Origin of the sequence: Octadecabacter sp. SW4 (genome assembly GCF_008065155.1) — a bacterium.
GTDB lineage: Bacteria > Pseudomonadota > Alphaproteobacteria > Rhodobacterales > Rhodobacteraceae > SW4.
The window spans coordinates 1,983,068-2,040,249 of sequence record NZ_CP042819.1 but is presented as its reverse complement, the minus strand read 5'-3'; the positions used below and the strand labels follow the sequence as shown (position 1 = coordinate 2,040,249).

General features: G+C 59.1%; 55 protein-coding genes and 1 pseudogene (2 of these 56 running past the window's edge). 44 read left to right on the top strand and 12 right to left on the bottom strand.

The window, feature by feature from the left end; genetic code table 11:
- A protein-coding gene (gene glmS / locus FTO60_RS10070) for a glutamine--fructose-6-phosphate transaminase (isomerizing) (RefSeq protein ID WP_148055840.1) crosses the window boundary here: on the bottom strand, positions 1 to 1,630 show its 5' portion. It extends 191 nt beyond the left edge of the window; only the first 1,630 of its 1,821 coding nucleotides appear in the window; its start codon is at positions 1,628 to 1,630; its stop codon lies beyond the left edge, outside the window.
- 2 nt (positions 1,631 to 1,632) lie between these two features.
- The gene (gene glmU, locus FTO60_RS10065; RefSeq protein WP_148055839.1) at positions 1,633 to 2,985 is read right to left on the bottom strand and encodes a bifunctional UDP-N-acetylglucosamine diphosphorylase/glucosamine-1-phosphate N-acetyltransferase GlmU; all 1,353 of its coding nucleotides are present in this window, start codon (positions 2,983 to 2,985) and stop codon (positions 1,633 to 1,635) included.
- A gap of 119 nt (positions 2,986 to 3,104) precedes the next feature.
- Between glmU and FTO60_RS10060 the strand changes: the two genes are divergently transcribed.
- Positions 3,105 to 3,767: an HAD-IA family hydrolase gene (locus FTO60_RS10060; protein WP_148055838.1), complete on the top strand. Its 663-nt coding sequence runs from the start codon at positions 3,105 to 3,107 to the stop codon at positions 3,765 to 3,767.
- On the opposite strand, the gene FTO60_RS10055 is transcribed toward FTO60_RS10060, so the two are convergent.
- Complete coding sequence (locus FTO60_RS10055) at positions 3,749 to 5,056, bottom strand: MmgE/PrpD family protein (RefSeq protein ID WP_148055837.1); 1,308 nt, start codon at positions 5,054 to 5,056, stop codon at positions 3,749 to 3,751. The two genes, FTO60_RS10060 and FTO60_RS10055, sit on opposite strands and share 19 nt — an antisense overlap.
- 93 nt (positions 5,057 to 5,149) lie before the next feature.
- Between FTO60_RS10055 and FTO60_RS10050 the strand changes: the two genes are divergently transcribed.
- Positions 5,150 to 6,343, top strand: a complete 1,194-nt coding sequence (locus tag FTO60_RS10050; protein WP_148055836.1) for a DegT/DnrJ/EryC1/StrS aminotransferase family protein — start codon at positions 5,150 to 5,152, stop codon at positions 6,341 to 6,343.
- On the opposite strand, the gene FTO60_RS10045 is transcribed toward FTO60_RS10050, so the two are convergent.
- Positions 6,340 to 7,014: a S24 family peptidase gene (locus FTO60_RS10045; protein ID WP_148055835.1), complete on the bottom strand. Its 675-nt coding sequence runs from the start codon at positions 7,012 to 7,014 to the stop codon at positions 6,340 to 6,342. The genes FTO60_RS10050 and FTO60_RS10045 overlap by 4 nt on opposite strands.
- Positions 7,015 to 7,132: 118 nt before the next feature.
- Here FTO60_RS10045 and FTO60_RS10040 point away from each other — a divergent pair, with 118 nt between their 5' ends.
- The 4 genes from FTO60_RS10040 (at position 7,133) to FTO60_RS10025 (ending at position 10,741) form a co-directional block, all read left to right on the top strand.
- Positions 7,133 to 7,393, top strand: a complete 261-nt coding sequence (locus tag FTO60_RS10040) for a hypothetical protein (protein WP_148055834.1) — start codon at positions 7,133 to 7,135, stop codon at positions 7,391 to 7,393.
- Positions 7,394 to 7,467: 74 nt separating this feature from the next.
- Complete coding sequence (locus tag FTO60_RS10035) at positions 7,468 to 8,631, top strand: isovaleryl-CoA dehydrogenase (protein ID WP_148055833.1); 1,164 nt, start codon at positions 7,468 to 7,470, stop codon at positions 8,629 to 8,631.
- A 77-nt stretch (positions 8,632 to 8,708) separates the two neighbouring features.
- Entirely contained in the window at positions 8,709 to 9,194 is a 486-nt protein-coding gene (locus FTO60_RS10030; RefSeq protein WP_254696775.1) for a lysozyme inhibitor LprI family protein, read from the top strand.
- The gene (locus FTO60_RS10025) at positions 9,194 to 10,741 is read left to right on the top strand and encodes a carboxyl transferase domain-containing protein (protein WP_148055831.1); all 1,548 of its coding nucleotides are present in this window, start codon (positions 9,194 to 9,196) and stop codon (positions 10,739 to 10,741) included. The genes FTO60_RS10030 and FTO60_RS10025 overlap by 1 nt, the downstream gene beginning before the upstream one ends.
- A gap of 441 nt (positions 10,742 to 11,182) precedes the next feature.
- Here the strand turns inward: FTO60_RS10025 and FTO60_RS17700 are convergent, their stop codons facing one another.
- Entirely contained in the window at positions 11,183 to 11,323 is a 141-nt protein-coding gene (locus FTO60_RS17700) for a hypothetical protein (RefSeq protein WP_172623863.1), read from the bottom strand.
- 91 nt (positions 11,324 to 11,414) lie between these two features.
- Between FTO60_RS17700 and FTO60_RS10020 the strand changes: the two are divergent.
- From FTO60_RS10020 to FTO60_RS10000, 4 genes and pseudogenes are all read left to right on the top strand, one after another.
- Positions 11,415 to 12,141 (top strand): annotated as a pseudogene (locus tag FTO60_RS10020) (IS5 family transposase).
- 378 nt (positions 12,142 to 12,519) lie between these two features.
- Positions 12,520 to 13,464, top strand: a complete 945-nt coding sequence (locus FTO60_RS10015) for a serine/threonine-protein kinase (RefSeq protein WP_172623862.1) — start codon at positions 12,520 to 12,522, stop codon at positions 13,462 to 13,464.
- Between the two features lie 77 nt (positions 13,465 to 13,541).
- Positions 13,542 to 15,005, top strand: coding sequence for a hypothetical protein (locus tag FTO60_RS17695; RefSeq protein WP_172623861.1), 1,464 nt, complete (start codon positions 13,542 to 13,544; stop codon positions 15,003 to 15,005).
- Positions 15,006 to 15,019: 14 nt separating this feature from the next.
- The gene (locus FTO60_RS10000; protein ID WP_148055827.1) at positions 15,020 to 16,108 is read left to right on the top strand and encodes a hypothetical protein; all 1,089 of its coding nucleotides are present in this window, start codon (positions 15,020 to 15,022) and stop codon (positions 16,106 to 16,108) included.
- An 11-nt stretch (positions 16,109 to 16,119) separates the two neighbouring features.
- On the opposite strand, the gene FTO60_RS09995 is transcribed toward FTO60_RS10000, so the two are convergent.
- Positions 16,120 to 17,460, bottom strand: coding sequence for a hypothetical protein (locus FTO60_RS09995; protein WP_172623860.1), 1,341 nt, complete (start codon positions 17,458 to 17,460; stop codon positions 16,120 to 16,122).
- Positions 17,461 to 17,581: 121 nt separating this feature from the next.
- Between FTO60_RS09995 and FTO60_RS09990 the strand changes: the two genes are divergently transcribed.
- From FTO60_RS09990 to FTO60_RS09980, 3 genes are read left to right on the top strand one after another with little or no spacing between them, the layout of a single operon-like run.
- Complete coding sequence (locus FTO60_RS09990; RefSeq protein WP_172623859.1) at positions 17,582 to 19,867, top strand: glycosyltransferase; 2,286 nt, start codon at positions 17,582 to 17,584, stop codon at positions 19,865 to 19,867.
- Positions 19,868 to 19,923: 56 nt separating this feature from the next.
- Positions 19,924 to 21,606, top strand: a complete 1,683-nt coding sequence (locus FTO60_RS09985) for a hypothetical protein (RefSeq protein WP_148055824.1) — start codon at positions 19,924 to 19,926, stop codon at positions 21,604 to 21,606.
- A 1-nt stretch (position 21,607) separates the two neighbouring features.
- On the top strand, positions 21,608 to 22,168 hold the full coding sequence (locus FTO60_RS09980) for a hypothetical protein (protein WP_148055823.1): 561 nt from the start codon (positions 21,608 to 21,610) through the stop codon (positions 22,166 to 22,168).
- 62 nt (positions 22,169 to 22,230) lie between these two features.
- Here the strand turns inward: FTO60_RS09980 and FTO60_RS09975 are convergent, their stop codons facing one another.
- Together FTO60_RS09975 and FTO60_RS09970 are read right to left on the bottom strand one after the other, a co-directional pair.
- Positions 22,231 to 22,671: a hypothetical protein gene (locus FTO60_RS09975; protein WP_148055822.1), complete on the bottom strand. Its 441-nt coding sequence runs from the start codon at positions 22,669 to 22,671 to the stop codon at positions 22,231 to 22,233.
- A gap of 1 nt (position 22,672) precedes the next feature.
- Positions 22,673 to 23,680 carry a hypothetical protein gene (locus tag FTO60_RS09970; RefSeq protein WP_148055821.1) on the bottom strand — a complete coding sequence of 336 codons (1,008 nt, stop codon included), beginning with the start codon at positions 23,678 to 23,680 and terminating at the stop codon, positions 22,673 to 22,675.
- 1,691 nt (positions 23,681 to 25,371) lie between these two features.
- On the opposite strand from FTO60_RS09970, the gene FTO60_RS09965 reads away from it, so the two are divergent.
- The 30 genes from FTO60_RS09965 (at position 25,372) to FTO60_RS09820 (ending at position 51,681) form a co-directional block, all read left to right on the top strand.
- Complete coding sequence (locus FTO60_RS09965; RefSeq protein ID WP_197738490.1) at positions 25,372 to 25,575, top strand: Flp family type IVb pilin; 204 nt, start codon at positions 25,372 to 25,374, stop codon at positions 25,573 to 25,575.
- A 162-nt stretch (positions 25,576 to 25,737) separates the two neighbouring features.
- A complete protein-coding gene (locus FTO60_RS09960) occupies positions 25,738 to 26,187 on the top strand; it encodes a hypothetical protein (protein ID WP_148055820.1) in 450 nt (149 codons plus the stop codon).
- Positions 26,187 to 28,115: an acetyl/propionyl/methylcrotonyl-CoA carboxylase subunit alpha gene (locus FTO60_RS09955; protein WP_148055819.1), complete on the top strand. Its 1,929-nt coding sequence runs from the start codon at positions 26,187 to 26,189 to the stop codon at positions 28,113 to 28,115. The genes FTO60_RS09960 and FTO60_RS09955 overlap by 1 nt, the downstream gene beginning before the upstream one ends.
- Positions 28,112 to 28,777: a glutathione S-transferase family protein gene (locus FTO60_RS09950; RefSeq protein WP_148055818.1), complete on the top strand. Its 666-nt coding sequence runs from the start codon at positions 28,112 to 28,114 to the stop codon at positions 28,775 to 28,777. Before FTO60_RS09955 ends, FTO60_RS09950 begins: the two co-directional genes overlap by 4 nt.
- A 219-nt stretch (positions 28,778 to 28,996) precedes the next feature.
- Positions 28,997 to 29,362, top strand: a complete 366-nt coding sequence (locus FTO60_RS09945) for an NADH-quinone oxidoreductase subunit A (RefSeq protein ID WP_148055817.1) — start codon at positions 28,997 to 28,999, stop codon at positions 29,360 to 29,362.
- A complete protein-coding gene (locus FTO60_RS09940) occupies positions 29,353 to 29,886 on the top strand; it encodes an NADH-quinone oxidoreductase subunit B family protein (RefSeq protein WP_148055816.1) in 534 nt (177 codons plus the stop codon). Before FTO60_RS09945 ends, FTO60_RS09940 begins: the two co-directional genes overlap by 10 nt.
- A gap of 24 nt (positions 29,887 to 29,910) precedes the next feature.
- Positions 29,911 to 30,522: an NADH-quinone oxidoreductase subunit C gene (locus FTO60_RS09935; protein WP_148055815.1), complete on the top strand. Its 612-nt coding sequence runs from the start codon at positions 29,911 to 29,913 to the stop codon at positions 30,520 to 30,522.
- Positions 30,519 to 31,760 (top strand): NADH-quinone oxidoreductase subunit D, encoded by a 1,242-nt coding sequence (locus FTO60_RS09930; protein ID WP_148055814.1) that lies wholly within the window; start codon positions 30,519 to 30,521, stop codon positions 31,758 to 31,760. Before FTO60_RS09935 ends, FTO60_RS09930 begins: the two co-directional genes overlap by 4 nt.
- Before the next feature lie 112 nt (positions 31,761 to 31,872).
- Complete coding sequence (locus FTO60_RS09925) at positions 31,873 to 32,988, top strand: NADH-quinone oxidoreductase subunit E (protein WP_148055813.1); 1,116 nt, start codon at positions 31,873 to 31,875, stop codon at positions 32,986 to 32,988.
- Positions 32,989 to 33,150: 162 nt separating this feature from the next.
- Positions 33,151 to 33,939: an NADH:quinone oxidoreductase gene (locus FTO60_RS17690; RefSeq protein ID WP_172623858.1), complete on the top strand. Its 789-nt coding sequence runs from the start codon at positions 33,151 to 33,153 to the stop codon at positions 33,937 to 33,939.
- Positions 33,940 to 34,004: 65 nt separating this feature from the next.
- Positions 34,005 to 34,220 (top strand): DUF5337 domain-containing protein, encoded by a 216-nt coding sequence (locus tag FTO60_RS09915; protein WP_148055812.1) that lies wholly within the window; start codon positions 34,005 to 34,007, stop codon positions 34,218 to 34,220.
- 48 nt (positions 34,221 to 34,268) lie between these two features.
- Positions 34,269 to 35,552, top strand: a complete 1,284-nt coding sequence (gene nuoF / locus FTO60_RS09910) for an NADH-quinone oxidoreductase subunit NuoF (protein ID WP_148055811.1) — start codon at positions 34,269 to 34,271, stop codon at positions 35,550 to 35,552.
- Between the two features lie 2 nt (positions 35,553 to 35,554).
- Positions 35,555 to 36,046, top strand: a complete 492-nt coding sequence (locus tag FTO60_RS09905) for a hypothetical protein (RefSeq protein ID WP_148055810.1) — start codon at positions 35,555 to 35,557, stop codon at positions 36,044 to 36,046.
- A gap of 37 nt (positions 36,047 to 36,083) precedes the next feature.
- On the top strand, positions 36,084 to 36,572 hold the full coding sequence (locus tag FTO60_RS09900; protein ID WP_148055809.1) for a DUF3291 domain-containing protein: 489 nt from the start codon (positions 36,084 to 36,086) through the stop codon (positions 36,570 to 36,572).
- 99 nt (positions 36,573 to 36,671) lie between these two features.
- On the top strand, positions 36,672 to 37,067 hold the full coding sequence (locus FTO60_RS09895; RefSeq protein ID WP_148055808.1) for a DUF5333 domain-containing protein: 396 nt from the start codon (positions 36,672 to 36,674) through the stop codon (positions 37,065 to 37,067).
- A 144-nt stretch (positions 37,068 to 37,211) separates the two neighbouring features.
- Positions 37,212 to 39,233 (top strand): NADH-quinone oxidoreductase subunit NuoG, encoded by a 2,022-nt coding sequence (nuoG, locus tag FTO60_RS09890; RefSeq protein ID WP_148055807.1) that lies wholly within the window; start codon positions 37,212 to 37,214, stop codon positions 39,231 to 39,233.
- A gap of 14 nt (positions 39,234 to 39,247) precedes the next feature.
- Positions 39,248 to 39,622 (top strand): hypothetical protein, encoded by a 375-nt coding sequence (locus tag FTO60_RS09885; protein WP_254696945.1) that lies wholly within the window; start codon positions 39,248 to 39,250, stop codon positions 39,620 to 39,622.
- 12 nt (positions 39,623 to 39,634) lie between these two features.
- Positions 39,635 to 40,675: an NADH-quinone oxidoreductase subunit NuoH gene (gene nuoH, locus FTO60_RS09880; RefSeq protein ID WP_148055806.1), complete on the top strand. Its 1,041-nt coding sequence runs from the start codon at positions 39,635 to 39,637 to the stop codon at positions 40,673 to 40,675.
- A 1-nt stretch (position 40,676) separates the two neighbouring features.
- Positions 40,677 to 41,171, top strand: a complete 495-nt coding sequence (gene nuoI / locus FTO60_RS09875) for an NADH-quinone oxidoreductase subunit NuoI (RefSeq protein ID WP_148055805.1) — start codon at positions 40,677 to 40,679, stop codon at positions 41,169 to 41,171.
- Complete coding sequence (locus FTO60_RS09870) at positions 41,168 to 41,566, top strand: carboxymuconolactone decarboxylase family protein (protein WP_148055804.1); 399 nt, start codon at positions 41,168 to 41,170, stop codon at positions 41,564 to 41,566. Before nuoI ends, FTO60_RS09870 begins: the two co-directional genes overlap by 4 nt.
- Complete coding sequence (locus tag FTO60_RS09865) at positions 41,563 to 42,168, top strand: NADH-quinone oxidoreductase subunit J (protein ID WP_148055803.1); 606 nt, start codon at positions 41,563 to 41,565, stop codon at positions 42,166 to 42,168. Before FTO60_RS09870 ends, FTO60_RS09865 begins: the two co-directional genes overlap by 4 nt.
- A gap of 2 nt (positions 42,169 to 42,170) precedes the next feature.
- Complete coding sequence (locus FTO60_RS09860; RefSeq protein ID WP_148055802.1) at positions 42,171 to 42,437, top strand: hypothetical protein; 267 nt, start codon at positions 42,171 to 42,173, stop codon at positions 42,435 to 42,437.
- A complete protein-coding gene (gene nuoK / locus FTO60_RS09855) occupies positions 42,437 to 42,742 on the top strand; it encodes an NADH-quinone oxidoreductase subunit NuoK (protein ID WP_148055801.1) in 306 nt (101 codons plus the stop codon). Before FTO60_RS09860 ends, nuoK begins: the two co-directional genes overlap by 1 nt.
- Before the next feature lie 4 nt (positions 42,743 to 42,746).
- On the top strand, positions 42,747 to 44,858 hold the full coding sequence (gene nuoL, locus FTO60_RS09850; RefSeq protein WP_148055800.1) for an NADH-quinone oxidoreductase subunit L: 2,112 nt from the start codon (positions 42,747 to 42,749) through the stop codon (positions 44,856 to 44,858).
- A complete protein-coding gene (locus tag FTO60_RS09845; RefSeq protein ID WP_148055799.1) occupies positions 44,858 to 46,399 on the top strand; it encodes an NADH-quinone oxidoreductase subunit M in 1,542 nt (513 codons plus the stop codon). Before nuoL ends, FTO60_RS09845 begins: the two co-directional genes overlap by 1 nt.
- A 12-nt stretch (positions 46,400 to 46,411) precedes the next feature.
- Positions 46,412 to 47,851, top strand: coding sequence for an NADH-quinone oxidoreductase subunit NuoN (gene nuoN / locus FTO60_RS09840; protein WP_148055798.1), 1,440 nt, complete (start codon positions 46,412 to 46,414; stop codon positions 47,849 to 47,851).
- The gene (locus FTO60_RS09835; protein WP_302849687.1) at positions 47,841 to 48,626 is read left to right on the top strand and encodes a biotin--[acetyl-CoA-carboxylase] ligase; all 786 of its coding nucleotides are present in this window, start codon (positions 47,841 to 47,843) and stop codon (positions 48,624 to 48,626) included. Before nuoN ends, FTO60_RS09835 begins: the two co-directional genes overlap by 11 nt.
- 11 nt (positions 48,627 to 48,637) lie before the next feature.
- Complete coding sequence (locus FTO60_RS09830; protein ID WP_148055796.1) at positions 48,638 to 49,411, top strand: type III pantothenate kinase; 774 nt, start codon at positions 48,638 to 48,640, stop codon at positions 49,409 to 49,411.
- A complete protein-coding gene (locus tag FTO60_RS09825) occupies positions 49,408 to 51,075 on the top strand; it encodes a ribonuclease J (protein WP_148055795.1) in 1,668 nt (555 codons plus the stop codon). The genes FTO60_RS09830 and FTO60_RS09825 overlap by 4 nt, the downstream gene beginning before the upstream one ends.
- A 216-nt stretch (positions 51,076 to 51,291) precedes the next feature.
- The gene (locus tag FTO60_RS09820) at positions 51,292 to 51,681 is read left to right on the top strand and encodes a hypothetical protein (RefSeq protein ID WP_148055794.1); all 390 of its coding nucleotides are present in this window, start codon (positions 51,292 to 51,294) and stop codon (positions 51,679 to 51,681) included.
- 65 nt (positions 51,682 to 51,746) lie between these two features.
- Here the strand turns inward: FTO60_RS09820 and FTO60_RS09815 are convergent, their stop codons facing one another.
- From FTO60_RS09815 to FTO60_RS09800, 4 genes are all read right to left on the bottom strand, one after another.
- Positions 51,747 to 53,186: a DEAD/DEAH box helicase gene (locus FTO60_RS09815; protein WP_148055793.1), complete on the bottom strand. Its 1,440-nt coding sequence runs from the start codon at positions 53,184 to 53,186 to the stop codon at positions 51,747 to 51,749.
- A gap of 137 nt (positions 53,187 to 53,323) precedes the next feature.
- Complete coding sequence (locus FTO60_RS09810; protein ID WP_148055792.1) at positions 53,324 to 53,938, bottom strand: hypothetical protein; 615 nt, start codon at positions 53,936 to 53,938, stop codon at positions 53,324 to 53,326.
- The gene (locus FTO60_RS09805; protein ID WP_148055791.1) at positions 53,935 to 55,530 is read right to left on the bottom strand and encodes a peptide chain release factor 3; all 1,596 of its coding nucleotides are present in this window, start codon (positions 55,528 to 55,530) and stop codon (positions 53,935 to 53,937) included. Before FTO60_RS09805 ends, FTO60_RS09810 begins: the two co-directional genes overlap by 4 nt.
- A 61-nt stretch (positions 55,531 to 55,591) precedes the next feature.
- Entirely contained in the window at positions 55,592 to 56,587 is a 996-nt protein-coding gene (locus FTO60_RS09800; RefSeq protein WP_148055790.1) for a Hint domain-containing protein, read from the bottom strand.
- Between the two features lie 151 nt (positions 56,588 to 56,738).
- Between FTO60_RS09800 and FTO60_RS09795 the strand changes: the two genes are divergently transcribed.
- Positions 56,739 to 57,182: the 5' portion of an SDR family oxidoreductase gene (locus FTO60_RS09795; protein ID WP_148055789.1), read on the top strand. 336 nt of this gene lie beyond the right edge of the window; only the first 444 of its 780 coding nucleotides appear in the window; it begins with the start codon at positions 56,739 to 56,741; the stop codon falls past the right edge of the window.

Sequence of the window (57,182 nt, the reverse complement as noted above, 5' to 3'; positions counted from 1 at the left end):
TGATCAACAAGACCTTCCCACCGCGTGCCATGACCTCTTGCATGTTGCTGATGGTCTTGTCGAAAAGCGCGTCACGCGGGGCCATGACGATCACCGGCACATGTTCATCGACCAGCGCGATGGGGCCATGTTTAAGTTCACCTGATGCATAAGCTTCGGCGTGTATATAACTGATTTCTTTCAGCTTTAGTGCACCTTCCAAGGCCAGCGGATACATCGGCCCACGGCCCAGAAACAGGATATCACGGGCCTCGGCCAGCTTGCGCGAAACGGTCTGGCTACGTCCCTCGATCCCAAGGGCGGCGTTCATCAGACCGGGCATTGCGCGCAGGTTCGTGGACATCTGCGCGGCTGTTTCTGAATTGATCCGGCCACGGTCGGTCGCGGCCTTGATCGCCATCATCGCCAGCACCGTCAACTGGCAGGTAAACGCCTTGGTCGAGGCGACGCCGATTTCGGTGCCGGCCAGAATGGGAAGGGGCAAATCGCTTTCCCGCGCGATCGAACTTTCAGGGACATTGACGACGCTGACGATCTGTTCCGCTTTGCCCGCGCAATAGCGCAGTGCCGCGAGCGTATCGGCCGTTTCACCCGATTGGCTGACGAACAATGCCACCGTGCCTTTGGTGATGGGCGGTTCGCGGTAGCGGAATTCGGATGCCACATCGACCTCGACAGGCAGTCCGGCAAGCTGTTCAAACCAGTATTTCGCCGTCAGGCAAGCGTAGAAGGCGGTGCCGCATGCCACCATCGTCAGGCGGTCAATCTGGGTGAAATCAAGCCCCGGTTCGGGCAGGGTGATGCGGCCATCCTCGGCCAGATAATGCCCCAGCGCACCGGTCAATACGGTCGGCTGTTCGGCGATTTCCTTGGCCATGAAGTGTTTGTGGCCGCCCTTGTCGATCATCGCCGTGTCAATCTGGATCACACGCATATCGCGGTTCGCCAGTTTCCCCGCAGCGTCGCGAATTTCGACGGAATTGCGGGTGACGATGGCCCAATCGCCCTCGTCAAGGTAGGTAATCCGGTCCGTCATCGGCGCCAGCGCGATGGCATCCGAGCCAACGAACATCTCGCCATCGCCGTGCCCGATTGCCAGTGGGGAGCCTTTGCGTGCCGCAATCAGCAGGTCGTCTTCGCCGTCAAACAGGAAACACAGCGCATAGGCCCCTTCCAGTCGGGCGATGGTTTGTTCTGCCGCATCGCGCGGCGCAAGCCCCTGATCTATAAAGGATTGTGCCAGCAGTGCGATCGTTTCAGTGTCGGTATCGGTGCTGTGGGTGATGCCCTTTTTCGCCAGTTCTTCGCGCAAATCGCGGAAATTTTCGATGATTCCGTTGTGGACCACCGCGACTTTGCCGGCCTGATGCGGGTGGGCATTGTTGACGTTGGGCGCGCCGTGGGTGGCCCAGCGGGTGTGGCCGATGCCGGACTTGCCGGTCAGCGGGTCATACACCAGCGCATCCTGCAGATTGACCAGTTTGCCGACAGCGCGGCGACGATCAAGCCGTCCGTCCTGCACCGTGGCGATCCCGGCGCTGTCATAGCCGCGATATTCCAGCCGCTTGAGAGCCTCAACCAGAATGGGGCCAGCTTCGTGATTACCCAAGACACCTACAATACCACACATTTTTAGGCTCCCTTCGCCGATTTTGCCCGTTTGGATTTTAACTTTTCGAACATTCGCTTGGCGAGACCCGGTTTTACCTCTTGCGGCGCGCGCGACAGGGCCAGGGCCGCGGCGGGGACGTCGCGGGTGATGACGGAGCCGCTGGCGGTCATGGAATCGTCGCCCAAACTGACCGGGGCGACCAGCATCGTGTTGGAGCCGACGAACACCCGTTCGCCTATCACGGTGCGGTGCTTGAACACGCCGTCATAGTTGCAGGTGATCGTGCCCGCGCCGATGTTCGTCGCAGCGCCCACGGTCGCATCGCCGATATAGGACAGGTGGTTAACCTTGGCCCCTTCGGCAATCTGCGCATTCTTCACCTCGACAAAATTGCCGATCCTGACGTTTTCGGCCAGTTCGGCGCCCGGGCGCAGGCGTGCATAGGGGCCAACCACCGCACCGCGGCTCACATGGCAGCCCTCAAGGTGGGAAAAGGCGCGGATCGTGGCGCCGCTTTCGATCGTGACATGGGGGCCGAATACCACATTGGGTTCAATCACCGCGTCACGCCCGACCACGGTGTCATGGGCGAAATAGACGGTGTCCGGGGCCTGCAATGTCACGCCATCTGCCAGCACTTCGGCGCGGCGTGCGGCCTGAAATGCGCCCTCGGCTACAGCCAGTTCGGCGCGCGAATTGATCCCCATCGTTTCGGCTTCTTCGCAGCGCACGACCGTGGCGGACAACCCGCGTGCACGGGCGATGTCGACGATATCTGTCAGGTAGTATTCACCGGCGGCATTGTCGTTCTTGACGGCCGCAACCAGATCAAACAACGTCGCCGCATCTGCCGCGATAACGCCGCTGTTACAAAGGGTTATGGCGCGTTCTTTATCTGTCGCATCTTTGTATTCTACAATCTTTTCCAGCGCTTCGCCTGCCGTCACAAGCCGCCCGTAACGCCCCGGATCAGCGGCCTGAAACCCCAGCACGACAACATCGTGAAACTGTCGCGCGGCGGCCATCGCGGTGAGCGTTTCGGGGCGGATGAACGGCGTATCACCATAAAGGACAATCGCGTCGCCGCTGAAATCGGCCAGTGCGCTTTGCGCCTGTGCCACGCCATGCCCCGTGCCCAACTGTTCGGCCTGCAAGACCACTTCGGCGCGGTCGTCCCATCCCTGCGCGGCTTTGCCCACTGCCTCGGCGCCGTGGCCCGCGACGATGACGGTGCGTTCGGGTTCAAGGCTCGCGCCCGATTTCATCGCATGGATCAGCATCGGCGCGCCGGCAATCTGGTGCAGCACCTTGGGCAAATCGCTGTTCATGCGCGTGCCCATGCCCGCCGCGAGGATTATCAGTGCCGTTGCCATGCGTTCTACCTCAATGCCTTTGCGCCCCTTCTAACGTGGCCCCCTCGCAACGCAAGGGTTAGGGCTTCACATCAGGTGACGCATCGTTACAGATGCACACATTCGCGAGGGAGGCCGCAATGCGCTGCGTTATTTTTGATCTGGACGGCACCTTGGCGGATACCAGCGGGGATTTGATCGCGGCGGCCAATAGCTGTTTTCGCGCGCTGGGTCTGGGTGACCTGCTTGATCCGGCTGCGGATGCGGGCACGGCGCTGAGGGGTGGGCGGGCCATGCTGACCCTCGGATTTTCGCGGGTCCGGGGGTATGGCGAGGACGAGATCTTGCGCCAATATCCCTTGCTTCTTGAGGCTTATGCGCGTGATATCAACAGGCACACGGTGCTTTATGATGGCGCGATGGAGGCTGTCGCAGCCCTGCGCAGTGATGGTTATACCGTCGGAATTGCAACGAATAAACCCGAACGGCTGGCGGATACGCTCTTGCGGCGCCTGGGTGTGCGGGATGAATTTGCCTCGCTGATCGGGGCCGATACGCTGGCGGTGCGCAAACCCGATCCCGAACATCTGTTCGCGGCGGTGCGCGGCGCGGGTGGCGATGTGTCCCGCTGTTGTCTGATCGGCGATACGGCAACGGATCATGCCACTGCGCGCAATGCCGGTGTGCCGTCTGTTTTGGTGACCTTCGGGCCTGCCAAGGCGGATGTCATCGCGATGAAACCGGATGGTTTGCTGAATCATTTCAGGGACTTGCCCGCGATGGTTCAGGACTTGATCGGCTGAAACAGCAGATCGGTGAGGGTCGTCAGGGGGGCGCTGTCCAGCCCGTCGATGGCTGCATCTATGTCCCTGGTCAGCGCATCCCCCAACACAGGTGCGGCGTAGGCGTGGAATTTCGTGGCCAGTTCATCTGGCGTGGGCGCCGCGGTGTGATCCCAGCGTGGTTGCATCCAGTCGCTTCGCAGGCTGCGCCCATCCGTCATTGTAAGCGTCACCCGTGCAAGCCGGGTGGTGGGAAATGCGGCGTTGGCGGCGGCGTCCTCGGTCATCGCCAGTGATTGGGACAGGCGCAGGATTTCGGGGTCGCGCAGCGCCGTGTCGGCGATGTCGGCAGGGGTGATCCCGCCCCGCACCAGCGCAACGGCGCAGGGAAAGGACGTGGAATACTGTGCTTCTTCCGTGGTTTGCGGGGTTGCCGTCGCAAGGCGGATCGCCTCGTGGAAGGTTTCGACAGTGATCCGGGTGACATCGGCAGCCGTCAATCCATGCGCGCGGCGCAGGGCCAATACGCCCTCGATCGGGGCCTGTGCCCAGCGGCACACGGGGTAGGGTTTGTAATATTGTTCCAGCCCATACCAGCGCGTGCCGATGTCGGACCAGACATGCGGCGTCTCTTCGACCGTGATCGCCGGTGCGCCGGTAAAGCCGCCTGCGGCCAGATGGGCTGCCGATACTCCCGCCATCGCGCCCCAGCCCGACCCGTCCTTGACCATCGTCGGGTGATCAATGCACCGCATCATCTGGCTGCGCGGCCCGTGGTATTCGGCGATCCCCAGAGCGTGGCGGGTCTGTTCATGGCCCAGCCCCATCAGGCGGGCGCAGGCGGCGGCGGCCGTCACCGCGCCCCAACTGCCCGAGGTATGGTAGTCCGGCGCGGTGGCGTGCTGCGCGATGGCGGCGCGGGCACCAAACTCGTAACCCATTGCAAGGGTTGTAAGAAAGTCTTGTCCGGGGGTGCCCATGCTATGGGCCACCGGCAGGATCGCCGCCAGCAATGGGCAGCCGATATGGCCTTTGGCGGGGTTGAACCCGTCATGCCCGTCCAGCGCGTCGATTGTCATGCCCGCCGCCAGCGCCACGCCTGCCGCACTTGCGCTGCGCGCATCAAACAGCATCGGCAGGGGGCCGCCAAACTGTGCGGCGGCATGGGCGTGGATCATCCCTGACAGGCGCGTGCCTCGCCCGCCTGCCGCCACGCCGATCAGGTCGCGCAGGGCCAGTTTGGTTTGCGCCTGCACGGCGGTGGGCAGGGCAGACCAGTGCAGGTCGTGGATTAGTTCAAGCGGTGTCATGGCCCCAGCCTTGCTGCGCCGGTGGCTCTGCGCAAGTTCGTTTGCGACATTGCAGGCATTGACGCGCGCGCAGACCCGCCGCAATCTCCTCCCATGAGCGAGATATTCAAAGGCAGTTTCACCCAGCAGGAACCGATCCCCGAGGAGGGGATCGCCGCCGCACTGGCCGTGATGCAAAGCGGGCGTTTGCACCGTTACAACACTGTTGCGGGCGAAGTGGCGCAGGCCGCGCTGCTGGAAGAGGAATTTGCCGCACAGGTCGGGGCGAAATACTGTCTTGCCGTGGCCTCGGGCGGCTATGCCATGACCACTGCGATGCGGGCTTGCGGCGTCAAGGCAGGTGACAGGGTGCTGACCAATGCTTTTACGCTGGCCCCCGTGCCGGGTGCGATTGCCAGCCTTGGCGCGGTGCCTGTCTTTGTCGGCGTGACGACGGATCTGGTGATTGATCTGGATGATCTGGCCGCCAAGCTGGATCAGGCGCGGGTGTTGTTGTTGTCGCACATGCGCGGGCATATTTGCGATATGGATGCGCTGATGGCGCTATGTGACGGGGCAGGCGTCACCGTGATCGAGGATTGCGCCCATACGATGGGGGCCAGCTGGAACGGCGTGCCAAGCGGGCGGCACGGCCGCTTTGGCTGTTATTCGACGCAGACCTACAAACACGTCAATTCCGGTGAAGGTGGGCTGCTGGTCAGTGACGACGCAACGGGCATGGCGCGCGCGATCATGCTGTCGGGCAGCTATATGCTGTTTGAACGCCACCGCGCTGCACCCCCGCCCGAAGTTTTCAAGGATATCAAATACGAAACGCCCAACGTATCGGGGCGGATGGACAACCTGCGCGCGGCGATCCTGCGTCCGCAGTTGCGCCGTTTGGATGAACAGGCCGCGAAGTGGAACGCGCGCTACGCCGTTCTGGAAGGCGGGCTGGCCGACACGGGCGGGCTGACATTGATCGACCGGCCCGAGGCGGAACATTTCGTGGCTTCGTCTTTCCAGTTTCTGCTGCTGGATTGGTTAGCGGATGATGTGCGCGAGGTGATCGCGCGCTGCCTGAAACGCGGGGTTGAACTCAAGTGGTTTGGCGCGGCGGAACCTGCAGGATTTACCAGCCGCTATGACAGTTGGCGCTATGCCCCAAGCACCCCAATGCCCGCCAGTGACCGCGTGTTGGCGGGGATCATTGATTTGCGTCTGCCACTGACCTTCAGCCTTGCGGATTGCGCCCAGATCGCGCGGATCATCCGGGCCGAGGTGAGCGCGGTGTATCAGGCCGCCTAGTCGGCGCTGTCGCAAACCCAGACGACCTTGCCCAGGACCCGGTAAGGCACCTGTTCGTCGCCGCGCAGGATGCGCAACGGGCGGTTGTCCTGGGTGACGGCCAGCAGATCGGGGGCGGGGGTGTCAAGGCGGGCGTAATGCAACACGCCGCGGTCGGTTGCGCAGAAAATCCCCTTGCCGTCGGGCGTGGCGTGGCCCGCATCGATGAGCGCAAGCGCGCCTTTTCGCAGTGCTGGTGACATTGCATCGTCCAGCACCGGCGCAAAGCTCAGGTGTTCGGGGTCCAGATCGCGCGCCGCGACCCATGCGCGCGACAGGGCCACGGGTGCCGTGCCCTGAAATTGCGGGCTTGCGGCGCGATGATAGGGGATGGGCAGAAACCCGGCGCGCAAGGCTTCGCGCTGGCCGGTCGGGTTGGCGGAGTCGGGCTCGCCAAAGCCGCCGGTCTGTGTGGGCGCGCTCTGCGTCCGCTCGGGTCCAAAGTAAAACTCCAGCTCCAGCACTGCCGCCAATTTTTGCAGGGCCGTTGCGTTGTAGCGTTTGTCGGTTCCGGTGTCCGCGCGCATGTTCTTGATCAGCGACGGGTTGCCAACGGCCAGCCGCGAGGCTGCAGCGGCCGTAAGGCCTTTGCGCTGCAATGCCTTGTCAATTGCGTCCAAGATCGGGTCCATCCAGCCGGTTAACCTTAAAGTCTTTTTTCAGGCAATGGTGTCCACTTATGGCTTTATACAAAAGGTCACTTATGGCTATATTGACGGGAGTTGTAATGAGTGGCTGGGGCAAATTGGAATGATTGATCAAGAGCATAGCGATCCAGCCGAGGCGGCGCGCGCCTTTGAGGAAATCCGCCAGCTGCGTCGCAAGGCGCGCCTGTATCACGAGATCCTGCAGGGCGGTGAAGGCACCGACCCCGAAGGGCGCGCGCAAGCTGCATTCCAGGATGTGACCGCGCGCCTGCTGGCTTGCCTCTTTGCCTTTTCCGAGGATGGCCACGAAGATACTGTCGTGGCCCTTCTGGCCGCAGCGGGTGAGGATGGCAAAGGTCGTTGACCGCCGTTGCGCAGGGCTTTAGGCGTTGGATAGGCGTGTAAAAACGCCACCCCAGCCGCTGCGCGAGGAATGCCATGTTCACCGCATCTATGCAATTTGATCTGGGCGAAGACACCAACGCCCTGCGCGATATGGTCCATGCCTGGGCGCAGAATCGCGTGAAACCGCGCGCCGCCACGATTGATCGCGATAACCTCTTTCCTGCCGATCTATGGCGTGAAATGGGCGATTTGGGCTTGCTGGGCATCACCGTTCCGGACGAATTGGGCGGGGCGGGCATGTCATATCTTGCGCATACGGTCGCGGTCGAGGAAATCGCGCGGGCCAGTGCATCTGTCGCTTTATCTTATGGGGCGCACTCCAATCTCTGTGTCAATCAGATCAAGTTGAACGGAAATGATGAACAAAAGGCAAAGTATCTGCCCGGGTTGATGTCTGGCGAACAGGTCGGCGCGCTTGCCATGTCCGAAGCGGGGGCAGGGTCGGACGTGGTTTCGATGTCGCTGCGTGCTGAAAAACGCAATGATCACTATCGGTTGAATGGCAACAAATACTGGATCACCAACGGGCCCGATGCCGACACCTTAGTCGTCTATGCCAAGACCGACCCACAGGCGGGCGCCAGGGGCATCACCGCCTTTATCGTCGAAAAAACCATGACCGGTTTCAGCACCTCGCCGCATTTCGACAAGCTGGGGATGCGCGGATCAAACACTGCCGAACTCGTGTTTCAAGACGTTGAAGTTCCAATGGAAAACGTGCTGGGCGAAGAAGGGCGCGGCGTGCGTGTGCTGATGTCTGGCCTTGATTATGAACGGGTCGTGCTGGCCGGGATCGGCACCGGGATCATGGCCGCCTGTCTGGATGAAATCATGCCTTATCTGGCGCAGCGCAAACAGTTCGGCCAGCCCATTGGCAGCTTTCAACTGATGCAGGGCAAGATTGCGGATATGTATACCGCGCTCAATTCCGCGCGCGCCTATATCTACGCGGTTGCCAAGGCCTGCGATGCAGGCACCGTGACCCGTCAGGATGCCGCCGCCTGCTGCCTATACGCATCCGAACAGGCGATGGTGCAGGCCCATCAGGCGGTGCAGGCGATGGGCGGTGCCGGTTTCATGAATGATGCCCCCGTCGCACGCCTGTTTCGCGATGCCAAGCTGATGGAGATCGGCGCGGGCACATCAGAAATCCGTCGCATGCTGGTGGGCCGTGAATTGATGGGGGCGATGGGGTGACGCGCCGCAAAACTCCGATATGGAAAGCGTATGGAAAGCGTATGGCGGGCGTATGGCTTGCATGTGGGTTTACTGCTTTGTTGCCCGTTGCGACATTCGCACAAGACAGCCCCGATGTTGCCGCGCGGATGCCCTATATGGCACCGGTCGCACAGTGTTTCGAGACAGCCGGTGACCCGGCGGCGGCACAGGCCTGTATCGGGCGCGGTGCGGCGACTTGCATGGACACAGACCCTGCGCAAAACCAGACCACCGCTGGGATGATGTTTTGCACGCTGGCCGAGGCGCAGATGTGGGACGATCATCTGAACGTCGAATACCGCAAACTGCGGGACCGCGCGCGCCGCATGGATGCGGGCGAAAGCCAGCCCGAATACGCCGTGCGCGCCGCGCGCTTACTTGATGCCCAACGCGCATGGATCGCGTTTCGCGATGCCGAATGTGCGCTGGCCTATGCTGAATTCGGCGCGGGGTCGATGCGGGTGCTGAGCAGTGCAGGATGTCAGTTGCAGATGACCGCCGAACGCGCGATTGCGCTGAAATTCATGTTTGCGGAGATGTGATGCGCCAGACCCATGAAGATGCACTCGCCCTTGTCGCCGAAGCCGCGGCCCAAGCCGCCCAAGGTGGTGGCGAAAAATCCTGTGCCCGCCACGTCGCGCGGGGCAAGATGTTGCCGCGGGACCGTGTGGCGAACCTGCTCGATCCGGGGTCACCCTTTCTGGAGATCGGTGCGACGGCGGGGCATGGGATGTATAACGGCGCCGCGCCCTGTGGTGGGTTGATCGCCGGTGTGGGCAGGATCAACGAGGTCGACTGCATGGTCGTGTGCAACGATGCGACGGTGAAGGGCGGCACCTATTACCCGATCACCGTCAAGAAACACCTGCGCGCGCAAGAAATCGCGGCGCAGTGTCATCTGCCTTGTGTGTATCTGGTGGACAGCGGCGGCGCGAACCTGCCCAATCAGGACGAGGTGTTCCCCGACCGCGACCATTTCGGGCGGATTTTCTACAATCAGGCGCAGATGTCGGCGGCGGGTATTCCCCAGATCGCCGTGGTCATGGGGTCGTGCACGGCGGGGGGCGCCTATGTGCCGGCGATGGCCGATGTGTCGATCATCGTGCGGGGTCAGGGGACGATCTTTCTGGCGGGGCCGCCGCTGGTCAAGGCCGCCACGGGCGAGGTTGTCTCGGCCGAGGATCTGGGCGGTGGTGATGTGCATACGCGCCTGTCCGGCGTGGCCGATTATCTGGCCGAGGATGATGCACATGCGCTGGCTTTGGCGCGTCAGGCGGTGGCGTCTTGTGGGGCGGTATTGAAACCCCTTCCCACCGGCGAGGCCCCGGCCAAAGGCATGGGCGATCTGTTCGATGTGATCCCTGCCGATCTACGCACGCCCTATGACGTGCGCGAGGTGATCGCGCGTATCGTGGATGGCTCGCGCTTTGACGAATTCAAGGCGCGGTTCGGCGACACGCTGGTGACAGGGTTCGCCCATATCGAAGGGATGGCTTGCGGCATTGTCGCCAACAACGGCGTGTTGTTTTCGCAGGCCGCGCAAAAGGGCGCGCATTTCGTGGAATTGTGCAGTCAGCGCCGTATCCCGCTGATATTCCTGCAAAACATCACCGGATTCATGGTCGGGCGGGCGTATGAAAACGAAGGCATCGCGCGCCACGGCGCCAAGATGGTGACGGCTGTGGCCACCACCGCAGTGCCGAAAATCACGATGGTGATCGGTGGCTCGTATGGGGCGGGTAACTACGGCATGGCGGGGCGGGCCTATTCGCCCAGTTTCATGTGGTCCTGGCCGACATCGCGCACCGCCGTCATGGGCGGGGAACAGGCGGCGGGCGTTCTGGCCACGGTCAAACGCGACGGGATTGAACGGGCAGGCGGGACGTGGACGGCCGAGGAAGAAGCGGCCTTCAAACAGCCCACGCTGGATATGTTCGAGGAACAATCCCATCCGCTTTATGCCAGTGCCCGTCTGTGGGATGACGGCGTGATTGATCCACGCATGTCGCGGCACGTTCTCGCGCTGTCCCTGGCCGCCGCGTTGAATGCCCCGATCAAGGAGACACGTTTCGGCGTGTTCAGGATGTAGGCGGTGGTGGGCGGACCTACATCTGCAACGTGATCGCCTGATCGTGACCGTATCCCGAGCGGGCAATTGGTCGCGCAACTGATAATCGACGGCGGCGGGGGGATTGAATATCAACCAAAAGATACGTGCAGCGGCGCCTGTGCATGCGAAAGCGTGGAACGTCAGATGACTTTGATCTTTACGTCATCAACTGACCCAGAATGGCAAACCGGACCTTCGCGCAAGAAGCAGCGAAGGTCGGCATTGAGCCCAAAGCAATGGATGCTGCAATCGGCACAGATGGCCGAAATTGGAGGGAAGCAGACATTTGGTGCAAGTTCACCGGAAGGTTTTGGGCGGCCGGATTTCACTCGTTTGGCCTCTCGCTATCAGCCGTGATCATGACACGTGCACCTCCGGGTCTCTACAGCTTTGGACCTCCGAAAAATCAAATCTCGATGACTAGTGAACAAGCGTCGTAGGCAACTGGCTCTCGGTCATGCTGCTATCGCCAAAGTGGCTGTGCAACCCATCCGCACAGGCCCCCATATCTTCGGCGCTACCGTAATCAATCTTGCCTTTGACCTCTCCATAGACATTCATCAGGACGTCCAGATTTGACCCTAGCTTGGGCCTTGTTGCACAAATCGGCTGAGAGATTCACGGCATGACTCCAGCATGATAGCTGGATGCTATGAGCAGTTGGGCCCCAACGAAGTGCAAGACCACGAACTGGTCGGCTTACAATGAAGCGTTGAAGCAACGCGGATCGCTTTCAATTTGGTTTGATCCGGAGATGATCTGGGTGCCGCCGCCGACCGGCAAGCGCGGACGGCAACCGAGCTTCAGTGATGCGGCCATCCAGATCTGTCTGACGATGAAAGTGCTCTTTGGCATGCCGCTCAGGCAGACGACCGGGTTCGTACAGAGCCTGCTTCGACTGGTTGGGCTGGATTGGACAGTGCCGAACTTCAGCACTCTGTGCCGTCGCAAACGAACGTTGAATGTGAGCATCCCCTATCGCGGCAGCAAGGGCCCGTTGAACCTGCTCATCGACAGCACCGGCATCAAAGTCGAAGGCGAAGGTGAATGGAACGCCCACAAGCATGGCGGCGCGAAACGCCGCTGCTGCCATCCCACCCCGCAAAAACGCCAAGCCGTGGAAACCGACGAGCCCCGGCGCCATAGCGCGCAACGAAGCTTTGCGAGCCTCAAAGTACCTGGGACGCGCTATCTGGCGACGATGGAGCGGCTATCACCGCCGAAGCCGTGTCGAGACCAAGATGAACTGCATCAAGCTGCTTGGTCAGTCTTTGATGGCGAGAGACTTCGATCGCCAGGTCGCGGAACTACAGATCCGCATTGCAGTGTTAAACGGATACACTGTGCTTGGCGTACCCGTCACAGTGGCCGTAGAGTAAATCCGTCCGGGGAAAGGGTAAGCCTGGCCCTCAGCCGATTTGTGCAACAAGGCCTCATCAGGTGCTCAATTCTTTTCACTTGTGTATCCTTGGTGGTGCTGGAAGCTGCAGGGATGGAGCAGCACGAGGCGTCGACGGTATTGCGATTGGCTACGTGATTGAATGGGCTGGGAGCCCTAAGGGCACCTTGATAGGCAGCTCGCCCCCAATTGTGATCCGTTCGTGCTGGGTTGGTCTGCCGCTCCGATGCCGTGGTCGGTCACTATGGATATCCAGTTCTGATCGGTACCGTGGAAGAGCTGGATCCGGCTGCAAGTGCGTAGACGGCAAGGATTGCATCCGCTAGCATTGGTCCAATTAAGACGGAGATTTTTGGGCTTGGTAAACCGCGCACCTTCTTTGCCGTGGGAAGTTGATAGCGGGTCCCTTCGATACTGCCGGGAGATCATTGATTCCGCCTGTGGGCTGGTCGAGCTTTACCCACCCATTCAGACGGCGGCGCATCTTGTTGTTCCTGCACAAACAGAAAGATTTGGCTCGATTGCTCTAAAAATCGGCCTACGTCGGCTAGCGCAAAGGCGCGCAGGTACGCGCGAAGGCGCCGCCATTCCCCCTCTCAGCGAAATCGCGGCCCTTCGGAAACTAGCCGATCATCCCGAGTTCTCTTTGCCAGTACTTGTCTGCGCCGACGACCACAGCTGGTTCATCAGACAATGGACATCTGGCGAGGTACTGTCGGAAATTGAAGGCTTTGCGTGGAACAAAACAACTGTCGTCGAACTGTGGAAGCTATTCGAGAAGATTTTCGAGATATTTCACGACGCCGCAGAGCCTTGGTTGATCCGCGACATCAAACCGTCAAACGTGCTCTATGGGAGTGGGAAGTTCTCGCTCTTTGATTTCAGCACTACGCGCCCTCTCTCCGAGGTAAATTCGCGCAATCGTCGTGATCGCCTTGGGTCACGTGCGGGGCGTTCCTGGGGACCTGAACTGTTATTCCAGGGCAAGGATCCAATTGGTGTTAACGCCGACTACTTCTCACTGGCGACAATGCTTTACCAGCTACTTCGACGAGAAAGAGGACCTGTTTGGCAGAATGAAACGCCCGGTCAGGAACAAGCCGTAGCGGCCTATGCGGTCGAATATGAAAAGGTGCGGAAGAAGTTTCCGAAGTCGCTGAAAGAAGTTGGTATGTCAGGCACCCAAATCGACTTTTGGGTGGCCTGCATGAACCCAGATCAAGGGCAAAGACCGGACCAATTTCTGTCGTTGAATGGCGGTCGGTTTGGATCTCTTGCAAGCCTATGGGGTCGTCGATATTGATAGCTGACTAAGATGATGGCAGGATTTCATAAGGCATTTGATACGGATGATAGCAGGTACAAGCCATTGGGAATGACGTGAAAAAGTTCGAACTTCAGACCCGCCTAAGGCCGATTTTGGCCACCCTGCTGGCGTTTCTGGTTGGAGGGAGTGAGCATTGGCTTGGTGCTGCGGCCGCACAGAATCTGGCGCAGACAACTGTCGAAGAGGCCTTTGCGCCACATGTCTCGTTTGAGACCATTCCAAGAAGACAGTCGATCGACCTGGATTCCACGTGTGAGGAGGCACTGTCTGAGGCGACGGCATTCTACGCTTACGAGGCTGTGCTAGTTTCTCTTTTGGCAGGCACCTCGCCCGATGAGGTTCCCCATGTTGATTGCTTCGTAACCGAACGTCCGCCAGGTGCCACGGCGCAGGAGGTCCATGACCTAATCCTGACAACCTCCTTCGAACGAAACGTGTTGCTGGGGTACCTGAACTTCCGGTTTGAACGTTCGATCGAACGAACGATTGAACAAGGATATGATCGGGGCGGCTTTGTCGCCTGGCCAGGCAGTTATGTCGGGGAGGCGGCCCTGTTAGCGTTCCGTCGAACAGGCGATGTTCGATTCCTTATCCTTTTCAAAGACTACTTCGACCGATTGCTGTTGCTCAGCGATCCACGGTTGGGGATCATCGATCAGTATCACGGGCGGATAATGAACTCATGGGGCTACAATATGCCCGCGGGCGTGCTTGGAGAGGCTGACCACCGAGAATGGGTCGCCCATGTCACCCACTTTGGCCGGATCATGACCCCTGCGATGGGCTTTGCCAGCGAGGTGTTGGACGATCCGGCGCTGACAGAGGAATACGGAAGCTGGGCCTACGACATCCTTCGCTTCTTTGAAACGGGGTGGCACCAGTTTGAAGCTGACCGCCGCCCTTTCGGCGATGGGACTCGTTCTTGGTACTGGCGGCCCATTGACGACGAGTTTGAACCGATCAATCACGTGACCAGTCTTGGTCGGGCGTTGGTTGCGGCATATGAGATCACAGGGGATCCGGTATATGCTCGGCGGATAGAAGAGATTATCTGGGTTTTCGAAGATGCGATGAACGTTCATCCCAGTGGAACGGTGTCCTGGCCCTATAGCCCGTCGTTTCAAACCCCATCTTCAATGCAGAGCGGTATTGATACTGAGTATTCAGAATACACTTGGAAGGCCGCGATCACGCTGCCTTTTGTCGAGGATGCCCGACGTGCAGGCTTCCCGATGTCTCAGGGAGTTTCCGATTCAATTCGGAACAGACTGACCGGTTTTGTTTTGGCGAATGGCATTTGGAAGCGAAACATACATCCCTATGGAGCCAGGCCAATCTCCCCCGGCGAAACATCGCGCCTAAACCCTGCTTTGGGGGGCTTCCATATGACATTCCCGGACGACTCCGAGATCGCCGAGCTGATCAAGCAAATGATGGTTTCTAACCAGGATATTTATGACAGAGGCTGGTTCACTCACCCCGGAACGGCTCGTTCTTTTGCACTTTTTATTCAATAGGGTAAAGTTTCCCAATGAAAACAGTTATTCATATCGGGTCGCCTAAGACAGGTACCACCGCATTGCAGCGCGGACTCTACGCCGCTCGTGAAGCCCTCTTGGCGGAGAGCGTCCTGTACCCGTTTCTTTCGGCTGCAGAGGTGTCCAAGAACCATGGGCCGTTGTCGATGATCTTGCTTCGGCCAGAGAGATTGCCACGCATCTTCAAATCTTTGTCTGAAGAGGAAAGGCAGGCAGCCTGCGATACGGCCATTCAAGAATTGGCCTACCAGATTTCCAAGAACAATCCCGAGACGCTAGTTCTATCGTCTGAATATTTCTTCAGGGTCGTGCCTCCGGGGCGTTGGGTGGATTTGCTGAAGTCGATTCCGGGCACAGATCCATCTAATGTTCGGATTTGCTGCTATGTGCGGAAACCTTCGGCCCACTACCTGTCCTTGTTGCAGCAAAGGCTGAAAGCCTCGTTCGAAATCCTGCCGCCTCAGCCGCACAATTTCCGTCGTGTACTAGACTCTTATAAGGAGCATTTTCCAGAGGCCGAGATTTCGGTGCGGGCGTTCGAACGTGGCGCGCTCGTAGGTCAAGATATTTCCAAGGACTTCTTCGCAAGCCAGCTGACAACTGTTTCGGAGTCTGTAGCCGACAAAGCTAAGAGCGATGAGGCAAACACCTCTCTGTCTGCACCGGCCATGATGCTCCTTCGGGATTTTCGCGAGAAATTCTTTCTCTACGACAATGACAAATTCATGAAGGAATCAAAGTTCCTGATAAAGGTGCTTGAGTCGCTTGACGCAAAAATGGAAAACACTCGTCCACAACTACGGCCCGAGATCGTCGATCAGATTGACTATGGGGGCAGCGATCTAGTTTGGCTTCGCGACGCCCACGGTATTTCCTTCACCGGGTATGATTTTGACCGCGCAGGAACAATCTCTAGACGAGAAGAAGAGCAAGTGATTACGTCATTGCGCAATCTTCTGATCATCGACGATGCGGCCCTTAATCGACTGATCCTGAGAGTTCGCAAGCGGAAGTTCATTCAAGCGGATGAACGGTTCATCAAGTGGATTGACGATTTGGCGGAGCGCCAGGCAGAACTCTAGCTCGTTCAACCCTAGGAAAGGACGGGCAAACTCACGGGCTCGACAGTGGCGCGGAGGATCTGAGATTTAGATGCCTTGAGGGCGATGATATCCTCAATGCGCTGATCCAATTCGATTGTCATGGCGAAATTGCTTAGCAAGCCGATTACGTCAAAGTGTTCACGGATGTAGATATCCGCCGCGGTCAGAGGGACGATTGTCGACGCAATTGCTCCGGATCCAAAGGAAGGCCGCAAGCTTTTGGAGTCCTTGGTCACGCTCAGTCCGAGAAATGAACGAGCACCCGAGGCCATGACGGCTATTTCGATATGGTTCAGGCGATCACCTATTAATGCGACATCCTTACCCTGAAGGTTTTGCCCCAATTGGTGGACAACAGAAAACGCGCCGGTAAGATATGCCGCAGCAATTGCATCGGTTTGAAAGAGATCAGGTCGCTTCGGGTTATCAGCCAACGATAGCCAGCAATACCTTAGCGCAGTCGGAAAGCTTTGGTGGGGATCCATGGTGCGGGGAGGGACTCCAGGAACATCGTTATGTGCATCCAGTACAGCGGCAAATTGCGCCAATTCCGTCGGGTCATAACCTAAAGAGGCAAGGGACCGATCTATCACATCCCAATCGCGGAGCAGGTCTCGGTTCGGAATTTGTTCGTGCAAAAGAGCGTAGGCCGCGTGATAACCGTCCCGCTCAATGACGGTTGCATAGAGTGCTGCAAGAAACATCCGACCGCCCCAGGGATCCGGCAGGTCATCGTTGCAAATTTGAGTGGGTCTATCGTCTGTAGACCAATCCAACGTTCCAAGCGCAGCCGTCTTTGAGGTGGGCCGCAGCACCGCGAGATTGCACCACTTCGGCTGGCCGACATTCTCTAGCTTGAAATAACCTTCTGCCAATAGGCGATAAATGTCAGCCATAAAGGTGAAGCGTTCGGCATTGGCTCCGTGTTTGATAAGGACGCGAGCGTCTTTTGTCAGGGCTTTGCTGATTGGGCGAAGACAATCCAGAAGGTCTTTGCCGGTCCGTGGGGCGTCTATCAAGCAGAAGTCAATCGCGCCGCCTGACCATTCAAAGTCACGGAACGCGCATTCATGAATCACTACCTGGGTTTCGCTTTCTTCCATAAAGCGCTCAAACTCGGGCCGGAAGTTGTCGCCCGGGGAGAGGAGCCCGGGTAGCCGTTCTGCATTGAGGTCCGACCATTCGAACCTGTCGACGACGTGGCATTCCCCATATTTTGCCAGCACTGCTGTCACACCACCAAGCCAGGGACCAAATTCGATGAGCCGCGCGTTGCCGCCCAATTGCCCGGCGATCTGTTCTATGACGTCAACATCGGTATCTCCCATCATCCTTGGCACTGCCGGAGCCGCGTCCAAAATTTCGTTGCTAGGCGATGCGTACGAAGCCATAGTAACCTTAATGAATTCGGAAAACTCTCTTGACACTACGCCCCTGCATTACCTTGGGCAAGTGCGCGAAAAAATTGTAGAATATTGCGACGACAAGAGATTTGCTTTGGCGCAGCTGTACTTGTTGCAAAGCAACCTGCTGCCGAATGATCACCCTTCCTTGTGGTCGTTCCTCGCTCGAAGCGCGCAAGACGGCGGAAACGAAGCCGTGGCGCATGGTGCCCGTTCCGCATTATGGAATGCCAATGTCTGGACAGGGCAGATCGCAATAGAAGAGGCGCGCTACTACCTGACGCGGAACGATCACAAGAGCGCGGCGTTCGTCCTGGATACCGTGTTTGGCGATGCCCCTGAGGATACCGATGCCCGTCTCCTTCTTGCACGGTGTGAACTCGCAAGGATTATGGCGGACCCGCAAGGCGGCGAGCGGAAACTAACGCGCGAACAGGTCGCGGATTTGTTGGAGGGGATTAGCACCAACACAGTCGAAGAGGTCATGACCGTTGTCGATCTTCTGCGGTTCGCTGGCCACTATGAAAGTGCGCTTGAGCGACTTGAAGGCACATTTGAGGCCTTCCCAGACGACGTCCGGCTACGGCTTCGCAAAGCTAGAATTCTTGAACAGACTGGAGATGTCCTAGGTGCGATCCTGATCTGGGAAGACGCCGTAGAAGCGGCTGAACGTTATCGAACTGAGGGGCGTTTCAAACTCCTTGGTCTCTATCAACGGATGGATCGTGATGATGACGTCAACCGCATCGTCACCAAGTTGCACGGATCGGACCTGAGATTTCTGGAGCGGCTTCGGCTATCATTGGTCAAGCGCCAGCGTGGGGTTGTGGAAGCCTTAGTCGAAAGCCTCTCGCAGGGTGGTGCAGTTTTGGAGGAGCAATCCCACGACGAACTTATCGAGATATCGGAGATATTGCTGGATCACGGGTTCGTTGGTTTGCTGCTTTGGTTGCGCAGACGACGGGTTGCTGTTTCTGACAGGGTCAAAAAGGTTCTCGATCAGGCCGGCTATCATGTCGGAGGTCCCCGTGAGGTGCCGGACTCTTTCGACAAGGCACGAAAGATAAGATCTCCAGAGTTCTTGTTCCCTTTCGCAGCATTTCTTGATCAGGACCCGCGCCCAGCTGGTTGGCCAGGGGCCGTTCGTTTGCCGTGCCGGATTCTATTGGTGAACGCCTCATTGAAGGCGGGAGGCGCCGAGCGCCAATTCGTTGAGATGTGCCGTTCCTTGATACAATCCGGTTGGCCCTCTGACCTGATAGATGTGGCACTCTACTCGCTTGCTCAGGATCGAGGACATGACGTTTTCTTGCAAGATCTGGAAAAACTCGGTGTCTCCATCTTTGATCTTTCCCAGCGAAAGATCGTGAACCGGTCCTTGCCGCCCTCGATCGGCACGATGCTAAGTGCTTTGCCCGTCGACTTGCGATCAGACATAGAGAAATTGTGGCATCTCGTTGAGGAGCGACAACCCAAAGTCCTGCATTGTTGGCAGGATCGGTCGATGCTCTCTGGCGGCATCGTCGGAATTGCCAGCAATCTAGAACGAGTTGTGCTAAGTGCGAGAAACATGAGCCCGGCTACTCGACGTGAAATCTCACTCACCGAACGACAAGGGCTCTATGCGCAATTTGCGCACGAGGCCAATTTCGCGATGACGTCAAACTCGAGGGCTGGCGCGTCAGACTATGAGAAGTGGTTGAGGCTGGAAGATGGCGCGTTTCAGACGTTATCGAACTCAGTCGATATTGAACGGTTCCGGCCAGACTGGCGAAAACCGAAAGAGCAGTCCGAACCCTTGTGCATAACCGGCATATTTCGACTGGCCCTCAACAAGCGCCCATTGCTTTGGGTTAAAACTGTGGCCGAGCTTCAACGGATAAGCGACCGCCCTTTAGAAGCCCGCATTTATGGCGATGGCCCTCTTCTGCGCGAGATTGAAAAAATGGCACAGGAGACAGGTTTGAAGAACCTTGTCATCAAAACCACGGCCAGCAACCCTAAAGAGCTCTACTCTCGGGCGGATGCGCTACTGTTGATGTCGCGAGTTGAAGGGGTTCCCAACGTGGTGCTTGAGGCCCAAGCCTGCGGAATACCGGTGGCGGCCTGCGATGTGGGCGGGGTGAGCGAGGCATTGCACCAAGAAGGGAAGGGGCGAGGGCTCCTGTTGCCGGCTGAGGTCGATCCGATAGAAGCGGCAAAGGCCGTACTTGAGTGGTTGCCGGACGCGGTTGAAGCCGATCCGGAAGATCGCTTGGCTTTCGTACGCCGCAGTTTTGGCTCCGCTGCTTTTGCGGCACGCGCAATGCAGTTGTATTCTGGTGAAGTCCCGTGACACATGCGGCGGTCCCTCCTGAGCTGGTCGGTTTGTTGGGGAGCCGGTCTGACCCATTGGCCCAACTTCTGGAAGACCTAGCGAAGAATAGTTCGTCTGAATTCGTCTGGATCACTGATCCCGATCGAGAGATCGAACTGGTCGACAGGATAATTGTTCTGAATCAAGATTATACCTTAGCCCATTTCAAGACCATCCAAAGCCATGCGAAGCCAACCGAGGTTTTCCTGAGGCGCAGCACAACCGTGAATGACACGCTCCAATGGGAGATGGGCCTGAGTTGGTTCTCCGGGCTATTAGCCGACGAGGTTGGATCGTTTTTGACTTTGACGGCCCTGTCCCAAGAGTCCGCTGACCAAGCGAAAGCGCATCTTAGTCGAGAAGTCGGTGTCATTTCCCCCTTTACCCCGGTGACACCAGGGAGATTCAGGGCTGTCTTGTCGCGACGGGAAGACTTAATCGAGGTGGTAGGCGAAGACGAAGCATCTCGTCGGGCCACACTCAGCCTTTTCAATTGGGCAAGGCTCCGACGCCTTGGCGTGCTCGCAACGAATGACGATGACGATCTCGACCTTTGTGATCTGGTCGCGGCCGCGACCGCCACGACAGATGACGCGCCGCCTACGCCCGTGTCGGATCGGAGGCCTACACTTCTGGCCGTGGTGCCCAATGGCGTAGGGTTGGGCCATATCACTCGTATGATGGCAATAGCATTTGCGCTGCGGGAACAATACGGAACGCGAGTTGTGTTTTGGTGTTTCTCGCGCGCTGCAGAGATCGTTCAAGCCGCAGGGTTCGAAGTTATCTTGCGGCAAACCTCAAGCCATCTAGGCGCTCACCCACCAGATTGGCGTGAGTTTGAAAAACTGGAATTCGCAAAGGCCATCCGACATTTGCGCCCAAACGCAGTCAGTTACGACGGCATGACTTTCGACCCCTTTATTGTCGCTGCGCTTAAGGAGCCGGGGTGTGGCAATGTCGGTATGATATGGGTGCGGCGTGGGATGTTACAGCCCGACGCGGATGCGCAGCTTCTGGAATCCGAACAGTTCTGCGACATTGTGCTGGAACCTGGAGATCTGTCCGTCGAAAACGATAAGGGGCCGACACGTCTACGACAAGCGCAACACAGGGGGTTTTCGGAGCGATTATCTGCCCGTCCGGTGACGCTGAAACCTTATCTCCCGGCATATGACAAAAAGGTCGCACGAAAGAAACTTGGCTTGCCTCGGCGCGCGAATTGCCTGGTCTCGCTTGGAGGTGCATTTGGAAATTGGGACCGTATTCGGACCCTGATCAACAATTATGCGCAGGTGCACCGCGTCAATCTGGTCTGGGCACAATCTCCCCTCGCGGCGGCACCGAACCAAGACATGGGCAAGACGATGATCCGGCGGTTCTACCCACTCAGTCGGTATCTAGCGGCATTCGATGGAATGGTAACGGCCACGGGCTACAACAGCTATCACGAGTTGATGCTTGGGTTCAGTCGGCCCGTCTTGCTGGCCCCAACGAACCATGAACGCCTTGATGATCAGGTAGCACGGGCCAGCCACGCGGCAGACGCCGGCTGGGTGTCGATGTTGCATCCAGACCGGCCAGAGCAATTTGAAGCCATCATCGATGACTTCTTGGCGAAAGTCCGTAAGCGGACGGTGATTTCAGGTCGCCCTCCGGCTGAGAATGGTGGGCCGGATGCGGCGCGCGCCATCCACGAAGTCTGCGAAAGGTACCAATAACATGGTCCGCGTTCCGGCACCCAAACAAGTCGCTCCGTCGATGATCCGCCGTCTGGCGCGGGAAAACCAACTGATGGGAAAGCGGTTGGCTCAGCTTGAGTTTCGGGAGATGCAAGCCGAGCTTTCCTCTCCGCAGCTTTTTGACCTTAACATTGATTTTGCCGATCAGGTTGAAGCCGCTCCACCAATAATCCCATCGATGCTTTCTGCCTTAGACACGGGGCGACTGACTCCATTGAACGTCAGCTTGGGCAGCATTGCATGGTCTGCCGAACCGGAGTCTCTGCCAGTAATCGGCATCTATTGCGGGGATATCGAGCATGACCTGATGCGGAATGCACTGAAGGAGTTGCTGACTCAGCAACATCAAGCAGCATTTGCGCGCCTCGTATTTTGCTGCGCAACAATGCGACCAGTGCCGTTTCTTGGACGCTATGGGTTTGCGATAGAACACCTCGGACAAATTGACCCGATCGATGCTGTGCCACGCTTACAGGCACGATTTGGGTTAACCCAGCTAAGGGATTTGTCTGATGCGAAAGTGCTTTGGTCAGCTGGTTAAGCCGCATCCAAAGCTAGCCTCTTGAGATACCGAAAGGGACACCCCGATCATCTAACAGCGGATCAGGAATCTCCGCTGCCAGAGCTGGCATTCCAGAGCCAATTCTCCATGAAGTATCCTGGCGCGTCGCTGTGATCGTCGAGCAAGTTAATTTGGCCACGGACGGCCAGATAGGTCGACAAGGCTTCTGGTCCGTGGTGTTCAATCAGAACGGATGCCCAAAGCTCGTCAAGGTCGCCAATTTCCGAGGTTCGGGCCATCGCATAGGTAACGCGGATGGCTTCCTCATAGTCTTGCCACCGTTGATGATTGGTGACGACACTAATGATGTCCGGATTCAATTCCCGGCGAGCGAACGGCTCTGAAACTGCACCGTCGAGTTTTGACCAGTTCGAGTTCGGCGTAGGCATCGAATTGGTCCAAGCCGGGACAATCGTAGCGGCGGCTTTTGTAGCCACCATGGAAAGGATGACGGTTGCGCGGAAGATAACTCTCTTAAACATATCAGTTCTCCACCACCAGGCCGGCAACCGAATAGTCGTTACTGGTCATAAGCTCTGCCGAGAACACCAGTTGATCTACTGTGGTTGCTACGTTCAACACTGTGCCAACTTCACCATTGGGCACGCTTGAAATCAGCCGTTGTCGACTGGCCTCGGTGTGCCATGCGGCAAGGTTGATCTGATTGGTCACCATCCGCTCCATCATGAGTTGATTGCGCAGACCGGCGGCGAGCAATGGTGCAAATTCAGTTTCACCCAAAAGGGTGGCCGGATCGATATCCACGATCTCGGCACCCGCGAAAATGTCCAGCTTGGAAGGGTCAATCTCTCCCACGGCGGCACGAATAATCCGCGGGGAGCCTTGCGTTTCATCTTCAATGAGAAACGTAACAATCCCCTCGTCGATCAAAACTCGGTTCCGAGCGTCACCGCCTTCGACAAAGTCATCGCTGACGACGACGTTGAAAGGATCATCGGGAACGACGACCTGCCCAGTGACACGACGCTCAAACACCATGACGCCCGTCAAAGACGCAACAACGTCTGCCGCCTCCAGGTCTTCCTGTTCCGTGTAGCTGACCCCGTAATTGGATTGCTCCCCGATGAACATGTCAGAGAACCACATCCCCTGGATATTCAAAGGCTCGGAAAGAGAAATGGTCAGCCGTTCGTTGAAATCGATCTCGTCGTTCTGTCCGCCGCCGAGGACACCAAAACCATCGACCGGATCCCAGTAGAGTTCAGCGGGCTGCCAGCCTTCAAGAATGCCAGTATCCCGTTCAGCCGCTACTGCAACGGTTAATTCCAGAGGATCGTTGCTTGATGATCTCGGTATCGAGACACCTACCTCGCAACTCCGTTGCTCAAAACAAACTGAGAAAGCAGCATCCCGAAAATCGATCTGATCCAAGAGTTGGCGATCAATAAGCGCCGTACTGGACTGGGCGTAGACGACACTACTTTGAGCGGCAAAAAACAGTGCCGAAAGTATAAAGGATTTAGCGACCATTCCACATCCCCCCAAGGCTGTGTCGATAAAGTCTATGTAGACCTATATATAATTATGCGCCTAAAATCAGTTAGTTGTCAAGTTTGGCTCATTCTGCCTCCATATTGCCGCCATATTGTGGCCACGGAAATGCCCAATACCACATGGGCGAATTGCGGGCATTAGCAGCGTTGAAAATGGCGCCTTGGATACGTTGCGGTCAGCGCGCTCCGGGTGAATTGAATTGATCCTTGTCAATTAAGGGTTGAGTAAAATTCTAAGCATTCTCCCGATTCTGAGAGCGACCTCGTGCCTCCGAACTGGCAAGATCTTGCTTACCGAAGTGGCGGTTGCGATCAGTCGTAAAAACGGGGGGGCAAATCCGAATTTAGGTTCAGATTCAGAACGGTATGGCACACCGTCTGTCAAGATGATCGGACGGCCCCTCGAGACTGCGCCACGGGCAGAGGAAAATGTGTTCCAAGAGAGTCAAAGCGGCGCTATTTAACTTCAATCCTGCCGCATTGTGACCACATTGTTGCGGCACCTTCACGCCACGTAAACTATAAGGCGTCCACAAATGAGCGGGAAAAGCCCGCCGAAGACAGGATTGAGCAGATGAAAAGAACGACACTTCTTGCGATTGCAGGATCGCTTTTGGCCACGCAAGCCGCAGCCCTTCCGTGTGCAAACACCAGCCAAGTAGAACGCAATCTTCGAACTTCCCATGGCGAAACGCTTGCCTACTCTGGGGAACTCGAGAACTCGAACATCATTCAGTTGTTTATGAATGAGAGCAGCGAGAGTTGGAGCATCATGGTCCAAGTCCCTTCGCGCGGGCTAAGCTGTTTGGTTTCTTCGGGCTATGGTCGCGAGGCCGCCGTTCAGAACCCATACTTCCGACAGGTTCAACTAACCCCGATGTCATAGTGAAAGCGTAGCCCTCGAGGTACGGTCCAAAGCTATCACTGTACAAGTTACACACCGGCCGAACCTCGGCCGGTACTGCTTTTTAGCGAGAAGAACGACAGGCCTCCACGCAGCGGTGGTCTGGTCAGTTGGATTTCCCACAACTGTTTTCGCCCCCAGCAGGCGAACGGTTTCCACAGAACACAAACCTCTACCCTCGCATGTTTCACGGCCGGCGCTGGGCGGCAGGCAACCGCTGCCAATCGAAAATCCCATCGTTCACGATGCACCAGCAGCCCACTCTTTTCCAACCAACCCATTCGGCCCAATAGGAGCTGACGTTAGAAGAGGACTATGGTGTCTCTTCTACTCAGATTGTTGAAAGCGTTCGGCGCTCAGATAAAACAAGAACAGGTGGCCGAGTTTACTCCGGGCCGGCGCCGGCACCACAGTTTTGTAAGTCTGGTCAGATGCATGTCCGCGGCTGCGCGACGTGCTCAGAATAGCAACCCCGCGATGCCCAAAACTAACTCTAACTTGGGATTCTGTCTTTAGCGGGTCCCAGCTCCGATCGATGGCGATCTGGCCCATTCGAATCGGCGCGCGCCAGATTCCATGACTGTTCGACTTAGGGCCTCTGCCCGGCATTTCCGTCGCAAAACACAACTCATAGGTGTGGTTTTCCGGCTTAGGGGTGGCACCGGATTGGTCGGGCACATGCCAGACTCGTTGCAAGCGGACGGGGGGAACCGATCCGCTATTGAACCGAAACATCCCTATTTCTCAAAATACTGGAGCAAACAATGCGTGATACACTCATGAAAATGATGATCTCTTTCCGCCATGATGAGCGTGGCGTCACTCTTGTTGAATACGGCGTAGCGGTTGGCCTTGCAGTTGCACTTGGTGTTGCTGCTTTGACGACACTTGCTGGTGACATCAACGGTGCGGCAGCTTCTGCTGGCGCAAAGCGGACCTCTGAACGAGAAAGTCGAACGGCAGGATAGTCCCGCAAAGCGAACACTGACCCGTAACGCGCCCAAGGTCCGGTTTGGGTCGGAAATGCTTGACGATGGGGTCTTTATGGCGTGACGTCGCTCACTGAGAGGATGCAGAAAATCCGTTGCATCGAGTCAAAGATGCACGGCGTTCCACAGAAAGGGATCGACATGAGTGACAACGACAAGCGGCCTGATCCGGGGGCCGGTATCCCTTGGGTCGATGTCACGCCGCAGCAGGCGCGCGCGCATCCCAAGGGCCGACCGGGCCTGACCCTGTATGTGATCATCGCCTATCTGATCGTGTCGGGGCTGTTCAAGCTGTGGGCCTTTACCGGCGCGGGTTATCCGGTGACGGTGATCGTGCTGGGCGGGGCGCTGCCGGTGATCACCGGTTTGGGTCTTTGGGCGCGCATGCCCTGGGCAATTATCGTGGCGATCATCATGGCGGGTTTCACGCTTTATGCCTTTGCGCGCAATATCGGGGCGGACCCCAGCATGCTGTTGCTGGTCGATGCCCTGGTTGCAGTCAGCATGATCTTTTATCTGGTCGAAGGGGATCGCCCGAACCTGATCTACCGCCACCGTTATCGCCGGTATTCGGATCTGAAGGACGACTGATGTTCACTCGTATCCTTATCGCCAATCGCGGCGAGATTGCCTGTAGGATCGCCCAGACGGCGCGGGCGATGGGGGTGGAAACGGTGGCCGTGTATTCCGATGCGGATGCCGGTGCGCGCCATGTGCGCATGGCAGACCACGCGGTGCATATTGGCGGTGCTGCCCCTGCCGACAGTTATCTGCGCGGTGATCGTATTATCGCAGGGGCACTTGAAACCGGGGCGCAGGCGATCCACCCGGGCTATGGTTTCCTGTCGGAGAATCCCGATTTTGTTGCGGCTGTCGCAAAGGCGGGTCTGGTTTTTATTGGTCCCTCGGCGGATGCGATCCGTGCGATGGGCCTCAAGGATGCGGCCAAGGCGTTGATGGAAAAGGCCGGCGTGCCGGTCGTGCCGGGCTATCACGGGGCGGATCAGGATGCGGCGGTGCTGGCGCGCGCGGCTGATGACATTGGCTATCCGGTAATGATCAAGGCCGTGGCCGGTGGTGGCGGCAAGGGCATGCGGCTGGTCGATGCTGCGGGCGATTTCCAGGAGGCGCTGGCCAGCGCGCGCGCCGAGGCCCGCACCGCCTTTGGCAATGACGCCGTGTTGATCGAGAAATACATCCAGCATCCGCGCCATATCGAGGTGCAGGTGTTTGGCGATGGCGAGCGTGCCGTGCATCTGTTTGAGAGGGATTGTTCCCTGCAACGCCGCCACCAAAAAGTGATCGAGGAAGCGCCGGCACCCGATATGACCGAGGCGGTGCGTGCGGCAATGGGGGATGCCGCGGTGCGCGCGGCCATCGCCATTGGCTACAAGGGTGCGGGCACGGTGGAGTTCATCGTTGACGGCACGGGCGGTCTGCGCGCCGACGGGTTCTGGTTCATGGAGATGAACACCCGCCTGCAGGTGGAACACCCCGTAACGGAGGCGATCACCGGTGTTGATCTGGTGGCCTGGCAGGTGCGCGTGGCCGCGGGGCAGGGGCTGCCTTTGGCGCAGGGTGATCTGACCATCACCGGCCACGCCTTTGAGGCACGTTTATACGCCGAAGACGTCGCGGGTGGCTTTCTGCCCGCCACGGGGACGCTGGCGCATCTGGCCTTTCCAGACGGGGTGCGCGCCGACAGTGGCGTGGAAACGGGCGATGAGATTTCGCCGTTCTATGATCCGATGATCGCCAAACTGGTCGTGCATGGGCCGGACCGCGCGACGGCACTTGCAGACCTGTCGCGCGCTTTGGGTGACACGCAGGTTGCGGGGACGGTGACCAATCTTGGGTTTCTCAAGGCTTTGGCTGATCACGCTGGATTTCGTGCGGGGCAGGTCGATACCGGCCTGATCGCGCGCGACCTTGACAGGCTGATTGCGCGACAGGATGCACCGCCCGCCGTGGTCGCGCAGGCTGTTTTGGCCGCCGCTGGCCTGCCTGATGGGTCGCTTGCGGGCTTTACCCTGTGGGAGCCGCTGACCCGCAGTGTTGATCTGCGCCTGAATGACCAGGACATCGCCGCAAAGCTGGTGGTGCAGGCTGATCAGGCGACGGTTGGCTGGGGCGATCATCGCGTCAGTGTGGCGCGGGATCGGCGGGGCTGGCAGGTCGGCTCGCGCGCCTGCCTGCGCCACGGTGATCAGATCACCGTGTTTGGCGCGCCCAGTTACGTGTTTACGATCCCCGATCCGCTGGCGCGGGCTGTTGACGGGGCGGCGGGTGGTGACCGTGTCGCCGCGCCCATGCCCGGATTGGTGCAGGCGGTCAGTGTGGCCGCAGGTGACACTGTCGCGGCGGGCGCCCGGCTGTGTGTCCTTGAGGCGATGAAGATGGAATATGTGCTGCGCGCGCCGCGTGCGGGGGTTGTCGCGGCGCTTGGTGTCAAGGCGGGCGATCAGGTTGCAGCCGGTGTCACGCTTGTTACGCTGGAGGCCGAAAGCGAGGACATATGATCCGCCTGCACCACTGCCACCAGACCCGATCCATGCGCAGCCTGTGGTTGCTGCATGAATTGGAGGTTGAATTTGAAGTCGCCGTTTATGCCTTTGACCAGACCCTGCGCATGGATTCCTTTCGCGCGCTCAACCCCTTGGGTCGTGTTCCGGTTCTGGAAATCGATGGCGAGGTGATGACCGAAACCGGCGCGATCACGCAGTATTTGTGTGAACGTTTCGATGTGTTTTCCCTTGGTCGCGCGGTGGATGATCTGGACAGGATGGACTGGCTGGTCTGGGTGCATTTTGCCGAAACCGTCAGTCAGCATGTAGCCGCGCTGACCCAGCAACACATCATCCTGCGCGAGGATTACATGCGCAGCCCGATCGTCATGCAGCTTGAGGCCAAGCGGGTGGGCAAGTGCCTTGAATTGATCGAGGCGCGGCTCTCGACACCCGTGGAAAACCGCGACTACCTGCTGACCAGCGGCTTTAGTGCGGCCGATGTCAGCGTCGGGCAGGCGGTTTATATGGCGCGCCATTTCGTGCATCTTGATCCCTATCCCGAGGTTGCGAAATGGTATGAACGCATCACCGAACGACCGGCCTTCCAGCTGTGTCTGCCGCCTGCGGAAGGGGGGCTTTATACCCGCGATTTCTACCCCCCGTGGGAGGGATGACGCGCGCAAACCTCGGGCGATTGCTGTCGTGGTCTTGCGCAAGCCTTAGTGTTTGAGGGCACAGCCGGATCAACGGGCGCGATCACGCCCGCGCAATTCATGCAATGAATACGCAAAACAGGGGCCTGCGCCCGTTGACCCTTTGGGCGCGCAGGGATAAACCCGACCCCAACAAGCGTGCTGATATCGTGCGGCCCGCTGGAACAGGAGCCTGCCACCGTGAGCGATCTTCTTCGGGAATACCTGCCGATCCTTGTTTTCCTTGGTCTGGCGATTGGAATCGGCCTTGTGCTGATTTTGGCCGCCGCCGTGGTTGCGGTGCGTCATCCAGACCCTGAAAAGGTGTCGGCCTATGAATGCGGGTTCAATGCCTTTGATGATGCGCGGATGAAATTCGATGTGCGGTTCTATTTGGTCGCCATTTTGTTCATTATTTTCGATCTGGAGATCGCGTTCCTGTTCCCCTGGGCCGTGGCCTTTGCGGATATCAGCATGGTCGCGTTCTGGTCGATGATGGTGTTCCTGGGCGTGCTGACGATTGGGTTCGCTTACGAGTGGAAAAAAGGAGCGTTGGAATGGGTGTAGTTGCAGGCGCAAATACCGCTGGCGGTGATCCTGAATTTGCCACGCAGACCCTGAACCGCGAGTTGCAGGACAAGGGTTTCCTTGTGACCAGCACCGCAGACATGATCAACTGGGCGCGCACCGGCAGCTTGCACTGGATGACTTTCGGTCTGGCCTGTTGCGCCGTTGAAATGATGCACACCTCGATGCCGCGTTACGATGCTGAACGGTTCGGCATTGCCCCGCGCGCCAGCCCGCGCCAGTCCGATCTGATGATCGTCGCCGGCACGCTGACCAACAAGATGGCCCCCGCCCTGCGCAAGGTTTACGACCAGATGCCAGAGCCGCGCTATGTGATCTCGATGGGGTCATGTGCCAATGGCGGCGGGTATTACCACTATAGCTACAGCGTTGTGCGCGGCTGTGACCGGATCGTGCCCGTGGATGTCTATGTGCCCGGCTGCCCACCCACCGCCGAGGCCCTGCTTTATGGCCTGCTGCAACTTCAGCGCAAAATTCGCCGCACTGGCACCATCGTCCGCTAGGGCGACGTGAAAAGGACCGCCTTCATGTCTGAAGCGATGAACGACCTTGGAACCCATCTCGAGCTGAAGCGCCCCGATTGCGTGCTGAGCCGGGCTGTGACCCACGGTGAACTGACCGTTGATGTCGCCCCCGCCAATATCGCGGGCTTTGTGGATTTTCTAAAGTCCGATCCGACCTGCAAATTCAACTCGCTGATTGATATCACCGCCGTTGATTACCCCGGTCGGGCCAAGCGGTTCGACGTGGTCTATCACTTCCTGTCGATGTATCAGAACCACCGCATCCGTTTGCGTATTCAGGTCCGTGAAGAAGACCTGGTGCCCTCGATCATCGACGTGCACCCCAGCGCCAACTGGTTCGAGCGCGAGGTGTTCGACATGTTCGGTATCCTGTTTTCCGGCCACCCCGATCTGCGCCGCCTGCTGACCGATTACGGGTTCCGCGGCCATCCGTTGCGCAAGGATTTCCCGACGACCGGCTATACCGAAGTGCGCTATGACGAAGCGCAAAAGCGCGTGGTCTATGAGCCCGTGTCGCTGGTGCAGGAATACCGCCAGTTTGATTTCATGTCACCGTGGGAGGGGGCCGAATACATCCTGCCCGGTGATGAAAAGACGAAAGAGGGTGCAAAATGATGGACGGCGATATCCGCGTGAACACCTATGATGACGGATCGGTGGACGCCCAGACGGGCGAGCAGAAGATCCGCAATTTCAACATCAACTTCGGCCCGCAACACCCTGCCGCGCACGGCGTTTTGCGCTTGGTGCTGGAACTGGACGGCGAAATCGTCGAGCGCTGCGATCCGCATATCGGACTGCTGCATCGTGGCACCGAAAAGCTGATGGAAAGCCGCACCTATCTGCAGAACCTGCCGTATTTCGACCGCCTCGATTATGTCGCGCCGATGAATCAGGAGCATGCCTGGTGTCTGGCGATCGAAAAACTGACAGGCACCGAAGTGCCGCGCCGCGCCAGCCTGATCCGCGTGCTTTATTCCGAAATTGGCCGCGTGCTGAACCACTTGCTGAACGTCACCACGCAGGCGATGGACGTGGGCGCGCTGACGCCGCCGGTTTGGGGTTTCGAGGAACGCGAACAGTTGATGGTGTTCTATGAACGCGCTTGCGGCGCGCGGCTGCACGCCGCCTATTTTCGCCCCGGCGGGGTGCATCAGGACCTGCCCGAAGGTCTGATCGAAGATATCGAAGCATGGGCTGATCAGTTCATGTCCGGCTTTATGGTCAACCTTGACGGGCTGCTGACCGAAAACCGCATTTTCAAACAGCGCAACGTCGATATCGGCATCGTCACCGAGCAAGACATTCAGGACTGGGGCTATAGTGGCGTGATGGTGCGCGGCTCGGGCCTAGCGTGGGATTTGCGCCGCGCACAGCCCTATGAATGTTATGACGAATTCGAGTTCCAGATCCCGGTGGGCAAGAACGGCGATTGCTATGATCGCTATCTCGTGCGCATGGAGGAAATGCGCCAGTCCGTGTCGATCATCCGGCAGGCCTGCGCCAAGCTGAAGGTCGAAAAGGGCGATGTCATGGCGCGTGGCAAGATGACCCCGCCCAGCCGTGGCGAAATGAAGACATCAATGGAAGCCCTGATCCACCACTTCAAACTTTATACCGAAGGGTTCCACGTGCCTGCGGGCGAAGTCTACGCCGCCGTCGAGGCGCCCAAGGGCGAATTCGGCGTGTATCTGGTGGCCGATGGCACCAACAAACCCTATCGCGCCAAACTGCGCGCGCCGGGCTATCTGCACCTGCAGTCGATGGATCACGTGGCGGGCGGGCACCAGCTTGCCGATGTCGCCGCCATTATCGGCACGATGGATATCGTGTTCGGGGAAGTCGACCGGTGATCATTGCCGGATTGGTTCCCCTTGTCGTTCTGACGGGTATTGGCACACATGCCGTGCCCGCCGCACTTTTCATGGCCCTGAACGGGGCCGTCATACTGACCGGAGTCAGCTGATGCTTCGCCGCCTTTACCACGACCAACCCGCCAGCTTTGCCTTCACGCCCGCCAATCAGGCATGGGCCGAGGCGCAGATCGCGAAATACCCCGAGGGGCGTCAGGCAAGCGCGATCATTCCGCTGTTGTGGCGCGCGCAGGAACAGGAAGGGTGGTTGACCCGCGCGGCGATTGAACATGTGTCGGCCATGCTGGATCTGGCGTTTATTCGCGGGCTCGAGGTGGCGTCGTTCTACTTTATGTTCCAGCTACAACCGGTTGGTTCTGTTGCTCATATCCAGATTTGCGGCACCCTGTCGTGCATGATTTGCGGTGCCGAGGATCTGGTGGCGGTCTGCCGCGACAAGATCGCCGATCAGGCCCATGCGCTGTCGGAAGATGGCAAGTTCAGCTGGGAAGAGGTTGAATGTCTGGGATCATGCGCCAACGCGCCGATGGCCCAGATTGGCAAGGATTACTACGAAGACCTGACCGCCGCGCGCCTGTCAGAAATTATTGACGAACTGGCCGCGGGCCGCGTTCCGACACCGGGGCCACAGAACGGGCGCTTTGCCGCGGAACCGCTCAAGGGGCTGACCAGCTTGAAGGACAATGACAGCGGGCGCTATCAGTATAACGCCTCGGTGCAGCTGGCCACGGATATCGGCGATACGGTAAAACGGATCGACGGCACCGAAGTGCCGCTGCTGACCCCGTGGATTTCCAAAGGGGCCAAGTCTGCACCGGCGAAAAAGGCGGCCAAATCTACCGCCAAGACCGCCGCCAAAAATGCGCCCAAACCGGCCGCGAAAGCACCCGCAGACAAGACGGGCGTGACGAAACAACAGGCGCAGGCCACCTCGGCGGCCAAGCCCGCAGTTGGTGCGGCAACCGAAAAAAAGCCCCGCACGCTGGATGCCCCGCGCAAGGCGGGGGCGGATGATCTTAAGCGGATCAGCGGTGTCGGCCCCAAGTTGGAAGGCACCCTGAATGAGATGGGCTTTTGGCACTTTGACCAGATTGCCAAGTGGGGCGCGGGCGAAATCGCCTGGGTTGATTCCCGTCTGAAATTCAAAGGCCGGATCGAACGCGACGAGTGGGTGGCCCAGGCCACGAAGCTGGCCGCTGAAAAGTAAGGCAAATTCGCCCGTTTGCGTCAAATGTGGCCCGTTTGATACGATATTTTGTGTTATGGCGCGGTTTTACTACCTTGCATTGTGTTTTTACGCTAAGCAAGGCGCACAAAGCCGCGCGACAACAGCGTGGCGTAAACGGTAATACACAAGGGATCTGACGTGATGGCTTCGACGAACAATAGCTGCAAGACTTGGTGCTGGGTGATCGGCGCAATATTGGGCCTGCTGGTCTTTTTCTGGGCGAATGCCAGCTGGGACGGTTGGTTCCTGGCCTTGATCGTCGGCATTATTGTCGGCGTTGCGCTGGCATGGCTGCTGGCGACATTTTTCTGCAAGGGAAGCGCGGTAGACGCATCAGCCGGGTCGAGCGCACCGCGCGCTGCGGCCACGCCAACACCACCTGCGACACCGGCCTCCACGCCCGCTGCACTGGCTGGCGGCGGTGCTGCGACGACATCGGCGCCCGCCCCCAAGGCCCCGCCGCCTGCTGCACCCAAGGCCGCTGCCAAGCCGAAAGCGGCTGCGAAACCGAAAGCCGCTGCGAAGGCTGCGAAACCCGCCGCGAAAGCGGCCAAGCCCGCCGCGAAAGCTGCGAAGCCAACTGCCGCAAAAGCCGCCAAGCCCGCTGCAGCGAAACCGGCGCGCAAGCCCGTCGCCGCCGATGGCAAGCCCGAGACACTGACCAAGGCCCGCGCTGGCGGTGCTGACGATCTCAAGATGCTCAAAGGTGTCGGGCCCGGCCTTGAAAAGACCCTGAACGAGCTGGGCTTTTACCACTTTGATCAGATCGCCGGTTGGCGCAAACAAGAAGTGGAATGGGTCGATTCACGCCTGAAATTCAAAGGCCGGATCGAGCGCGACGAATGGATCAAACAGGCCAAGACCCTTGCCAAGGGTGGCAAGACGGCCTTTTCCGAGAAAGCCAAGAAAGACGGCACTTACAAGAAGTAAGCCGCTGATTTCATCATGATTTTGCCCCGCCCCCAGAATGGGCGGGGCAGCGAAGGACCGCCCCCGTGACATCCCCCCGAGATCCAGCAATCGCCAAACAGGCCCGCGTGGCCGCAATTGTCATCGCCTGTTCCGGGATTTTGGCGATCATCGCGCCGGTGTTGGTTGCCGGTTTGGGCCTTGCGCCCCGCTTTGAATTTCTGTTTTACCTGTTGTCGCTTGCGGGGTTCATTTGGTCTCTGGTTGTCACCTATAAAATCTGGCAAAAGACCCGCAAGTAAGCGCGCCGCACGTCTGGCCGCAACGTTGACCGCAGAAGGACCCGCAGGATGCTCAAGGATCAGGACCGTATCTTTACCAATCTTTACGGCATGCATGACCGGTCGCTGAAAGGCGCCAAATCGCGCGGGCATTGGGATGGCACGGCCAAGATCATTGCGAACGGGCGCGATTGGATCGTCGACCAGATGAAGGCCTCGGGGCTGCGCGGGCGCGGTGGGGCCGGTTTCCCGACCGGGTTGAAATGGTCTTTTATGCCCAAAGAAAGCGATGGTCGCCCCAGCTATCTGGTGGTGAATGCCGACGAATCGGAACCGGGCACCTGCAAGGACCGCGAAATCATGCGCCACGATCCGCATACGCTGATCGAAGGCTGCCTGATTGCCAGTTTCGCGATGAATGCCAACGCCTGCTACATCTACATTCGCGGCGAATACATCCGCGAGAAAGAGGCGCTGCAGGCCGCGATTGACGAAGCGTATGAGGCGGGGCTGCTGGGCAAGAACGCTGCCAAATCCGGCTGGGATTTCGACCTTTATCTGCATCACGGGGCAGGGGCCTATATCTGCGGCGAGGAAACCGCGCTGCTGGAATCCCTTGAGGGCAAAAAGGGCATGCCGCGGATGAAGCCGCCATTCCCGGCAGGTGCCGGGCTTTATGGCTGCCCGACGACTGTGAACAATGTCGAATCGATTGCCGTCGTGCCGACGATCCTGCGCCGTGGCCCCGAATGGTTCGCCGGTATGGGCCGTCCCAACAATGCGGGCACGAAACTGTTTGCGATCAGCGGTCATGTGAACAACCCCTGCGTTGTCGAAGAAGAGATGAGCATTTCTTTCGAGGAACTCATCGACAAACACTGCGGCGGCATTCGCGGTGGTTGGGACAACCTCAAGGCGGTGATCCCGGGCGGGTCATCGGTGCCATGCGTGCGCGGCGAAAACATGCGCGATGCGATCATGGATTTCGATGCGCTCAAGGAAAAGGGATCGTCTCTTGGCACGGCGGCTGTCATCGTGATGGACCAGTCCACCGATATGATCAAAGCGATCTGGCGCCTGTCGAAATTCTACAAGCACGAATCCTGTGGCCAATGCACGCCCTGCCGCGAAGGCACGGGCTGGATGATGCGGGTCATGGACCGTCTGGTGAAGGGCGAGGCCGATGTCGCCGAAATCGACATGCTGTTTGATGTCACCAAACAGGTCGAAGGCCACACGATCTGCGCGCTTGGTGATGCGGCGGCCTGGCCTATTCAAGGGTTGATCAAGAACTTCCGCGACGAGATCGAAGACCGTATCAAGCACAAACGCGGATTGGTTGCCGCCGAGTGAAGATGCCCAAGTTCACGTCGATGCAATACGGCCTGTTTGTTGCGGGCGTCTTGTTGTTGGTCGTGTTGCTGTGGCCGACAAAGACCCCGATCCCCGAAGGCGTTACGCGCGACTCTGCCCTGGCCGAGGCCCGCGCCTGCGTCGCGGCGGCGGATACGGCGTTGATTTTTTATGACAATTGTTCGTTCCTGCAAGACCTTGATCCCGATCAGGTCGCCGATGCGCAGCCCCAGTGCCGCGTCCAGTTCGAACAATTGCGCGCCTTTTCGTCGGATCGCGTGCGCGGCGAAATGGATCGCGACGCCGCCATTTCCAGTGCAGTCACGGATGTGGAGCGCGCGCGCGCCAGCCTGCGCGCACAGGTTGATCGCGAGATTGAGGCCAGCGATATCGACCCTGATGATGTCTGGTGCTCGCTTTATGATGAAACCGCGCTTGAAAACAGCCCGCTTGGGGCTGCCATTCGCGGGATGGCCCTGCGTCTGAACCCCTGATATTGGGCCTGTCATTGCCCCCGACACGGAGGTCACGATGCATCTTGCCGAATTGAATGTGGGGCGCTTGCTTGCCCCCACCGATGACCCCCGCGTTGCGGAATTCATGGCGAATCTGGATCGCATCAACGGTCTTGGCAAACGCATGCCGGGATTCGTGTGGATGATGGAAGGCGCGGGCGAACCGGGCACGGGCAATACCGACAACATGATCGACGGCGATCCGCAATTTGTTCCCAATCTCACCGTGTGGGAATCGGTCGCGGCGTTGGAAAAATTCGTCTGGGGCACGATCCACAAACAGTTCTTTGCGCGTCGTTCGGAATGGTTCGACATTCTGGGCGATCTGCATTTCGTCATGTGGTGGGTGCCCGAGGGACACAAGCCGACGCTGGCCCAAGCGCTGGAGCGCCTCGAGATGCGGCGCAGGCAGGGCGATACCGAGGATGCCTTTGGCTGGGAATGGTTGAAAGAGGCGCAGATGTATAAAACGCACCGCGCCAACGGATCGGCGAAAAACATCTGAAAATACGGGCGTTTTGCGGCTGATATTGAATATCAAAAGGCTTTGAGGGACATGGATGGGGACCGCGCCGCAAACCGGCGCCCCATCGGAGACGACAGTATGAAACGATTAATCCCGCTTGTGTTTGGCCTGGGTATCAGCGCCACCGCCGCGCTGGCGATCCCGCCCCTGCGCGAGGTGACCCAGGTGCGCGAGGGGCTGATCACGGCCGGCATGGCGATCGAGTTGGGCGATAACTGTGATGACGTATCCGTGCGTTTGATCCGCGGTTTGAACTATCTCAGCAGTCTGAAATCGCAGGCCCGTGACCTTGGCTATAGCGATGACCAGATCGAGTCCTATGTCGATGACCGCGCCGAAAAGGCCCGTCTGGAAGAGATCGCGCGCGCCCGGCTTGCCGAGCTTGGCGTTGTCGCGGGGCAGGGCGAAACCTATTGCACCGTGGCAAAGGCCCAGATCAGTCAGGACACCGCCGTGGGTCGCCTGTTGCGCTAAACAGCCGCGCGTATTTTCCTGACATTTTAGGCCGCTTCCCGCTGGCATTGGCGGGCGCGCCGCGCTAGAACGCCTGCAACTGCGGTTCGGGGGCGTCCTTGTACGTGCCCGGGCCGGAATAACCGGAATACGGGGACAGGTGCCATGTCCGATCTGCGCAAGATCATCATTGACGAAAAAGAGGTCGAAGTTGACGGGGCGATGACCCTGATACAGGCCTGCGAACAGGCGGGCGTCGAAATCCCGCGATTCTGTTATCACGAGCGTCTGTCGATCGCCGGCAACTGCCGCATGTGTCTGGTCGAAGTGGTCGGCGGCCCGCCCAAGCCCGCCGCCTCTTGTGCGATGCAGGTCAAGGACTTGCGCCCCGGTCCCGAGGGCCAGCCCCCGGTTGTGAAGACCAACTCGCCAATGGTCAAAAAGGCCCGTGAGGGCGTGATGGAATTCCTGCTGATCAACCACCCGCTGGATTGCCCGATTTGCGATCAGGGCGGCGAATGTGATTTGCAGGATCAGGCGATGGCTTATGGCGTCGATTTTTCCCGCTACCGCGAACCCAAGCGCGCCACGACCGATCTTGATCTTGGCCCGCTCGTTGAAACCCACATGACGCGCTGCATTTCCTGCACCCGCTGCGTGCGTTTCACGACCGAAGTCGCGGGCATTCACCAGATGGGCCAGACCGGCCGTGGCGAAGACGCCGAGATTACGTCCTATCTAGGTGAGACGCTGGATAGCAACATGCAGGGCAACATCATTGATCTGTGCCCCGTCGGTGCGCTGGTGTCCAAACCCTATGCCTTTACCGCCCGCCCATGGGAATTGACCAAGACCGAAAGCATCGACGTGATGGATGCGCTTGGCGCCAACATCCGCGTTGATACCAAGGGGCGCGAAGTCATGCGCTTTTTGCCGCGCAACCATGACGGCGTGAACGAGGAATGGATTTCCGACAAGACCCGCTTTGTCTGGGACGGGTTGCGCCGCCAGCGTCTTGATACGCCCTATATCCGCGAGGGTGGCAAGCTGCGCCCCGCCACATGGCCCGAGGCGCTGGGTGCTGCGGCGGCGGCGATGACCGGCAAGAAAGTTGCGGGCCTGATCGGCGATCTGGCCCCGGTCGAGGCGGCGTATGCGCTGAAACAACTAATCGCGGGGCAGGGCGGCAGTGTCGAATGTCGCACTGACGGTGCGAAACTGCCAGCGGGCAGCCGCTCGGGCTATGTTGGCACGGCAACGATCGCGGATATCGATGCGGCCAAATATATTCTGCTGATCGGCACCAACCCGCGCGAAGAATCGCCGGTGCTGAACGCGCGTATCCGCAAGGCCTGGAGCAATGGCTGCGATATCGATCTGGTCGGGCCGTCTGTCGATCTGACCTATGATTACGCCCACAAAGGCACGGATCGCGCCGCACTTGAGGCGCTGGTGAAGACCAAGCCGACAAAGGAAACCGTCGAAAATCCGGCAATCGTCATCATTGGTCAGGGCGCCCTGCGCGAGGCCGATGGCGCAGCGGTTCTGGCGGCTGCCATGCAGATTTGCGCGGCGTCAAACGCCAAGCTGATGGTGCTGCACACGGCCGCGTCCCGTGTGGGCGCGATGGATGTGGGCGCTGTGACGGAAGGCGGCATGGACGCCGCCGTGGACGGGGCCGAGGTGGTTTACAATCTGGGTGCTGACGAAGTTGACGTCGCCGCCGGGCCCTTTGTGATCTATCAGGGCAGCCACGGGGATCGCGGGGCGCACCGCGCCGATATCATCCTGCCCGCCGCCGCCTATACCGAGGAAAACGGGCTGTTCGTAAACACCGAAGGACGCCCGCAACTGGCGATGCGCGCCAGCTTTGCCCCCGGTCAGGCCAAGGAAAACTGGGCAATTTTGCGCGCGCTTTCTGCTGAACTTGGCGCGACACTGCCCTACGATTCACTTGCGGCTTTGCGCACGGCGCTGGTTGCCGATGTGCCGCATCTGGCCGATATCGACGTGGTTCCCGAAAATGAATGGCAGCCGCTGGCGGTGAAAAAGCTGGGCAAGGCCGATTTTGTCACTGCCGTCAGCGATTTCTATCTGACCAACCCGATCGCACGGGCCAGCACGCTGATGGCCGAACTTAGCGCGAATGCCAAAGCGCGCAAGAACGCGCCGCTGGCCGCCGAGTGATCCGCGCAAGCCTCATATCGCTGGCTGCGCTGGCTGGCTGCACGCTGCCTGATGATGCAGGCGTGTCGCAAGCCCCGTTCGACCCTGCCTATGCGGGTGTTGAGACGCGGCTGCTGGACGGCGATCTGGTGAATTTCCGCGTCGCCATGCAGGGTGCGCGCGGGGCCGAGGATGTGAGCAAATACGCCGAATGTGCCGCCGCCCAATATGCGCTGATCCGTGGCTATGGATTTGCCCGCCACGTGCGCACGCAGGTAGAGGAACAGGGTGGAGTCTGGCGCGCGGATGCTGTTTACACGATCTCGCCAGCCCTGCCGCGGGGTTTGCGCACAATTGACGCCGAAGTGACTGTCGCCGATTGCGGCACCAACGGCATACCGACGGTCTGAGGGGACTGAACTATGGTTGAATTCTTTACCACGACGAACCTTGGGATTGTCCTGCTGATTCTCGGGCAGGCGCTGCTGGTTCTGGTCCCGCTTTTGGTTGCTCTTGCGTTTCTGATGTATGCCGACCGCAAGGTCTGGGCGGCGGTGCAGATGCGCAAGGGTCCGAACGTGGTGGGCGTGTTCGGGTTGCTGCAATCCTTTGCCGATTTTCTGAAATATATCGTCAAGGAAATCGTCGTGCCTGCGGGGGCGGACAAGTTCGTGTTCTTCCTTGCGCCGATGATCACGTTTGTGATGGCCGTGATCGCATGGGCCGTGATCCCGTGGAACGACGGTTGGGTGATTGCCGATCTGAACGTCGCGATCCTTTATGTGATGGCCGTGTCATCCCTTGAAGTATATGGCGTGATCATGGGTGGCTGGGCGTCCAATTCGAAATACCCCTTTCTTGGTTCGTTGCGCTCTGCGGCGCAGATGATTTCCTACGAGGTCAGCCTTGGGCTGATCATCATCGGCATTATCATCTCCACGGGGTCGTTGAATTTCGGTGATATCGTCGCCGCGCAGGACGGGTCATACGGTATCTTCAGCTGGTATTGGCTGCCGCATTTCCCGATGATGTTCCTTTTCTTTATCAGTGCCTTGGCCGAAACAAACCGCCCGCCGTTCGACCTTCCCGAAGCGGAGTCCGAACTGGTTGCGGGCTATCAGGTTGAATATTCCTCCACGCCGTTCCTGCTGTTCATGATCGGTGAATTGATGGCCGTCGTGCTGATGTGCGCGCTGGTGGCCCTGCTGTTCCTTGGCGGCTGGCTGTCACCCATTCCGGGCCTGCCAGACGGCATTTTGTGGCTGATCGGCAAGATGCTGTTCGCCTTCTTTATCTTCGCGATGATCAAGGCGATCACCCCGCGCTACCGCTATGACCAGTTGATGCGTCTGGGCTGGAAAGTCTTTTTGCCAATGTCGCTGTTCTGGGTCGTGCTGGTCAGTTTCCTGGCGAAATTCGAATTGTTCGGCGGTGCCTATGCCCGCTGGGCCGTAGGAGGTTGAGATGACCCAGATGGATTACACCCGCGCTGCGAAATATTTTCTGCTGGCCGACTTTGCCAAGGGGTTCGCGCTGGGGCTCAAGTATTTCTTTTCGCCCAAGGCCACGCTGAACTATCCCCATGAAAAGGGGCCACTTAGCCCTCGTTTTCGTGGTGAACACGCGCTGCGCCGCTATCCCAACGGCGAGGAACGCTGTATTGCCTGTAAATTGTGCGAGGCGATCTGCCCGGCCCAGGCCATCACCATCGACGCCGAACCACGCGATGATGGCTCGCGCCGCACCACCCGCTATGACATCGACATGACCAAATGCATCTATTGCGGCTTCTGCCAAGAGGCCTGCCCCGTGGATGCCATCGTTGAGGGGCCGAATTTTGAATACAGCACCGAAACCCGCGAAGAACTGTATTACGACAAGGAAAAGCTGCTGGACAACGGCGACCGCTGGGAAGCCGAGATTGCCCGCAACCTTGAACTGGACGCACCTTACCGATGAGTGATGAAAACCCCTTTGAAGCGATGATGAAGGCGGGTCAGGAATGGGCCAAGTCGATCAATCCTGCGCTGGAAAAATTCACTGCCGGTGATTTCGAGGGGATGTTCCCGACCATGCCCAAGGACATCATGGAACAGTTCATGGGCAAGGGGATGAACCCCGAAGGGTTGGACGCCAAGACGAAACTTTTGCTGACGCTGCAAGGCCTTACGATTCAGGGAGCTGTCGCCGAAGCGCAGATCAAACTGACCGTGCGCCACGTCATCGAGGCGGGGGCGACCCAACAGGAAGTGGCCGAAACCATTGCCCTTTCGGGGATGTTCGGCGGGGTTCCGGCGATGACCAAGGCGATGGAACTGGCCAATGCGGTCATGAAGAAGGATGACAAGACATGACACCAGTTGTGATTGCCTTTTACCTGTTCGCGGTGAGCACGATCACCGGCGGATTGATGACCGTGGTGAGCCGCAATCCGGTGCATTCTGTCCTGTGGCTGATCCTTGCCTTCCTGTCCTCGGCCGGATTGTTCGTGCTGCTGGGCGCGGAATTCGTGGCGATGCTGTTGATCATCGTCTATGTGGGCGCGGTCGCGGTGTTGTTCCTGTTCGTCGTGATGATGCTGGACATCGACTTTGCCGAACTCAAGGCGGAAATGGCCCGCTATATGCCGCTGGCGCTGCTGATCGGCGTGGTGATCCTGATGCAGCTGGCGATGGCCCTTGGCGCGTGGGATTATTCGGATGGGTTTGCCGAGCGTGTGGCCGCCCCTGCGGGCGAGGTGCACAATACCAAGGCGCTGGGTCTGCTGATCTATGACAAATATATCATGCTGTTCCAGCTTGCGGGCCTGATCCTGCTGGTCGCGATGATCGGTGCCATTGTGCTGACCCTGCGCCACCGCGTGGACATCAAGCGTCAGGATATCGTTGGCCAGATGATGCGCGACCCGGCCAAGCAGATGGAGTTGAAAGACGTGAAGCCGGGGCAGGGTTTGTAATCATGAGCATTTCTCAAGACTCGGTCGATCTATTGACCCGTGCTGTGGCCGCTTCAAACCCGAGCGGTCTTCATCCCCTAGATGAGCAACGGTTCATGGCGTTTTTCGAAAAGGCCTGGCATGCGAACAACGAAGTAGACGATGCGCTGTTGGAAGCGAACTGGCCTTCAGCGACGATCGCAGGGCTGGGCGGTGATCCAGCGAAGAGCGTCAAGGTAAGAGGACAGGCTAAGACGCTGTTGCGTCGCTGGAAAGCTGGAGAAGTTTAATGATCGGACTTGAACATTACCTGACGGTGGCCGCGGCCCTGTTTGTCATTGGCATCTTTGGCCTGTTTCTGAACCGCAAGAATGTGATCATCCTGCTGATGAGCATCGAACTGATGCTGCTGGCGGTGAATATCAACCTTGTGGCGTTCTCAAGCTTTCTGGGCGATCTGGTCGGGCAGGTGTTCACGCTGTTCGTCCTGACCGTCGCCGCTGCCGAGGCCGCGATTGGTCTGGCGATCCTCGTTTGTTTCTTCCGCACCCGCGGGACCATCGACGTTGAAGACGTCAACGTGATGAAGGGCTAAATTCATGGAAACCATCATCCTATTTGCCCCGCTGGTTGGCGCCATCATTGGCGGTTTCGGCTGGAAGATTATCGGCGAGACCGGCGCGCAGTGGCTGACCACGGGCCTGCTGTTCCTGTCGGCCTTGCTGTCGTGGATCGTGTTTTTGGGCCATGATGGCGTGACCGAAACGATCCATCTGATGAACTGGATCCAGTCGGGCACGCTGGATACCGCCTGGTCCATTCGCGTGGACCGTTTGACGGCGATCATGCTGATCGTGATCACGACCGTATCGGCGCTCGTGCATCTCTATTCGGTCGGCTACATGGCCCATGACGAAAATTTCGGCGAGGCGAACTACAAGGCGCGTTTCTTTGCCTATCTCAGCCTTTTCACCTTTATGATGCTGATGCTGGTGACGGCGGACAACCTTGTGCAGCTGTTCTTTGGCTGGGAGGGCGTGGGCCTCGCCTCGTATCTGCTGATCGGGTTCTATTACAAGAAACCCAGCGCGAATGCCGCCGCGATCAAGGCCTTTGTGGTCAACCGCGTGGGCGATGTGGGGTTGGCGCTGGCGATGATGGCGCTGTATTTTGCCACCGACAGCCTTCGCTTTGACGATATCTTTGCCGCCGCGCCGCGACTGGCCGAGATGGAGATCACCTTTTTGTGGACCAGCTGGAACGCGGCCAACCTGATCGCTTTCTTGCTGTTTGTCGGCGCGATGGGGAAATCGGCGCAGTTGTTCCTGCACACATGGCTGCCCGACGCGATGGAAGGCCCGACCCCGGTGTCGGCGCTGATCCACGCTGCGACAATGGTGACGGCGGGTGTCTTTCTGGTCAGCCGCATGTCGCCGATCATGGAGTTCGCCCCTGAAACGCAAGCGTTCATCGTCTTTATTGGCGCAAGCACGGCCTTTGTTGCTGCAACGATCGGCCTTGTGCAAAACGACATCAAGCGCGTGATCGCCTATTCGACCATGTCGCAGCTTGGCTATATGTTCGTGGCCGCCGGTCTTGGGGTTTATTCGGTGGCGATGTTCCACCTGCTGACCCACGCGTTTTTCAAGGCGCTGCTGTTCCTTGGGGCGGGGTCAGTCATTCACGGGATGCACCACGAGCAGGACATGCGCAATTACGGCGGGCTGCGAAAGAAACTGCCGATGACCTATTGGGCGATGATGATCGGAACGCTGGCGATCACGGGCGTGGGCATTCCACTGCTTTACATCGGCTTTCCTGTCGGGTTTGCCGGCTTCGTGTCCAAGGATGCGATCATCGAAAGCGCCTTTGCTGCGGGCACTGGTTACGGCTTCTGGATGCTGGTCATCGCGGCGCTGTTTACCTCGTTCTATAGCTGGCGTCTGATGTTCCTGACGTTCTACGGCGAAGCACGCGGTGACAAGCATACCCACGATCATGCCCATGAATCGCCCAAGGTGATGCTGGTGCCACTGGCGGTGCTGGCATTTGGCGCGATCTTTTCGGGCATGGTGTTTTACAAGCCATTGTTCGGGAATGCGAAATATGTCGGCCAGTATTTCGGTGTGCCCTACGCCCAGGCTGGCGAAGCGGGGGCGACATCGGAACATGATGAAGACGCCGCTGAAGGGGGCGAAACTGCCCAAGCCCAGCCCGAGGAAGCGGCCGAGACCCACTATGTCTTTGCCGGTGAACCGGGGCAGGGCGCGATCTATGTCGCCCCCGACAACACGACGCTGGATGATGCCCATCAGGTGCCTGTTTGGGTCAGGTTGTCGCCGTTCTTTGCCATGCTGATCGGCTTTGGCACTGCGTTCTGGTTCTATATCGTCAACCCGGCCTTGCCGCGCCGTTTGGCCGAAGCGCAGCGTCCGCTTTATAACTTCCTGCTCAACAAATGGTATTTCGACGAGATTTACGATGTCCTGTTCGTTGGCCCGGCCAAGGCGCTTGGCCGGATCTTCTGGAAGCGCGGGGACGGGAATGTCATCGATGGTGGCATCAACGGTGTCGCCCTTGGAATCATTCCGTTGCTGACCCGTTTTGCGGGCCGGATGCAGACCGGCTATGTTTTCACTTACGTTTTTGCCATGGTGATCGGGATCGCGATTATCCTCACCTATGTCACCCTGTCGGGAGGGTATAACTGATGGATAACCTCCTTTCGATTGTCACCTTCATTCCGTTGCTGGCGGCGGGTATTCTGGCCCTTTTCCTGCGCGGTGATGACAAGGACGCGCAGCGCAACGCCAAATGGGTGGCGATGGCCGCCACCGTGATGACGTTCTTCGTGTCGCTGTTCATCCTGTTCGGCTTTGATCCGCAAAATACCGGTTTCCAGTTCGTCGAAGAACGCGACTGGCTGCTGGGCTTGCAATACAAGATGGGCGTTGACGGCATTTCGATCCTGTTCGTGATGCTGACGACCTTCCTGATGCCGCTGGTGATTGCCGCCTGCTGGGATGTGAAAATGCGGGTCAAGGAATACATGATCGCGTTCCTGATCCTTGAAACCCTGATGCTGGGCGTGTTCATGGCGCTTGATCTGGTGCTGTTTTACGTCTTCTTCGAGGCGGGCCTGATCCCGATGTTCCTGATTATCGGTATCTGGGGCGGCAAGGATCGCATCTATGCCAGCTTCAAGTTCTTCCTTTATACCTTCCTTGGGTCGGTGCTGATGCTGGTGGCCCTGGTCGCCATGTTCACGGATGCGGGCACCACCGATATTGTCACGCTGCTGACCTATGATTTTGGCAGCGAAAGCTTCAACTTGCTGGGCATTCACGTGGTCGGCGGGATGCAGACCCTGATGTGGCTGGCGTTTTTCGCGTCATTCGCGGTGAAATTGCCGATGTGGCCGGTTCACACATGGCTGCCCGATGCGCACGTGCAGGCGCCTACTGCCGGGTCGGTCGTGCTGGCCGCGATCCTGTTGAAGATGGGCGGTTACGGCTTTTTGCGGTTCTCCTTGCCGATGTTCCCTGCCGGGACCGAGGTGCTGGGCACGGCCGTGCTGTGGCTTTCGGCGATCGCCATTGTCTATACCTCGCTGGTGGCGCTGGTGCAGAAGGACATGAAAAAGCTGATCGCCTATTCATCGGTTGCCCATATGGGATATGTGACGATGGGGATATTTGCGTTGAACCAACAGGGGATCGACGGTGCGATCTTCCAGATGATCAGCCACGGTTTCATTTCCGGCGCATTGTTCCTGTGCGTCGGGGTGATCTATGACCGGATGCACACCCGCGAGATTGATGCCTATGGCGGTCTTGTGAACAAGATGCCGGTCTATGCGCTGATCTTCATGTTCTTCACGATGGCCAATGTCGGCCTGCCCGGCACATCCGGCTTTGTCGGAGAATTCCTGACGCTGATCGGGGTGTTTCAGGCCAACACTTGGGTGGCGCTGTTTGCCGCAAGTGGCGTGATCCTGTCGGCGGGGTATGCGCTATGGCTTTATCGCCGCGTCGTGATGGGTGACCTGATCAAGGAATCCCTGCGCAGCATCACCGATATGACACGGCGCGAGCGCATGATCTTTGCGCCGCTGGTGGTGATGACCTTGTTGCTGGGGGTCTATCCCAGCCTTGTGACAGATATTATCGGCCCAAGCGTGGAAGCGTTGATCGGGCGGGTGGACACAGCGCAGGCGGCTTTTGAAGCGGCCAGCCAGATGGCCCAGAATTAAGGAAGTGAACGGATGATTTCTGTCGATATGCAAACCGTCCTCCCCGAGATCGCGCTCGCGGTCTTTGCCATGCTGGCCCTGTTGGCTGGCGTCTATACGGGCAAGGACAAGACCGCGCCGCTGATGGTCTGGGTGACATCGGCCGTGTTTGTGCTGATTGCCGCCGTGATCGGCTATGGCGGGAGCGGCACGACAACGGCCTTTGGCGGCACCTTCGTCGATGATGCATTCGCGCGCTTTGCCAAGGTGGTGATCCTGTTGTCGGCCGCCGCCGTGCTGCTGATGTCGCAGGATTACATGACCAAGCGCGGCCTTTTGCGGTTCGAATATCCGCTGCTGGTCGCCCTGTCGGTGGTCGGCATGATGGTGATGGTCAGCGCCGGTGACCTGATGGTGCTGTATATGGGGCTCGAGCTGCAATCGCTGGCGCTGTATGTTGTCGCCGCGCTGCGCCGCGATAGCGTGAAATCGACCGAAGCGGGCCTGAAATACTTTGTGCTGGGCGCGCTGTCGTCGGGTCTTTTGCTTTACGGCGCCTCGCTGACATACGGTTTTGCCGGCACGACCCTGTTCACCGGTATCATCGCATCCGCCGAAGGCGGCGTGTCGCTGGGGCTGCTGTTTGGTGTGGTGTTCATGTTGGCCGGTTTCGCCTTCAAGGTCAGCGCCGCACCCTTCCATATGTGGACACCGGACGTCTATGAAGGGTCGCCCACCCCGGTCACGGCATTTTTTGCCACCGCCCCCAAGGTCGCGGCGATGGGGCTGTTTGCCCGTGTCGTGCACGATGCATTCGGCGGGATCGTTGGCGACTGGCAGCAGATTGTTGCCTTCCTGTCGGTCGTGTCGATGTTTTTGGGCGCAATTGCCGCGATCGGTCAGACCAATATGAAACGCCTGATGGCCTATTCCTCGATCTCCCACATGGGATTTGCGTTGATGGGTCTGGCAGCGGGCACGGCCTTTGGCGTGCAGGCGATGCTGATCTACATGGCGATCTATGTGACGATGAATGTCGGCACATTCGCGTTTATCCTGTCGATGGAACGGGATGGCCGCCCCGTCACGGATATCTCGGCGCTGAACCAATACGCCAAGGTGGAACCGCTCAAGGCGCTGGCCGTGCTGTTGCTGATGTTCAGCCTTGCCGGTGTGCCGCCATTGGTGGGCTTTTTCGGCAAGTTCTATGTGCTGCGTGCCGCCTACGAGGCGGGCCTTGGCTGGCTGGCTGTGGCGGGGGTTGTGGCCTCGGTGATCGGGGCGTTCTATTACCTGCGGATCGTGTTCTTCATGTATTTCGGGGAACAGCAGGACGAACCGCTGGATCGCGGGATGCCGCCGGTCTTGTGGGGGTTCCTTGTGGCCAGCGCGACCATCATGCTGGTCGGGATCGTAAACCTGTTCGGGATCGAACCCCTGGCGCAGGCTGCGGCGGCGACACTTGTCAACTGACCTGACGCCGCTTTGGGACAGACCTGAAACCGCACAGTTCTGGCCTCAGGATTATGGCCGCGTGCTGCTGGACGAGGTCGATAGCACGATGGCGCAGGCGCGCCGCATTGCACCAACGGCTGCGGGCCACACCTGGATCATGGCAAAACGCCAGACGGCGGCCCACGGGCGGCGCGGCCGGCCCTGGGCCGCGCCGGATGGCAATTTCGCGGCGACCTTGCTGTTGCGGGTCGGGGGCGATCCCGCACGGGCGGCATTGCGGTCATTCCTGATGGCCGTTGCCCTGCGCCAGACCTTGGCGATGTCAGTGGCGGGCGATCGACTGGCCAACAAGTGGCCCAACGATGTGCTGCTGGCCGGGGGCAAGGTCGCGGGCATCCTGCTGGAAAGCAACGGGCAGGGCGGGCAAGTTGATTTTCTGTCGATCGGTGTCGGCGTGAACCTTGCCGCTGCCCCGGCCCCCGATCAGGTCGAGGCGGGCGCGTTTCGCCCGACGGCGCTGGCCGATCACGGGGCCAGTGTCAGCCCGCAGGACTTTCTGTTCTGGCTCGCCAGCCATTTTGCCGATCAGGAACGCCAGTTCCGCGAATTTGGCTTTGATCCGATCCGCCGCAGCTGGCTGGCCCATGCCGCCCGTTTGGGCGAGGTCATTACCGCGCGCACCATGCGCGATGAAATGACCGGCACTTTTGACACGGTCGATGCCGACGGCAATCTCGTGCTTTTGACAGCATCGGGGCGCACTGCTATCGCGGCGGCAGATGTTTATTTCTAAAGGGGCGGCACATGCTTCTGACCATTGATTGCGGCAATACCAACACGGTCTTTTCCATCTGGGACGGGCAGAAATTCCTGTGCACCATGCGCACGTCAACCCATCACGGGCGCACAGCGGATGCCTATTTCACATGGTTCACGACATTGGTGCAGCACTACGGGATCACGCCGGATATTACGGATGTGATCATTTCCTCGACCGTGCCGCGTGTGGTGTTCAACCTGCGTGTGTTCTGCGAGAGGTTCTTTCACTGTCGCCCGATGGTGGTGGGCAAACCCGAGTGCAAGCTGCCCATTCCGCCGCGAGTCGATGCAGGTGCGCGCCCCGGTCCTGACCGTCTGGCCAATGCCGCCGGCGCCTTTGATCGCCACGGGGGATCGGTGGTAGTGGTTGATTTCGGCACGGCCACCAATTTCGATGTGGTCGCCGAGGATGGGGCCTATATCGGCGGGGTGATTTCGCCCGGTGTGAACCTAAGCCTTGAGGCTTTGGCCGCCGGTGCCGCCGCATTGCCACATGTGGACGTGTCCCAGCCCGCCAAGGTGATAGGCACCAACACTGTCGATTGTATCCAGTCGGGTGTTTTCTGGGGTTACACGGGCCTCATTGAAGGGCTAACAGCACGGATCAAGGCCGAATACGGCCACCCCATGAAAGTCATCGGCACAGGCGGGCTTGCGCCCTTGTTTGCCCAGGGTGACAAGCTATTTGATGTGATCGAGGACGATCTGACGATGCACGGCCTGACCGTCATCCACCAATATAACAAGGATAACCCATGAGCAGTAACCGTTTGATCTACCTTCCTCTTGGCGGGGCGGGCGAGATCGGGATGAATTGCTATGTCTACGGCTATGGCAAGCCCGATCAGGAGCGGCTGATTGTCGTGGATCTGGGCGTGACCTTCCCCGATATGGACACGTCGCCGGGCGTTGATCTGATCCTGCCCGATATCGCGTGGCTGGAAGCGCGGCGCGACCGGATCGAGGCGATTTTCATCACCCACGCGCACGAAGATCACGTGGGCGCGGTTGGTCACACATGGGAACGTCTTGGCGCGCCGATCTATGCGCGGGCTTTCACGGCCAATATTGCGCGGCGCAAGATGTCGGAACACGGGTATTCCGATGACAGCGTGACCACGGTCAGCAAATGGCCCGATACGGTGCAGGCGGGGCCGTTCAGCGTGGGTTTCCTGCCGATCAGCCACTCGATCCCCGAAAGCAGTGCCTTGGTCATCGACAGTCCCGAAGGCCGTGTGATGCACACCGGCGACTTCAAGATCGATCGCACGCCGGTGGTGGGCGAACCCTTTGATCATGACCTCTGGCGCGCGGTGTCCAAGGATGGCGTGCGCGCGCTGGTCTGTGACAGCACCAATATCTTTTCACCCCATGCAGGCCGGTCCGAAGCCAGCGTTGGCCCCGAAATCGAACGCCTGATGCGCGAGATGACGGGTATGGTCGTGGCGACCACTTTTGCGTCCAATATCGCGCGGCTGAAAACGCTAGCACAGGCGGCGGATCGGGCGGGGCGCTCGGTGTGCCTGTTGGGCCGCGCCATGCGCCGGATGACCGAAGCCGCGGCCGAGGTCGGCATCCTGCACGATTTCCCCGCCACGATTTCCCCTGAAGATGCGCTGAACGTGCCGCGTGAAAACCTGATGCTGCTGGTCACCGGATCGCAAGGCGAGAGGCGCGCGGCATCGGCGCAACTGGCCAACGGCAAGTACATGGGGTTGACCATGAAGGACGGCGACACCTTCCTGTTCAGCTCCAAGACGATCCCTGGAAATGAACGCGGCGTGATCCGCATCATGAACCAGTTTTCTGAAATGGGCGTTGATATCATTGATGATTCTTCAGGGCTTTACCATGTGTCAGGCCACGCCAACCGCCCTGATATCGAAGAAATGCACGATATCGTCAAACCGCAGATCGTGATTCCGATGCACGGCGAACACCGCCATCTGCGCGAACACGTCAAGATTGCCGAAGGCAAGGGGCTGGCCGGTATTGTTGCCGTGAACGGCATGATGATTGATCTGTCGGGCAATGCGCCGCGCGTGGCCGAATATATCGACACGGGCCGCACCTATCTGGATGGCACCGTGCAATACGGCGCGATGGACGGGATTGTGCGGGACCGAATTCGTATGGCGCTGAATGGGCATGTGATCATCACAACGATCATCGACGAAGAAGGCGAGCCCCTGGGCGATCCCTGGTGCGAGGTCATGGGCCTGCCCGAAATGGGCCGCAACAACGCGCCGCTGGTCGATGTGCTGGAACAGGATCTGTCACAGTTCATGAACCGCGCCGCCGACAAGACGCTGGCCAATGACGACACGCTGGAAAAAGAGCTACGCAAGATCGCGCGCAGTTCTGCCATGTCCGAGATCGGCAAGAAGCCCGAAGTGACAGTGGTGATTTCGCGGCTGAGTTAATTCAGCCTTGCTACTAATCAAAGCTGTGGTTCTATTACAGGGAGATACAAGCGGGGCTTAGTGATGGCGTTAGTCGAGTGCAGGGAGTGTGGACATAGCATTTCGGATAGTGCGCGCGTTTGCCCAAGCTGTGGCATCGACCACCCCGCCGGTGTCGGTCCACCACCCGTTCCGCCGCCCGCACCCCTATACCCTCAAGGTCAGACGCCGCCCTCATTGCCTACACCAACCGCCGCAACGGGGTCTAGAACCCTGCTGATCGTTGGTGGAGCTTTGGGCGCTGTGATTGTCGTTCTCGTGGTATTGGGGTCGATCCTTGATGCAACCAAGCAAAGCGTTTGCACAGTCACTGCAGTTCAGAACACTGATGACGCGTTCATCGTGAACGGAGAGTTCGACTATGGCATCGTGACAGCCGTCAGTGTCGCGCTTGAGGGTCCCGGTCGAAATGTGATGGTGCGCGTTCGGCTTGAAACCAACGAAGGTGATATCGAGAAATCCCGCAGCGTCGCCCTTTCGGAGAACGGTCGACGCACGATCCAGATACAGTTTCCAGAGCCGACCGTGATGACGGTCGTAAACAGGAGCGTTGCGTTCTGTTCTTAGGGTAATAGTGCAAAAAAGGGCGGGGCCATCACGCGCCCGCCCTTTGTCATATCTGTTAGCGGCGTCTAACCCTTGCGCCGCTCGTCAAAGCTCATCGCGATGAAATCGGGGGCATCGTCGCCCATGCCAACACCGCGCGTGTTGTCCGTGCGGTTATTGCCGCGCCCGCGATTTTGCCGGGGCTTGTCTGCGGCCTTCTCGGCGGGCTTTTCCGCAGGCTTTTCAGCCTTCTTTTCGGCCACGGGTTCCGGCTTGGCCTCGGGGGTATCTTCCTTTGGCGTGTCGGATTTGCGTGACCGGCTCCGCGTGCGTTTCTTTGGTTCGTCGGGCTTGTCCTCGGCAGCAGGCGCACCGCCGCCCAGCGGATTATCCAGCCGTGGAATCGCATGTTGCACAAGGCGTTCCACATCATCGAGGTTCTTTTCGTCGCGCGGCACACAGATCATCATGGCCGTGCCAAGCTTGCCCGCGCGGCCCGTGCGACCGATCCGGTGCACGTAATCTTCGGCGTGGCTGGGGACATCGAAGTTGAACACATGGCTGACGTTTGGCACGTCAAGCCCGCGCGCGGCCACATCCGAGGCCACAAGAAAGCGCAGCGTGCCATCGCGGAATTCCTGCAGGGTGCGGGTGCGGTGTGACTGGTCCAGATCACCGTGGATCGGCGCAGCGTCCAGCCCGTGTTTCTGCATGGATTTGGCGACCACATCCACATCGACCTTACGATTGCAAAAGATGATGCCGTTGCGACAGTTTGCGCCTTCGCTTTCGATCAGCGCGCGCAGCAGTTTGCGCTTTTCGGTGGCTTCACGGTCCTTGCGGCTGCCGCGAAACATGACCACGCCCTGGGTGATGTTTTCACCGGTCGTCGCGGCACGCGCCACTTCGATACGGGCCGGATTTGACAGAAAGGTATTGGTGATCCGCTCGATTTCCGGCGCCATTGTGGCGCTAAAGAAAAAGGTCTGGCGGGTGAACGGTGTGAGGCCGAAAATACGTTCGATATCAGGGATAAAGCCCATATCTAGCATCCGGTCGGCCTCGTCCACGACCATGATCTTGACGTCAGACAGGATCAGTTTTCCGCGCTCGAAATGGTCCAGCAGGCGACCGGGCGTGGCGATTAGCACATCGACGCCCTTGTCGATCAACTGATCCTGTTCCTTGAATGACACGCCGCCGATCAGCAGCGCCTTGGTCAGCTTGGTGTATTTGGCATAGGCGTCAAAATTTTCTGCGACCTGCGCGGCCAGTTCGCGCGTCGGGCAAAGCACCAGCGAACGCGGCATACGGGCCCGCGCGCGGCCACGACGCAACAGCGAAATCATTGGCATGGTAAAGGCGGCCGTCTTGCCGGTGCCGGTCTGGGCAATGCCCAAAACATCGCGCCCTTCAAGGGCGGGGGGGATGGCGCCCGCCTGAATAGGTGTCGGCGTTTCATAGCCGGTGTCGACGATGGCCTTGAGAACCTTGGGGTCAAGGTTGAGATCGGAGAATTTAGTCATGTAGCCCTTTCACATTTTGCGGCTGCTATGGCCGCAAACCTGCGCGGCCCGACCGGCCGTATTGCCGGTGCGTTCGATCTGTGGATGCTTTAGGCGCTGAGGGGCGGAACGTCAAGTTTATAAGGCAGCGGGGCGGGTTAGGTGCCGATGCTGTGATGCAGCTGTGGTGGATAACCGGCATTTAGAACGGCGACTGTCGGGGCGGGGGTCAAAATGGTGATCGCGCCCTTGGGCTGTGCACGGGGCGGGCCATATCCGGCTGGGCGGTAGGGCCAAAGCCGCCCCTTGGCCAGAAGGTGCGGTGCGGCATCGTGGGCCACAAACACCCCGTCCGGCAGGTCGCCCAAAGGGGCGCTATGGGTCACTTGCAGCCGCGTGCGGGTCACGCGGGCGCTGTGCAATGCACGGTCGATACCGTCATGCCCGGCGGGGCCAAAGGCCGCGGCCCAAGCCGCCTTGAAGGCGCGGTAAGCAGCGGGGCGGCAATAGGCGCAGGGGCGATGACCTGCGGCCAGTCCGACGGCCTCGTCCATGAAAAACAGGGGTGTCCAGCCGCGCGCGGGCTGCGCCCCGCGATAGGTGCCGCGCGGGTGGGCCAGATCGCAGATGATCCAGTGGCGATGCGTCCAGCGCACCGCCCCAAGCCGCCCGTGATCATCAAACCGCAAAATCCCGCGATTGCCGGTCAACATCCCGCGCGCCCGATCAGCAATGATCTGCCCATCCGGTTGCACGCGGTTTTGCAGGGTCACACCATCATTTCCTTCGTCGCCGTCAGCGTCACATCGGGGTAGTCGCGTGCGACGCGGTCGATGTCCCATTGCAGGCGGGTCAGGTAGACCACGTCACCGTCATTGTCGGTGGCGATGTGTTGTTTGTTGGCGGCGGCGAATTTGTCGATAGCCGCTTTGTCGCCCTGCACCCAGCGGGCCGAGGTGAATTGCGACTGATCAAACCGGACGGGCAGGCCGTATTCCAGCTCGATCCGGCTGGCCAGCACCTCGAATTGCAGCGCGCCAACCACGCCGACGATGAACCCCGACCCGAAGGTGGGCTTAAAGACCTTGGCGGCCCCTTCTTCGGCAAATTGCATCAGCGCTTTTTCAAGGTGTTTGGCCTTCATCGGGTCGCCCGCGCGCACGCCTTGCAGCAATTCGGGCGCGAAGGACGGGATGCCGGTGACGCGCAGCGCCTCGCCCTCGGTCAATGTATCGCCGATGCGCAACTGGCCGTGGTTGGGGATGCCGATAATGTCGCCGGCCCATGCTTCTTCGGCCAGTTCGCGGTCACTGGCCAGAAACAGCACCGGATTGGAAATCGCCATCGGTTTCTTGGAGCGCACATGGGTCAGTTTCATGCCCCGCAGAAAGTGACCCGAGGACAGCCGCACAAACGCCACACGGTCGCGGTGTTTTGGGTCCATATTGGCCTGCACCTTGAAGACAAAGCCCGAAACCTTTGTTTCTTCTGGCAAAATCTCGCGCGGGGTGGCGCGTTGGGGCTGCGGTTCGGGACCATATTTGGCGATCCCGTCCATCAGTTCCCGCACGCCAAAGGAATTCATCGCCGAGCCGAACCAGATCGGCGTCATTGATCCGTTCAGCAGCGCTGTAGGGTCAAGGGGCGGCAGCAATTCGCGTGCCATCTCGATCTCTTCAAGGAACTTTTCCAGCAGATGCGCCGGCACCAACTCGGCCAGTTTCGGATCGTCCAGCCCGTTGATTTCGACCGATTCCGCCACCTTGTTGCGATCAGCCCGGTCCATCAGGTGCAGCTTGTCCTGCAAGATGTCGTAACAGCCGATAAATTCGCGCCCGACACCGATGGGCCAGGATGCTGGGGTTACGTCAATCGCCAGATTTTCCTGAATTTCGTCAATGATATCAAACGTATCTCGGCTTTCACGGTCCATCTTGTTGCAAAAGGTCAGGATCGGCAGATCGCGCAATCGGCAGACCTCGAACAGCTTTTGGGTCTGGCTTTCTACGCCCTTGGCGCCGTCAATCACCATGACGGCCGCATCGACGGCCGTGAGTGTACGATAGGTGTCCTCGGAAAAGTCCGAGTGCCCGGGAGTATCCACCAGATTGAACCGGAAGGTCTTGAAATCAAACGACATTGCCGAAGCCGACACGGAAATCCCGCGGTCCTTTTCCATTTGCATGAAGTCGGACCGGGTGCGCCGTGCCTCGCCCTTGGCGCGCACCTGGCCCGCCATCTGGATCGCGCCCCCATAAAGCAGGAACTTTTCAGTCAACGTCGTTTTGCCGGCATCCGGGTGCGAGATGATCGCAAAGGTCCGGCGGCGGGCAATTTCGGCGGGAAGGGCGGGGCGATTTGTCATGGCGCGGCTATAGCTGTGCGCTGTGACAGGGGCAAGGTGCCACGCGCCTTTGAGGGCGTGCCTAGCTGCTTGAGGCGCGCCGCAGCAGGGCCACGGCATCGCGTGCCGACAGCAGGCTTTCGGTGACTTCGTAGTCGTTGTGCTGGCGGTCGCGGTGGCTGTCGTTTGGCGCACCTTCGGGCAGGGCGCCGCGGGTGCGCGGATCAATCAACAGGGATTCAGCCGCGATCCCTTCGGCATAGACGATCTGGTGGTCGTCAAACAGCAGTTGGAAATAATCGACAAAGCCGCCATCGCGCTGGAATACCGTGTCGCCATTGATCAGGTGACGGACCTTGATCAGCACTTCGGCGCGGCCAGCGCCAAGCGCATCTTCGCGTTGATAGACGAAAATGCGGTGATCGGGGCTGAGCACCAGATCATGGGCGTTGAAAAGCGTATCCTTGCGGATCACCACGGGGGCAAATGCACCCACGGCGCGCAGGGTGGTCTGGCCGATCCAGCGCACATCTTGCGGGCCATCGTCACGGGTCAGAACACGGTCGCCGACTTGCAAATCCTCGACCGGGCGCTGTTCGCCCGAGGCAAGGGTGATCCGGGTGCCGCGCGTGAAGGACACGCAGGCCACTTCGGCAAAGCGGCTGGTGGCGGCGTGGCGGTCCACGCCCACAAGCCGGTAATCGGTGCCCGGTGCCAGCGTCGCAAGCGGCAGGAAATAGCTCTCGGCGACCTCGCCATCTTCGACCTCGACAAAAATCAACGCTTCGATTGTGGTGCTGTCGGGGGCCATGAGGGTCACGCAGCAATCAAGATAGAAGTCATTGCCGACCGCGCCATGCGGCGTGTCCGGGTGCAGGATGAAATGGGTCGGCGCATCAGTCATGGTGACGATGAGCGGAGCGCGGCGGGCACCGTCTACCAATTGATAAAGATCGTCCATCACCAGATCGTCGGCGAATGTGATCGGGTCGCCTTCGGCTACACCATCGGTCACGCGAAACTGCGCTGCGGGGTAGACCTGCAACGACTGGGGCGCGGACGGGGTGGCGTTGGCCATTGGGACACTCACTTGGGTCAAACCTTGTCACGGCCTAACCTAAAAAAGAAATGCGGCGCAATGGCGTCAAATCCCCGACCAGTTCGCGGCGTTGTTGCAAAATCCGCGGGCGCGACTTAGGCAGGATCAAAGCAATCGGAAAGGGGTTAACATGGATCTTGGGATTAAGGGTAAACGCGCGCTGGTCTGTGCATCGTCCAAGGGGCTGGGGCTGGGCTGCGCGCGCGCGCTGGCCGCTGCGGGCGTCGATCTGGTGATGAACGCACGCGGCGCGGATGCGCTGGAGGCTGCGGCCGCTGCGATCCGTGCGGATTTCGGCGTTGATGTGGTCACGGTCGCGGCGGATATCGCCGGTGCTGCGGGGCAGGCCGATGTGATCAAGGCCGCGCAGGGCGTTGATATCCTGGTGACAAATGCAGGCGGGCCACCGCCGGGGATGTGGTCGGATTGGGACCGCGATGATTTTATCGCCGCACTGGATGCCAATATGCTGGCCCCGATCGCGCTGATGAAGGCGCTGTTGCCTGGAATGCAGAAAAAGGGCTGGGGCCGTGTGGTGAATATCACCTCGCAGTCGGTGAAATCGCCCATAGCT

Bases quoted from the DNA above. Each gene is read 5' to 3' on its own strand.
- glmU (WP_148055839.1), bottom strand. From the start codon at position 2,985: ATGGCAACGGCACTGATAATCCTCGCGGCGGGCATGGGCACGCGCATG.
- FTO60_RS10060 (WP_148055838.1), top strand. From the start codon at position 3,105: ATGCGCTGCGTTATTTTTGATCTGGACGGCACCTTGGCGGATACCAGC.
- FTO60_RS10055 (WP_148055837.1), bottom strand. From the start codon at position 5,056: ATGACACCGCTTGAACTAATCCACGACCTGCACTGGTCTGCCCTGCCC.
- FTO60_RS10050 (WP_148055836.1), top strand. From the start codon at position 5,150: ATGAGCGAGATATTCAAAGGCAGTTTCACCCAGCAGGAACCGATCCCC.
- FTO60_RS10045 (WP_148055835.1), bottom strand. From the start codon at position 7,014: ATGGACCCGATCTTGGACGCAATTGACAAGGCATTGCAGCGCAAAGGC.
- FTO60_RS10040 (WP_148055834.1), top strand. From the start codon at position 7,133: ATGATTGATCAAGAGCATAGCGATCCAGCCGAGGCGGCGCGCGCCTTT.
- FTO60_RS10035 (WP_148055833.1), top strand. From the start codon at position 7,468: ATGTTCACCGCATCTATGCAATTTGATCTGGGCGAAGACACCAACGCC.
- FTO60_RS10025 (WP_148055831.1), top strand. From the start codon at position 9,194: ATGCGCCAGACCCATGAAGATGCACTCGCCCTTGTCGCCGAAGCCGCG.
- FTO60_RS17700 (WP_172623863.1), bottom strand. From the start codon at position 11,323: ATGAATGTCTATGGAGAGGTCAAAGGCAAGATTGATTACGGTAGCGCC.
- FTO60_RS10000 (WP_148055827.1), top strand. From the start codon at position 15,020: ATGAAAACAGTTATTCATATCGGGTCGCCTAAGACAGGTACCACCGCA.
- FTO60_RS09995 (WP_172623860.1), bottom strand. From the start codon at position 17,460: ATGATGGGAGATACCGATGTTGACGTCATAGAACAGATCGCCGGGCAA.
- FTO60_RS09980 (WP_148055823.1), top strand. From the start codon at position 21,608: ATGGTCCGCGTTCCGGCACCCAAACAAGTCGCTCCGTCGATGATCCGC.
- FTO60_RS09975 (WP_148055822.1), bottom strand. From the start codon at position 22,671: ATGTTTAAGAGAGTTATCTTCCGCGCAACCGTCATCCTTTCCATGGTG.
- FTO60_RS09970 (WP_148055821.1), bottom strand. From the start codon at position 23,680: ATGGTCGCTAAATCCTTTATACTTTCGGCACTGTTTTTTGCCGCTCAA.
- FTO60_RS09965 (WP_197738490.1), top strand. From the start codon at position 25,372: ATGCGTGATACACTCATGAAAATGATGATCTCTTTCCGCCATGATGAG.
- FTO60_RS09960 (WP_148055820.1), top strand. From the start codon at position 25,738: ATGAGTGACAACGACAAGCGGCCTGATCCGGGGGCCGGTATCCCTTGG.
- FTO60_RS09955 (WP_148055819.1), top strand. From the start codon at position 26,187: ATGTTCACTCGTATCCTTATCGCCAATCGCGGCGAGATTGCCTGTAGG.
- FTO60_RS09950 (WP_148055818.1), top strand. From the start codon at position 28,112: ATGATCCGCCTGCACCACTGCCACCAGACCCGATCCATGCGCAGCCTG.
- FTO60_RS09940 (WP_148055816.1), top strand. From the start codon at position 29,353: ATGGGTGTAGTTGCAGGCGCAAATACCGCTGGCGGTGATCCTGAATTT.
- FTO60_RS09935 (WP_148055815.1), top strand. From the start codon at position 29,911: ATGTCTGAAGCGATGAACGACCTTGGAACCCATCTCGAGCTGAAGCGC.
- FTO60_RS09930 (WP_148055814.1), top strand. From the start codon at position 30,519: ATGATGGACGGCGATATCCGCGTGAACACCTATGATGACGGATCGGTG.
- FTO60_RS09925 (WP_148055813.1), top strand. From the start codon at position 31,873: ATGCTTCGCCGCCTTTACCACGACCAACCCGCCAGCTTTGCCTTCACG.
- FTO60_RS17690 (WP_172623858.1), top strand. From the start codon at position 33,151: ATGGCTTCGACGAACAATAGCTGCAAGACTTGGTGCTGGGTGATCGGC.
- nuoF (WP_148055811.1), top strand. From the start codon at position 34,269: ATGCTCAAGGATCAGGACCGTATCTTTACCAATCTTTACGGCATGCAT.
- FTO60_RS09905 (WP_148055810.1), top strand. From the start codon at position 35,555: ATGCCCAAGTTCACGTCGATGCAATACGGCCTGTTTGTTGCGGGCGTC.
- FTO60_RS09900 (WP_148055809.1), top strand. From the start codon at position 36,084: ATGCATCTTGCCGAATTGAATGTGGGGCGCTTGCTTGCCCCCACCGAT.
- FTO60_RS09895 (WP_148055808.1), top strand. From the start codon at position 36,672: ATGAAACGATTAATCCCGCTTGTGTTTGGCCTGGGTATCAGCGCCACC.
- nuoG (WP_148055807.1), top strand. From the start codon at position 37,212: ATGTCCGATCTGCGCAAGATCATCATTGACGAAAAAGAGGTCGAAGTT.
- nuoH (WP_148055806.1), top strand. From the start codon at position 39,635: ATGGTTGAATTCTTTACCACGACGAACCTTGGGATTGTCCTGCTGATT.
- nuoI (WP_148055805.1), top strand. From the start codon at position 40,677: ATGACCCAGATGGATTACACCCGCGCTGCGAAATATTTTCTGCTGGCC.
- FTO60_RS09870 (WP_148055804.1), top strand. From the start codon at position 41,168: ATGAGTGATGAAAACCCCTTTGAAGCGATGATGAAGGCGGGTCAGGAA.
- FTO60_RS09865 (WP_148055803.1), top strand. From the start codon at position 41,563: ATGACACCAGTTGTGATTGCCTTTTACCTGTTCGCGGTGAGCACGATC.
- FTO60_RS09860 (WP_148055802.1), top strand. From the start codon at position 42,171: ATGAGCATTTCTCAAGACTCGGTCGATCTATTGACCCGTGCTGTGGCC.
- nuoK (WP_148055801.1), top strand. From the start codon at position 42,437: ATGATCGGACTTGAACATTACCTGACGGTGGCCGCGGCCCTGTTTGTC.
- nuoL (WP_148055800.1), top strand. From the start codon at position 42,747: ATGGAAACCATCATCCTATTTGCCCCGCTGGTTGGCGCCATCATTGGC.
- FTO60_RS09845 (WP_148055799.1), top strand. From the start codon at position 44,858: ATGGATAACCTCCTTTCGATTGTCACCTTCATTCCGTTGCTGGCGGCG.
- nuoN (WP_148055798.1), top strand. From the start codon at position 46,412: ATGATTTCTGTCGATATGCAAACCGTCCTCCCCGAGATCGCGCTCGCG.
- FTO60_RS09830 (WP_148055796.1), top strand. From the start codon at position 48,638: ATGCTTCTGACCATTGATTGCGGCAATACCAACACGGTCTTTTCCATC.
- FTO60_RS09825 (WP_148055795.1), top strand. From the start codon at position 49,408: ATGAGCAGTAACCGTTTGATCTACCTTCCTCTTGGCGGGGCGGGCGAG.
- FTO60_RS09815 (WP_148055793.1), bottom strand. From the start codon at position 53,186: ATGACTAAATTCTCCGATCTCAACCTTGACCCCAAGGTTCTCAAGGCC.
- FTO60_RS09805 (WP_148055791.1), bottom strand. From the start codon at position 55,530: ATGACAAATCGCCCCGCCCTTCCCGCCGAAATTGCCCGCCGCCGGACC.
- FTO60_RS09800 (WP_148055790.1), bottom strand. From the start codon at position 56,587: ATGGCCAACGCCACCCCGTCCGCGCCCCAGTCGTTGCAGGTCTACCCC.